This is a genomic window from Clostridium frigidicarnis (assembly GCF_900111985.1).
Classification (GTDB): Bacteria; Bacillota; Clostridia; order Clostridiales; family Clostridiaceae; genus Clostridium_Z; species Clostridium_Z frigidicarnis.
The window spans coordinates 1-57,671 of the sequence record NZ_FOKI01000009.1 but is presented as its reverse complement, the minus strand read 5'-3'; the positions used below and the strand labels follow the sequence as shown (position 1 = coordinate 57,671).

The window sequence follows — 57,671 nt, the reverse complement described above, 5'->3', positions numbered from 1 at the left end:
AAGGTTGTCTCCAATTGGATAAAGGATAAGAATTGTGATGATATTAGACGTATGTATGGTGCTTTTGAGGGAAATAATTTTTTAGGGTATGTAGGTGGAAGTCTAGCTGAAAAGGAAGATGCTGAACATGGAGTAGAATTAAATTATTTATTTATAAAAAAAGAATACCGTGGAAAAGCATTAGGATTAAAGCTTATAAGAACCATTTTGATTGAATTTGTTGAATACGGAATAGACAAACTAATTATTTATAATTGGCATGATAGTGAATCAAATAGGTTTTATATATATCTTGGTGGGGAAGTGATTAAACAGGTTATACAAACTTCAAGTAGGAAAGAAGCATTAGTAGATGTATTTAGTTGGGATATTAATAAGCTTATAAAACTGCTAAATGATAAGCTATATGCTCGTAATGTGGAGAGTGGCGGATTTGCTTTTAATCAATCTCTATCTGAAGGTATTTTAATGACCACTACCTACAACCAAGAAGATACTAAGATAGTCTGCAAGGGACTTTTTCAGCATAATGTGAGAAATACACATGGATTGTTAAAGAAGCCGGGCTTCAGTATAAATATATATTTAAAGGAAAGTGGCAGAACCGTTGGAGCAATATTATGTGACACATTTAATTTATGTATGTATATTGATGTAATGTGGATAGATGAGTCGTACAGAGGAAAGGGATTCGGCAAATCACTTATTTTACAAGCAGAGAAAATAGCAAAAGACAATGGTTGTGTATTTTCTCATACTTGCACGTTTAGCTTTCAATCCCCAGAGTTTTATAAAGCATGCGGATATACAGTTTTCGCAAAACTGGATGATTATCCAAATGATATAGTAGAGTATTTTTTAAAGAAAAAGTTGTAAAGCATACTTCTAATAGAGGTGCAACCAATATATAATTCCCTATCTTCTTATATAGACACATATGAATGAAATTAGTGGAATTCTATTAAATTAAAGAAAGGAAGAGGTGTTTATAGTGGAAGTAGATATTCTTACAAAATTAGATTCGATTTCTGTGACTAAGGGAAATAAAACTAATGTTGATTATTATATTTTTGATGAATTTGAAGTTCATTTAAATCGAATACCACCTAACTCTAAACAAGAATGGCATTTACATAAAATAATAGAAGAAGTATTGGTGGTTACTGAAGGACAAGTGGACATTATGTGGAAAGAAAATGAGAAATTTATGCATGAAACATTAGTTAAGGGCTCATTAGCAAGGGTTAAAAAATCCATACATGTTATTGAAAATAATTCAAACAACTGGGCTGAATTTATCGTTTTCAGAATGGTTCCATCAGGTAACGTAAATAGGGAAATAATCAAAAATGACAAAGTGGTTGTAGAACCTGACTTTTAAGAATATATTGTTTAAATCTCTTTACCAATGAAGATATTCATTCTGTAGATTGGTTATTTTTAATAAGCCAATCAATTTATGACTGAATGTGGAAAGCATGAATTTGTTTTAAGTTGGAAACCTTTAGAACAAATTAAAGACTTATATTTATATCCGCTATTTTTAAAGGAGAATATCTTAAAATTACCTAATAGTATTCAGCATATAGTTGAAAGAAAATTATAAAGTTATGAGCGTAATCTATATGTGATATGATAAAAGCATGTAGTTAGTTTTGTGTCTAATTTTTTGTTGAGGTAATTATTGCTTACAATACTCAAATATGGTATTATTAAGTTGTAAAAATAAATATTTAAGACACAGTGGGCTGGATTTAGCCAGCTGAGATTAAGAACTTGTATTCCTTGACCATATTAACCTTAACTTGGTAATGCCAGTGTAGGAAGTTGGTTGCTACTAATTTAGTAATTTTTTAGTAACTTAAAGTACGAATCATATAGGTTCGTGCTTTTTTAGCGTAGCAAAAAATTCTTTTTTGGAATAGTGGAACAGGTACTCTAATGGCTATAAGTAATTTTTTTAGTAAAATGTGACTATTATATGTTATTATATAATAGTATAAAGCTTAACAAATGAGGGGGAGTATGCATGAATATATATTTATCACATCTTTTAGATGATAAGGATATGAAAAGTGTATTGGAACAGTACACTGTTGGCATAGAAACAATAGAGTTTGGGATAGGGGATTCGCTAGATTGTAAGGAAAAAAGTTTGAAAAATTATAAAAAAAAATTAGGTGGAATAATAGAAAAGCCTTCTCTTTCAGTACATGGTCCATTTTTAGATTTATGCCCAGCAAGTTTTGATAGTTTAATTAGAAAGGTAACCATGGAAAGATTTGAGAGTTCTTATTGTATGGCAAAAGAAGTAGGAGCAAAGCATATAGTTTTTCATACATGCTTTAATCCAATGGTATATTTTGGAAGTTATTGGGAAGATAACTCTAAGAAATTTTGGAATGAATTTTTAGCTGATAAGGATGATTCAATAAAAATATATATAGAGAATGTATATGACACTAGTTATGAAAATATTGCAAACCTTATAGATAGAGTAAATCACCCAGCATTCTCAGCTTGTCTTGATATAGGACATGCTAATTGTTTTTCTAAAGTTCCAGTGGAAGATTGGGTAAATGGACTTGGTAAAAGAATTGGACATGTTCATATACATAATAATGATGGAATAAAAGATAGCCATAATGGTATTTTAAATGGAAATATACCTATGTTTGATGTTTTAAGTAAGATTAATGAAGTTAGTAAAGATGCAACATGGGTTTTGGAACTTAATAAATACCATGAGATAATTAGTTCATTAGAATGGATAAAAGAAAATAATCTTTTTAAGTAGATTGTTATCGAACCTTGGTTATTTTAATGTATACTATATTATTTATAAAATAAGTTAGGAAAAGTTATTCAGAAATGCAAAAACAAAACTAAGGTTTTTGTAAAAATTTACATGTTAAGGACGGCTAAAGAAATGATATCTATTATGAAAAAACAAAGAAATAAACTTATCAATAATAAAAATAAAAAAGGTATTATAATAGGACTAGGTACTTTGATTTGTGTGTATCTAGGAGTATCGGTATTTTTCGTGAACCACTTTTGTTTTGGTTCTCAAATTAATGGCATTGATGTTTCATTTAAAACTATAAATCAAGCTAAGGAAAAAGTATCATCAGTTATTTCTACATATTCATTGGAAGTAGAGGGACGAGATGGGATTAAAGAAAAAATTGATGGAAAAGAGATTGGATTAACATATAATGGGAATGATAAAATTAAAGAGTTTAAAAATAAACAAAATTCATTTAAATGGATCACATCACTTTTTAATAAAAGTCAGTTTCAAATAGATGAAATAGTAACTTTTGATAAGGAGTTGTTGAAAGAAAAATTAAACAAGGTATCTTTCTTTAATAGTAAAGAGATAATTGAACCTAAAGACGTTACCTTTGAATATTCAGATAAAGGGTATAATATGATAGATGAAGTTAATGGAAACAAAATAAAAGAAAATTCTGTATATGAAAATGTGGAAAATGCAATTTTAAAACAAAGAAACACATTAAATCTAGATGAAGCTAATTGTTATGAAGCACCAAAATATACTTCAAAATCTAAAGAAACTAAAGAAGCTAAAGATCTTCTTAATAAGTATACAAGTCTGAAGATTACACATACCTTTGGTGATAATAAAGAAGTTATAGATGGTTCAACTATAAATAAATGGCTTTATGCAGATGAAAATATGAATGTTACGTTTGATGAGAAACAGATTAGAAAGTATGTAGATTCATTAGCTGCTAAGTATAATACACTTGGAAAAACAAGAACTTTTGCTACATCAACAGGAAAAACAGTGCAAGTATATGGTGGGAACTATGGATGGATTATTAATAAGTCTGAAGAAGTGAAGAGTTTAATTGAAGCCATAAAAAAAGGTGAAGATGTAACGAAAGAACCAATATATTCACAGACGGCAGTATCTCATGATAATAATGACATTGGAAATACGTATGTAGAAATTAATTTAACAAAACAACATATGTGGTTTTATAAAAATGGTTCTCTTATTACAGAAGGAGATGTTGTTACTGGAAATATGAACCAAAATTTTGGAACACCTGCAGGCACATATAAATTAAATTATAAAGAAAGAAAAGCTACATTGAAAGGTGAAAATTATAAGACAGAAGTTGATTTTTGGATGCCTTTTAACGACAATATAGGTATTCATGATGCAACATGGAGAACAGAGTTCGGAAAAGATATTTATATAAATAATGGTTCCCATGGATGTGTAAATTCACCTCCTAGTTTAGCAAGTGCAATATTTGAAAATATTGAATCAGGAACTCCTGTTGTTTGCTATACGGAGTAATCTATAATTTGATAGACTTATAGAAAATTAAAGAGTCTTGTAGCAATTGAATTTAAAGTAGGTGAACTTTTACCAGGACATAAAACAAGTAGAGTTATATTTAATATGGCTAAAAAAGAATAAAATGGCTAAAGGCTAATAAGAACCAATGGTAATAATACTTTGTGCAGAAAAGAATTCAAAAAAAGTAGAATCCTCTGATGAGGAGGGTTCTACTTTTTTATCTCTTTTTACTACAAGAATATAATAGAATTATTTATAATCGTCGATATTCATTTTGATTTGAAACAGACTTTGCATCCTTAATTATATTAAATTAAGGAGCTGAGTTAGAATGAAATATTATGGTACGGTGAAGCATATATTTGGAGAACAAAATAAAAAAGAGTACTAGTAAGATACTTTTACTAGTACTCTCTATATATAATATTATTTCATCATTGCTGCTAATTTCTTGTTTAAAGATAATAGTACTAATCCTATAACGATTGAAACTACAGCTATTCCACCGAATATTTCTAAGTGTCCTAAAGTTTCAGTGTATGAAGCAACAATTCCTGCTATTTCATTAGCAATAAAGCTACTGCATAACCATACACCCATTAACAATGATGCAAACTTAGCTGGTGCTAATGAACTAACCATTGAAAGTCCTACTGGTGATAAGCAAAGTTCTCCCATAGTATGAAGAAAATAAGCTCCTACTAACCATAACATATTAGCTTTTACAGCAGTATCTGTTACATTTCCACCCCTTTGCATAACGGCTCCTACCATTAATAAGAAACCAAGACCTAACATTATCATACCTAGTGCCATTTTTGCAGGAATTCCTAAGTCACCTTTTTCTCTACTAGCTAATTTAATCCATAATTTTGATACAGGTATTCCACATAATACTATAAAGAATGGATTTAGAGATTGGAACCATGAAACTGGCATTTCCCATCCACCAACTTTTCTATTTACATAATCTTGAGTATAAATAGTAAGTGAACTTCCAGCTTGTTCAAAGCCTGTCCAGAAAACTACAACAAAAGCTGCTAATATACATATAACAATAGTTCTATGTTTTTCTTGTTTAGTTAAAGGTTTATTTAATGCTTCTTTATCTACAGTATTTTTAGCTTTACCTACTGTTGTTTTACCAAGATTCCCAAGGTATTTGTCAGATAGCAAGTTAAATAATATTTGTCCTATAACCATACCAATACCAGCAGCTAAGAAACCATATCTAAATCCGTAATGGATAATTTCTCCTGCTTCCTTTGTTGCCATTATGTTTTCAGCTAAAGCACCACACACAAGAGGAGCTATAAATGACCCTAAGTTTATTCCCATATAGAAGATAGTGAAGGCTGAATCTTTTCTTTTATCTCCCTGTGGGTATAATTGTCCAACTAGCGTTGAAATATTTGGTTTAAAGAAACCATTACCAACTATAAGTAAAAATAATCCTATATATAATGCCATCATACTTTGATTTGAAAATAGTGTAAATTGACCTAAAGCTATTATTATTCCACCAATGGTAATAGCTTTTCTTTGTCCTATATATCTATCAGAAATATATCCTCCAATTATTGGAGTAAGATATACAAGTGCAGCAAAGTTACCATACATCCTCAATGCTGATGCTTTATCAACCCCAAGACCGCCTCTTATAAGCTCTGTAGTTAAATACATTACAAGTAAGGCTCTCATACCGTAGTAACTAAATCTTTCCCACATTTCAGTAAAAAATAACAGATATAATCCTGGTGGGTGTTTCATCTTGCCTGTTTTGATTTGTGAAACTTCATTTGTCATCTCATTATTTGTCTGTTTAAGTTCCATAGTTAACCTCTTCTTTCATTCTTTTTTAATTATATTGTATATTTTAACAATTAAATTGATATTTTGCAAGTCTAAAATTGCAGTTTTATGAACATATAAATTATTTTTTATATTTCTTATTATGTAATTTTATACATATATAAAGTTTAATTAACATTTATCCTTCGTAGCAAAAACTTCTTGCAATTATTATTGCGTTTATAGATATTAATTCATTTTCAATCAATTATAACAACAAATATTTGAGAGAATAATAGACAACTATATTACAAAAATGTATATTTACTTTATAATTATTCATTTTTGTATTTTATACAAATAAATATTATGAATAATTACGATATATTTCTTGCAGTCTTGCACTCAAATTCATTTTTTCTGTCAAAAAACTTTTTTTATCATTATGAATTTAATAATTAGCCTGTGTTGTTTTTAATCCTTGCATATAGTTCAGATTTTATCAATCCGGATAGAATACTTAATTGATTTTAAAAGACTTGAGTATGTAAAAAATATTGTATTAACTTAAAATTTTATAAATTATTCCAAATTGTTTAGTTAAAATATGTTTTAAATATTGGAGGGAGAAAAGTAAAGAATATCTATAAAGGGAGCTGTTATAATTTAAAAATCTTTAGTGCTGCATAGAGAAGCTACCTACTAAGAAGAATAGAAATTTAGGTGGAATGAGTACTTATAAATGGACTCGGCAAAAAATATCGGAGAAATAGAAATAGAAATAGAATTAGGATATTAGTTAGGAGATTTGTTGGAAATTATAAGTGACAAAAATGCAAGGCTTTTCTTCAATGTGTAAGGTGAATAAATGGAATCAAATTTTTTCAAAAGGTATAATTAAATCATGAAGTTAAGAAATTTTAAAAATTTGAGAGGAGGAGGTTTGAAATGGGAAAATCACTTGTAAGAGTAAAAGAAAATTCGATGTTTTTTGGAGTATGTAGTGGTATAGCAGAATATTTTAATTTAGAGCTTTCAAAAATACGTATTGCTTGGGTTGTATCAATATTATTTTTCGGAACAGGATTATTGTTATATATTGTATTGGCAATTGTACTTAATAAAAAACAATATGAAGATGTAAGTAATTTTGAAATTAATGTATAAGATAAATAAAGAGAAATAAATGATTTATATAAGTAATAATTAAATATTGATATGAAAGAAGTCAAGGACACTTTTAATATCATTTGGTTTGTTTTATACAGATTAAACCAAGTGAATGCTAATATAATAACAAATAAAGGCGTCATCCATAAAGTTCTGATAAACTTTTTTCTGTAACTTAAAATCCAATATATTAATTCAAATCTCTTATCTATTTTATATTTTTTCATAAGACTTTTCCTCTAATTTATTGAATGGTACAGAGCAAAGACGATTTATTTTACTATAATTATAGATACAAAATAAGTGAAATTAAAATCAATTTAACACTTCATATAGAAATTGCCTTAATTACTTTAAATTGTGAATACAGTGCAATTATTTTTTAGGGATTAAATTATCTATATATAATGGAACTCAACAATTTCACTGTTAGTGTATAGTCAGATAAGAATTTAGTGTCAGCGATAGAAATAAGAGAATAGGATATAAACATAAAAAAGAGTATCTTCTAGAACGAAGATACTCTTTTAACGCTATAAAACACATTGACAGTAAAAAATGCCAATGTTATAATAATCAAGTATAGACTATATCAACCTAATCATATCATAGTTGAATGTAAAAGTCAATACTTTTTGAAGGGAAGTTTTAAAAATGAAAAATTCTATTAACCTATTTGAAAACAACTTACTAGAGAAACAAGTTTTTAATGACATATTTCAGTGTAATGAAATTACAAGTGAATATGGATTAAAGTTTTGTGAGGAAGATGTAAAAGAAATTATAAATACAAGAAATACAGCACTTCAAAAAAGTGGAAGAATAGAGTTTAATGGTCAAATTATAAACAAGATTGTTACAGCTTTTTGTGATTCACCATATATATCCCAATATAATTACAGTGATACAATAAATGAACTTGTAGAAATTTTCTATAATTATAAGAATGAAACTTTAGATTATATAGGTGATGATGAACTAATAGAAATTATGAAGGATAAGTTTGATAACTATTGCCAAGGATCATTGGAGCTTTTAGAAGGAAAAGTATTATATAAAATCTCGGATAATATAAGAAATGGTTTTAAGGATTATACAAATCTTGATAACGAAAAGGATTGATGAAATATGGGGAAGGATAATAAGATACAAAAATACAGCTATTCTATAGAGAATAACTTCAGTGAAGAAGGTTTTTTCAAGGATGTTTTAGCAAATTGTTATGAGAAAAAACTTCTAGATGATAATATTTTAGGCAGGATATATTATGAAAGAATGGAACTTTTAAAGGTGAATTTAAAATATTACACAAAAGATGAGAGTAGTTCAGTTATGGTAGAGGTGGCTGAAAGTATTTTACAGTGTATTGATTATACCATAGGAATTTATTTAAAAACCTTTGATAATCTGGAATCTATAATAGAAGAAATAAAGAATACAAACTTGTTTGATATGCTAAAAATGGGTCATGATTTAATTAAGGAAAAAATATTATACAGTAAGAAGCTGTTACATGAAATTAATGAAAATAAGCTTGAAGTTGATAATTATTCATATAGCGATACTATAGATTATGGTATTCCATTGTTTTTTAAAGAATATAATGATTTATTTTCAGCTCATGAAACCCCAGCATCGATAGATTATCAGCTTTACATTGATAATATGGACTATATAGGTATTGAATATATCTTTAATTACCTAGAGACTTTAAGTTTAGAAAATGAGTTTTGTAACAACTTTCATATTAGTGAAATTAATAAGGTATTAAGAGGCTATGATAAGAAGTGTGAGTTATTACTTATAAACATATTTGAACTAGTATTAATTAATTCATTAGGAGTAATCATTTGTGGTAAAGATTTGAATAGCCTTAATATTAATAGTCTAGATAGAGAGCAGATAAAAAATAAGTTAGGAAATTTATCTTTAGAGGAATTACAACAAGAGTTATTAAAATATGCAAAAATATGCTCTGAAATTTTAGATATTAAAAATGAAGCAGTGGTAACTTATATTAAAAAGTCTACATTGAAAATAACTTCATTAATAAATGAAAGCATAAAATTAAATAGATTAGAAACAGTATTTATATCATTTGATGAGGATGATAGCAATGAAATGTTTGAATATACTGATGGTGAAAAAATGACAAACTCAGAATTTAAAAAATTAAGTGAAGAAATTAGAGAATGCTCTTTAGTTAAAGACAAAATTGTATTAATAAAAAATAACATTAAGAGCTTAGAAGATTTAGTGGATATGTTGGATGCTGAATGTTTATTTGAAGATGAATATATTAATTGCTTTAAAAGCTTATCCAAAATGGAAATTATTCTTTTATCAAAGTATATATCTGAGTTAAGTTTTGAAAATGAATATGAAAAACAATGGTATTATGAATTTAATGAGTATATTTTAAGCTTAAGGGAAGAAGAGCAGATAGCAATAAGAGAGGCTAAAGAAAGAATAGAGTTATAAATACTCTATGATGAAGCAAAATAGATATGGAAAAAATAATAGTGATTAATTTAATACTAAAAAGATGAAGACTTTAAGAAGCTATATTTGATAGGTTCAATTGGTGAAAGAAAAATAGTATAATTAGGTTAAGTAAATAGTGTATGTAATATCCAATGTTTCTGTAATGTAGAAAATAAGGGAGAAATCAATATGAAATATAAAATATACATCGTAGAAGATGATTCCTCAATAAGCAATCTATTGAAAGAATATATAAACAAATATGGTTTTGATGGAAGGATAGCTGATAGCTTTGAGGATATAATGATAGAATTTAATGAGTATAATCCAAATTTAGTATTGTTAGATGTTAATTTACCTAAATTTGATGGATTTTATTGGTGCAGAAAAATAAGACAACAATCAAAAATTCCTATAATATTTATATCAGCAAGGGATAGCGGAATGGATCAAGTGATGGCCTTAGAAAGCGGAGCTGATGACTATATAACAAAACCATTTTATTATGATGTTGCTATTGCGAAGATAAAAAGTCAAATAAGAAGGGCCTTTGGAGACTATGCAGCTAAGGGAGAGGAAAGAACAGTTGAGATTGAAGGTCTTAAGTTCTATCCGGAAAGGTCAGAGATAAAATTTAAAGGTGAACTATTAATTATAACTAAAAGGGAAGGCATACTGCTAGAATGCCTTATAGAAAAATATCCCAAAGTTATTAGCAGAGATTTGCTTTTGGAGAAAATATGGGATGATCTAGAGTTCGTGGAGGAAAACACTTTAAGCGTAAATATTAGCAGAGTACGAAAGAGACTTCAGGTACTTGGAATAGATAACGGGATAGAAACTATAAGGGGGACAGGTTATAGATTAAATAAAACCTGGTAAAAGGATATAATATGAAGTTGTTTTTAAAGGATAATAAAGGGTATATCATCACATATTTTTTAAGTTTAGCACTTACCTTCGTATATTCTAATCTTAATGGGTTTATAGAACTAAGTGAGATTATTTATATATTCATGTTTAATACATTCATCCTGCTGGGCTTTCTAATTTTTAGGTACTATCAAAATAGACAATTATATCGACTTTTCAAGGGTGGATTCACTGATTTAAAGGAAGTTTTTTTAGAACTTGGCAGTGGGGAATTAAGTCAAAATGTTTCCCAGATATTAAAGGAATTACATGGCTTATATGAAGCTGAAAATTTAAAATCTGATAAGATTCATAAGGAGCATTTAAGGTTTATTAATCAGTGGGTACATCAAATGAAGACACCACTTTCAGTAATGCAACTTCAGCTCCAAGAGTACGAGGGCGAAGAAAAGTATGATAATATTCAGGAAGAGGTTGATAAGCTAAAGGAAGGTCTAAATATGGCAATGTATTTTGCAAGATTAGATTCCTTCCAAAGTGATTTTTTAGTAGAAAGAATTAATTTGAAAAAACTTACTAGAGAAGCAGTAAATGAAGAAAAAAAGATTTTTATAAAAGGCAGAATAATTCCTAGAATTGATATAGATAAAAGCATTGAAGTTTATAGTGATGCTAAGTGGTTAAAGTTTGTATTAGGACAACTCATTATTAATGGAGTAAAATATTCACGGGGCAAGGGTAAAGAATTAATTATAAAAGCTCACGAAGGTGAAAAAGAAATTAAATTAAATATCCTTGATGAAGGAATAGGAATTTCTACTAAGGATATAAAAAGGGTATTTGATCCTTTCTTTACCGGTGAAAATGGACGTAAATATGGTGAGTCTACTGGTATGGGATTATATATAACCAAAGAGGTATGTAAAAACTTAGGACATGAAGTAACCATAGAATCAATTGTTAATGAAGGAACAAAGGTGATAATAAAATTTAAAAATCAGATGTGATTAATAGCGAATGGATAGCAAAACTATTTATTTGCTATTTTTATTTAGAACATAAAAGCTTACATGCATGTCACATTGTTGTAAGATTTGTAGATAGTAAGATGTGTAGTGTTATTATAAACTGTTTACAGCAAGATAATAATTTTAAAGGAGTGACAGTGTATGGATATAATATTTATATTAAAAGCTATTCTAATTGCTATAGTAGAAGGGTTAACTGAATTTATTCCAGTATCATCTACAGGGCACATGATATTAGTTGGATGGGCAATTGGTTTTAAGGGAGAATTTGCTAAGATGTTTGAAGTTGTAATTCAACTAGGAGCGATAATGGCAGTAGTAGTTTTGTATTGGAAGAAGATTGAAGAAAGTATAATAGAATTCTTTAGGTATATATTTACTAGAGGAAAAGAAGGCAAGACAGGCTTTAGATTTGGGATAAGTGTTATTGTAGCTTTCTTAGTTGCTTTAATTGTCATGAAAAAGTTTGTTGGCTATCTAAAAAAGAAGCCTTTGAAGGTATTTGCAATATATAGAGTAGCAGCGGGTATTTTACTTGGAGTATTAGTATTATCTAAGGTTATTAGTTTAACATAATGGGGGTGAATAGCATGGAAATTTTAGAGGTAAGTAATTTAAGTAAGGTATATGGTAATAAAGTATTATTCAGTGCCTTGGATAATGTAAGTTTTACTATAGAAGAAGGTGAATTTGTAGGTATTATGGGACCATCAGGAAGTGGTAAGACAACCCTGTTGAATATGATATCAACAGTAGATAAACCAACTTCAGGAGAAATAAGAATTAGGGATAAAAATCCTTTGAAGCTTAAGGGCGAGGAGCTTGCTTTATTTAGAAGAAGAGAACTTGGTTTTGTGTTTCAAGATTTCAATTTGTTAGATACATTAACAGTTGGTGAAAATATAGTGCTTCCACTTACCTTAGATGGAGTGGCAGTTAAGACTCAGGATGATGAACTAAATAGAATATCAAAAATCCTTGGAATAGAAGATTTGATAAACAAGAGAACCTTTGAAATATCAGGTGGGCAAGCTCAAAGGACAGCTATTGCTAGGGCATTAGTACATAATCCTACTTTACTTCTAGCAGATGAACCCACTGGTAACTTAGATTCTAAATCAGCTAAAACTGTAATGGAGTTATTTGGGGAAATAAATAAGGAGGAAAAGGTAACCACAATTATGGTAACTCATGATCCTTTGTCCGCCAGCTATTGCAGTAGAATTTTATTTATAAAGGATGGGACTATATATAATGAAATTTACAGGGGAGATAGTAGGCAGCAATTCTATCAAGAAATTATTGATGTTCTAGCATTGCTTGGAGGTGGAAACTAATGAACATAAGGGAGTTTGCCACTAAAAATGTGCAGAGAAATGCAAAGGCTTACTTTGCTTATTTTATAAGCAATACTATATCAGCAGCGTTATTGTTTTCTTTCACTATGATTATATTTCATCCAGATTTTAATGTAAGTATACTACCAAACTACTTAAAAAACGCACTTAATATGACAACAATAATTGCATATTTATTCTTATGTTTCTTTGTTTTTTATTCAATAAGTGTTTTTCTAAAAAGCAGGTATAAAGAATTTGGGATACTTTATATCATAGGTTCTTCAAAAAAACAGGTGCAGAAAATGATACGTATTGAAAATATGATCATAAGCTCATCAGCTGCGGTGGTAGGTATATTGCTGGGGGTGATTTTTTCTAAAATACTTTTAGCTGCTAGTGGAAAGCTTTTAGGATATGATGCATTGGGATTTTATATTCCGGGAAAAGCTATGATAATTACTTTAAGTGCTTTTATAATTATAGGAATAGTTATCTCGGCATTCTGCTCTTTTATTATAAAAGAAGATAAGGTTTTGAGCTTACTTAAAGGAACTAAAAGGCCAAGACCTGAACCAAAAGCTTCAGTTGTTCTTGCAATTATATGTGTAGGATTATTGGCTGCAGGATATTATCTATCAATTACATGCAGTGAAGATACAATACCCTATAGAATAATACCTGTAACAATTATGGTTGTCGTAGCAACTTATTTATTATTTTCTCAATTAAGTGTATTTATAATTAAGTTGTTAAAGAAAAATAGACGCTTATATATGAAGAAAACTACAGTGTTATGGGTATCCAACTTACTATATAGAATAAAAGATAATACTAGAATGTTTTTTTTAATTACCATAACATCAACCGTTGCTCTTTCAGCAATAGGATCGGTATATGCCTATTGGAGAGATAAAGAGGATCAGATAAACATAAATTTTCCACAAGCTTTTTTTTATTCAGATACTTATATGAATAAAGCTAAAGTTGATTTGAAAGTTGGTTTTATAGAAAATTCATTGAGAAATGATGGAATAGAATATACTAAGGTGAATGAAGAAATAAAGTTTATTATTCCTAATGGTGATAAAGAAAAGGTAGTTGTAATGAAAGATGAGGTCTATAAAAAATTAGCATCAGCACTATTTTTAAATTCCATTTCTTTTAATGAAAATGAAACAATACTAGCTGTTCCTTCAATTGGAAGCGAAAGAAAAAGTATTATTTTAGATAATATGGAACTACAAGTTGTTGGAAACAGTAATAAAAGAATGATCCCTACTTTTTATGGTGATGTGTATGTAGTTAAAGATGATTTATATGAAAAGATAAACGGGGTTAAATGTTACTTTGGGGTGCTAAATGTAAATAATTATAAGGATACGTTGAATATTTGTAATGATTTTTATAGTAATTTTGGAGATGATGATGGAGATGAGATTTATAAAAATTTTTTAAAAGCTCATATATTAGAAAGTACTAAAATAGGTTATGGTGTACTTTTATTTATTGCAATTTTTATTGGACTTATCTTCTTTGTAACAACAGGAAGCTTCCTATATAACAAGTGCTACATGGATGTTATTGAGGATAAAAAGAAATATAAGCAGTTAAATAAAATTGGATTAACCTATACAGAGATAAAGAAGGTATTAAATATTGAGATAGGGGTATTATTTTTACTTCCTTATATAGTTGCTGTGATACATTTTGCTTTTGCTATTAGTTCCTTGAAATATGCTTTTGACATTAAGATAACTGTACCAGCTTTACAGGTGATAGGAACTATGTTGATTGCTCAAATTATTTATTTTTTTATTATAAGAAAAAACTATTTATTAGAGATTAAAAAAAGTTTGTTATAATATTATATTAAGAAGATGTAAGGCAAGAAAATAAAAATAATTCAACTTTAAAAAATCTATGATATACCCGTCACAGTGAATAATATATGTGGAGAAACAAAATGAATAGAATATGAGTAAACATTATTGAGAAAGGTTAATACTATAGATTGTAATAATAAATTAAAAGGAATATTTATATATGTCTAATTTAACTAATCAAACAATAATAGACATTAAAGTTGGAAGTATAATTAAAAAATATAATCATGATAAAGTAATTTTAGTAGGAACTTATTTATATAAAGATAGTAGCTATGTAGAAAATGTGGATATAGTAATAAATGAAGAAGATGGATCGGTTACAACTACAAAAATCCCTTATAGTGGCTATGGGTTAGAACTTTTTTTAGGGGATTTTAATGGTTATGGAAAAGATGAAATAATGGTAAGAGGTGAATATGGAGGATCAGGAGGGTATGCTATAGCAGCAATTTATGATTACAGAGATGGAAGACTTGTAGAAATATTTAATCCAGATATGTTTTCAGAAAAGTATGTAATAACAGCAAGTTATTTAAATGGATATGAAGTTTTAGTAGAGTCAATTACTTTAAAGGAAAAATATACTTTTGATATTTCACAAAGTCCAGCCATATATTTAAATATGGTATATGATGAAAATAAGAAAGTTAAACAAAATGAAGCACCTACCGTTTCAGCAATTAATGGGGCATTTCCAATTAAGCTTGTATTTGAAGAAAACTATTATTTATTTTTAAGGCAGAGAGTGATTGGAGTTAATAACGCAGATACAATAGGTTATATAGAAAGTTTTGTAAATTTATTAAACAATGATATAAAAGTAGTAGATATGGGAGCTTATATGAAAGGACAAAAAGAAATTTTAGATAGGTCTACAAATAGTGGATTTAAAGGTGTATAGCAGAAAATGATGCTTATGTTTTTACAGATATATTCAAGGGTGATGGATATAACATCAAAGATTTAGATAATGATGGTAAAGAGGAGTTGATTTTATGGCTCCATGATACTGGAGAAGCTTACACTAGTGATATCTATTTAATTAAAGAGCAAGCATTAAAGAAGAGTAATAAATATGATAAAATTTATTTTAAAGAAGTTGTTAAGTATTATAAAAGTTTATTAGAAACTTATAAGGACTCTTCAACTTATCTTTACTATTTAGCTTTAGCTTATGAGAAAATGTAAAGGAAAGAGTTAGATTTAGAGTAAGTATTGGAGGAAATGGAATTACTGATGAAGATATAGAAAGAAGATACTATGATTTACTTAATAACTTAAAAGAGATTATTGAAATTTGTGATGAGATAAATATATATGATAATACAGAAATGTTCAGAGAAATTATTGACTTTCAAAATGGAAAAATTATATGGAAAGATAAAAAAACTTTAATACACATTATCTACCAATTAATGCATAGTAATAGTTAAATATTTATATAATTACTGTAATAGTATTTATATAAGAAAGGATAATGTTATGTCAGAAGCAAAATGTCCTATGACAGGAAGAACAAGTAAAGCAGTAGCAGGAGAAGGAACTACTAATGAGTATTGGTGGCCAAACCAGCTTAAGCTTAATGTTCTTCGTCAAAACTGTAAAAAAAGCAATCCTATGTCTAATGATTTTAACTATGCCGAAGAATTTGAGAAATTAGATTATTATGAACTAAAGAATGATTTATATAAGTTGATGACAGACTCACAAGAATGGTGGACAGCTGACTATGGTCACTATGGGCCATTCTTTATTCGTATGGCTTGGCACAGTGCAGGAACCTATAGAATTGGTGATGGTAGAGGAGGTGGAGGACAAGGACTTCAACGTTTTCCACCACTTAATAGTTGGCCAGATAATATAAACCTAGATAAAGCACGTCGTTTACTTTGGCCAATTAAAATGAAATATGGAAATAAAATATCCTGGGCTGATCTTATGATATTAACAGGTAACTGTGCATTTGAATCTATGGGACTAAGGACAATTGGTTTTGGTGGTGGAAGAGAGGATGTTTGGGAACCACAGGAGGATATTTACTGGGGGAGTGAAAAGAAATGGCTGGGGAAGGATCGTAATAGAGATGAAAAAGAGCTTAAAAACCCTCTAGCAGCTGTACAAATGGGATTAATTTATGTAAACCCAGAAGGGCCAAATGGAAACCCAGACCCTAGAGCATCAATAAAAGAAGTAAGGGAAACATTCACTCGTATGGCAATGAATGATCAAGAAACAGTTGTGCTTATAGCAGGTGGACATACCTTTGGTAAATGTCATGGTGCTGCATCACCTACCTATGTTGGACCAGAGCCAGAAGCTGCACCTATAGAACAGCAAGGTTTGGGATGGAAAAATAGTTATAAAACTGGTAAAGGACCAGATACCATAAGTAGTGGGCTTGAGGGCGCATGGAAGGCAGAGCCAACAAAGTGGACAATGGGTTACTTAAAAACATTATTTAAATATCAGTGGGAATTAGTTAAAAGTCCAGCAGGAGCATACCAATGGCTTGCTAAGGATGTGGATGAAGAGGATATGGTAGTTGATGCCTATAATCCATTAATAAAGCATAGACCTATGATGACCACAGCAGATTTATCTCTACTTTATGATCCTATTTATAGGGAAATAGCAAAGGATTATCTAGAAAATCCAAAAAAGTTTGAGGAGGATTTTGCTCGTGCTTGGTTCAAATTAACCCATAGAGACATGGGACCAATATCAAGATATCTTGGACCAGAAGTTCCAAAAGAAAGCTTTATTTGGCAAGACCCAGTGCCAAAAGCTAACTATAGATTGATTAATAAAAAGAATATTTCAGAGCTTAAGAAAAAGATTTTAGATTCAGGCTTATCAATATCAGACCTTGTAACAACAGCATGGGAATCTGCATCAACATTTCGTGGGTCAGATAAGCGTGGAGGAGCAAATGGGGCAAGAATACGCCTAAAGCCACAAATAGAATGGGAAGTTAATGAGCCAGAAAGACTTAACAAGATATTAAAAGCATTAGAAAAGATTCAAATTAGTTTTAATAGTTCACACTCAAAGGATAAGAAGGTTTCTTTAGCTGATATTATTGTATTAGGTGGATGTGTTGGGATAGAGCAAGCAGCAAAAAATGCAGGGTACAACATAACGGTTCCTTTTATTCCAGGATGTACAGATGCAACCCAAGAGGAAACGGATATAAAGTCATTTAATGTACTTGAACCTAAGGCAGATGGATTTAGAAACTATATGAAAGATAATTATGAAGTAACATCAGATGAAATGTTAATAGATAGAGCGCAACTATTATCATTAACTATTCCAGAAATGACAGTATTAGTTGGTGGTATGCGTGTGTTAAACACTAATTATAAGCAGTCACAGGAGGGGGTGTTTACCAATAGAGAAGAATCTCTTACAAATGATTTCTTTGTAAATCTTCTTGATATTAATACTGTGTGGAAGGCTTTACCTGATATTAAGGAAATGTTTGTAGGTTATGATAGGCAAACAGGAGGTGTGAAGTGGACAGCAACAAGAGTTGACCTTATATTCGGTTCAAACTCACAACTTCGTGCAGTTGCAGAGGTTTATGCATCTAATGGCAATGAAGAAAAGTTCATACAAGATTTTGTAACAGCATGGAATAAGGTAATGAATGCAGATCGTTTTGATATTAAAGAATAAGTATTTATTAAATTTTAGCTAGCTATTTTTGGCTAATATCTGAAGAAAAAATTATTAGAAAAAATAATAAAATTATTATTGAAAAAAATTTTATAATAACTTATTCTCATAAAAATGGTTATGACAACTTATGGAAATTACATTTGAGGAATGTATTATGAATGAAAGAGTAGATTTTAATAAGCAATTTAAAATGAATAATGATGTTAGTATAAAGTAGGGGACATTACCAACAATAGAAGAAATAAAAAATACTCTAGAATAAATTAGAAGGCTATAAAAGCTTAATATGACTTTTATAGCTTTTTACTTTGAAAAAATTATATTATTAATTTGAAGTTGAATATAAGATTAAATATACTGTATACTAGGAAGAGTATACCATATGGTACGGTGAAGTATATATATGGAGAAACAAAATTATTAAAAAAAATAGTTTAATATGTGTAAAATTCTTAGAGAGTTTTCTAAAAATGAAAGTCATGAGAAAAGTGATATAAATATAAAAAATCCAGCTACAGAATAATAGTATTGATATTTTCATTGCTTAGTGAAATTGAAAAATTAAAAAGTATAAAGTAAGTCGCAATGGCAGAAAAGTGCGAACTGAAGATTATAAATATAAGGTGGTGAAAAACATGAAAATAAGAAAAACGTTTAAAGAGGATATTGACCTCCTAATAAAGATTCGTATGGAATACCTGTTTGCAGAAAAAGGGGTATCTTCTTCGGAAGAAGTGCAAGATATTAGAACGAAGTTAGAAGAATATTTTACTCAACACCTTAACAAGGGATTTATTGCTATCATTGCCGAGGATGAAAATGAAGTATTAGCAACTGCATTTATGTCAATTGTGGAAAGACCTCCGCTGATAGCGTTTTCATCATATCTTGTCGGTACGGTATACAATGTTTTTACATACCCTCAATATAGGGGAAAAGGCATTGCAACGAAAGTTATGACTGAACTTTTATCGGAAGCAAAGCTATTAGGCGTTGCCGCAGTTGATTTAATGTCCACTGAAAAAGGGAAACCATTATATGAAAATCTTGGATTTCAAGTATCAAATTATACATCAATGAATAAGTTCCTCTAACTCCTACAAAATAAGCATAATCAGAAGTTATATTAATTCACAATATTCAAATATGACGAATTATCAACAAAGTTATCAATGTGTTGTACACAGAAAAAAGTATAAAACGAAAGGAAGTGAGTTTTAGTGAGGGTTTGGTACTTGTAATACACACTCTCACTAAAGATAAAAGATGATAAAACCAATTGTAAAAGATATATTGTTTTTAGGACAAAAATCAGAAGAGGCAACTAAAAATGATACAGCAGTAATTGATGATTTAATAGATACATTAAGAGCAAACTTAGAGCATTGTGTTGGATTGGCAGGGAACATGATTGGAGTAAAAAAGCGTATATTGGTATTTACTGTAGGCAACCTTATTGTACCTATGGTAAATCCAGTTATATTAAAGAAAGAAAAGCTTTATGAAACAGAAGAGAGTTGTTTATCTTTGATTGGCTTTAGAAAAACAAAGAGATATGAAATGATAGAGGTGGAGTATCTTGATAGAAATTTTAAGAAGCAAAAGCAAGTATTTACTGGATTTACGGCACAAATAATTCAACATGAAATGGATCATTTTGAAGGTATAATAATTTAATTGTATAATGAAAACAGGACTTGCTATAAGAGAAGGTAGGTCCTGTTTTCATTAATTTATAAATCAATCAATGAGTTCATAAAAATATTAATTATAGTTGTATATGGGGAAATCTAATTTTTTTACTTATGGTACGGTGAATCGTATCTGTAGGGAAGCAAAATTAAAAGAGATTAGTTTATTATTTTTATCTTCTGGTATATAATAATGTATAAATAGAATTTCGTTAGGAGGAATTTGATATGGAAAATAAAGATAATAATTTATATGATATTTTTGTTAATTATTCTTATAGTCAATTAAAGAATCTATTTAAAAATGCAAAAACAAAAGAAGAACAAGATTTTTATATGACTTTATCAAATCTTGTTCTACAAAAAGAACAATCAAAGGTAATAGGTAAATAATATGTCAACTTATACAATTTTTGCAGGTGTTAATGGAGCAGGGAAAACTTCAATATATAAATCTATATATTATAATGAAAATAAAGATGAGAAAAGAATAAATACCGATGAAATGGTAGCTAGAATTGGTTCTTGGAAAGATAATAATCTTCAAATAAAATGTGCAAGAGAAGCAGTAAAATTAATTAAAAGATATATTTTAGAAGGAGTATCATTTAACCAAGAAACAACACTATCAGGTAAAAGTATAATTAGAAATATAAAATTAGCAAAAGAAAATGGATTTTATGTGGTCATAAATTATATAGGTGTAGAGAGTCCTAAAGTCGCAAAGGAAAGAGTTAGTTTTAGAGTTAGTAAGGGAGGACATGGAATACCTGATGAAGATATAGAAAGAAGATATTATGATTCTTTAAATAACTTAAAGAATGTTATTGAAATATGTGATGAAATAAATATATATGATAATACGGAGATGTTTAGAGAAATTATTGACTTTCAAAATGGTAGTATTATATGGGTAGATAAAAAAATACCAACATGGGCAAATGATATATTACAAAAGTAGCTAGTAAAATGTATTAAGTTTTACTAGCTATATTTATATAAAAAATATAATTGTAAGTATAATCATCGTATGGATGAGATTTAAAATTAATCCATTGAATTTATAATATATTTATGGGGGCAAATCATGACAAGAAAATATAATTTATATCAAATTGATTCGTTTACAAAGGAAAAATTCACAGGAAATCCAGCAGGAGTAATAACAAATGCAGATGGGTTAACTGATTATGAAATGCAGAAAATAGCTAGGGAACTTAATAATTCTGAGACAGCCTTTATCTTTTCTTCAAATAGCAGTGAGTATGATGCTCATATACGTTTTTTTACTCCAACAAATGAAGTGCCAATCTGTGGGCATGCAACTATTGCTGCTCATTATGCTCGTGCTATTGAAAATAGACTGGATACTTCAAAGGTTTATCATAAAACAGGTGCTGGAATTTTACCTGTTGACATAATAAAGGAAAATCAGGATTATAAAATTGTTATGACACAGGGTAAAATTGAATTTGGCACCATTATTGATGGCATAAATAAAGAAGAACTTTTAGCAGCACTTAATATAAAAAATAGTGATTTGCTGGAAAACTATGAAATTCAGATTGTCTCAACAGGTCATTCTAAGGTTATGGTTGGTATAAAAAGTATTGAAATTTTAAATACATTGCAGCCGGATTATTATGCACTTTCTAAGTTAAGTAAGATTATTAAATGTAATGGATATTATGTTTTCACGGCAAACTCACAGGATAGTGACATTTTAATACAGGGCAGAATGTTTGCACCTGCAATAGGTATTAATGAGGATCCTGTTACTGGCAATGCAAATGGTCCTTTGGGTGCATATCTTGTTCATCACAATCTTCTTAAGCACAATAATTCTTTACTTAAATTTAAGGCTATGCAGGGTGAAGCTATAAAGCGACCAGGTATTATTGAAGTTGAGGTAAAGATAGAAAATAAAGAACCTGTTGAAATTAAAGTTTCTGGAAATGCTGTGATAATATTTAAATCCGAATTATTATTAAATGATTAAAATATAAAATAGCCTTTGCTCAATCCTAAAATAGAATTAAATTTAGGAGGAGCATATAATGAGATATGCAAATGCCAGGGACATTTTCCCTGAAGATATATTAAAAATAATTCAACAATACGTGGATGGCGAATACATTTATATACACAAGAAAGAAAAGAATAAAATGGTATGGGGAGAGCTAACCCAAAGCAAAGAGGAACTTTTGATTAGAAATGATAGGATATATGAAGATTATTTATCGGGAATATCTCTACAAAGCCTTTTAGAAAGATATTATTTGTCACCAAAAACTATACAAAGAATTATTTCATAAAAAAGAAGATATCATAATAGAAAATGTGCTACCTAATTTGTATTGGGTGGCACATTTTCGTTTATGATTTTACAAGTCGATATCTAATACAGTTCTTCAATGAGTATAAAAGGTATAGTGAGACCGCAAAATCATAGAGATATTGCTGTTGCTTAAAGTTAGATTTAAAATTACTTTATAGAAATGTAATAATGGATGCAGTTTTCATTTTGATTAATTACCTCATAGTCAGAAGTTTCAGCAAGTTCAAATCCAGAATTAGGAAGCCAAACACCATCAATATAATCATAGACTGATTGACTTAAGCTTTCACCATTTAAAGTATTATTCTTAGTATCATAATTAAAAACAGCATATTTTGCTTGAGGTAAAATCTTTTTCACCATACCAAAAGCAATGTTTTTATATTCTGATACTTCAACACAATAAAAATAAGTGTAATTTATATCATCATCTTCCTTACTTATATCTTCCGGATTATAATCATATGCAGCATAATACAATTCCTTATTCACCCTGTTCTCAATAGTATTTACCATTTCCATGAATTCTTTTTACACTTTTGATAAAAGAGAAAATTTTATGTTTTCGCTTTGATTGATTTTTCTTGCTATACCTAAAAGTAGTATCTCATCTTTACAAATAATTTCTGGTTTCAATATTATCACTCCATCTTCATTATTTTTTGAAAGCAAATTAATCTTTTCGTAGAGGGCTGGCTCTACCTGAGCTTTTCGAAATCTACTTGGCGGCGCGCCATAAGCCAATTTAAAAGATCTCGTAAAGGCTTCATGAGATTCAAAACCATATTCAAAAGCTATTTCAGTTATACTCTTTTTTGACGTTACTATATCAAACATTGCATTACTAAGCCTTCTTTTACGCACATATTCCTTAACTGGGCATCCAACAATTGCACTGAACACTCTATAAAAGTGTGGAAGTGAGTAGCCGGCTACTTTAGATATTTGTTCTAACTCAATATTATTTTTTAAATTACTCTCAATATAGTTGATTGATTTTTGAAGATTAATATAATAGCTCAAGAATGCATCCTCCTTTTTACTTTCTATCTAAATAATACAATATGCTAGTTAGAAATACTTGATATTTTTTATCATATTTTTACTGTAACATGATAGGAGCTTATTATTCTAAATCTGTATATTCAAAGAATATTTTTGATAATCTTAATATAAGTAAAGTTGATAGCTATAAAAAGCATTTGAAGAAAAGAAGCTGATTATAATCTATGGTGGAAAAGTATAGGTTTCTTCATTATGGTACGGGGAGGCGTATATGTGGAGAAACAAAACTCAAAAGTAGTGGGTTTATTATTTTTAGGCGTTGTTATATAATAATGTATAAGTAGTTTTTCTGCAGGAGGAATTGATTCGGAAAATAAAGACAATAACCTATATGATATTTTTATTAATTACTCATATAGTCAGTTAAAAGATTTATTTAAAAATACAAAAACAAAAGAAGAACAAGATTTTTATATGACTTTATCAAACCTTGTTCTACAAAAAGAACAATCAAAGGTAATAGGTAAATAATATGCCAACTTATACAATTTTTGCAGGCGTAAATGGTGCTGGAAAAAAATCAATATATATATTATAATAAAAATAAAGAGGAAAAAGGAATAAATACTGATGAGATAGTAGCTAGTAAAATGTATTAAGTTTTACTAGCTATATTTATATAAAAAATATAATAGAAACTTGAAATTGAAAATATATTAATTATATCTTAAAGTGATAATTATACTGGTTTTCATTATAAAGATTGGAGAATTCTATTTGCATATATTACAGGTATAGGGAAATCCAAAAAATAAAAACTCAGTATGAACTAGTTTTCAATATGTAAATAATATACATATTCATAAAAATGAGATACACCGATATATACGCTAATAGAAGTAAGAAAAGGTGATGGTGGTGAGATGGAATGTTTAAAAAATTTATAAAAAGATTGTTTATATCATTAGTAACAAATCCAATATTAATAATTGTATACTGGCTTTTTTGTTATGAATTAACTTTGTTGTGTAGGTTTGGAAGAATGAATAAGAATACTTCTATTTTATTAGCGTGCATAGTGTTTTTTATAGCTATAATTATATTTACCTCAATTAGAGTTATGAAAAAGATGGAAAATGAAGAAGAGGAGGCTAGAAGATCCGGTTACAAAATTGCATGGAGATGTATTTCTATTATAATTATTGTTGGAATAACATCAGTTTATGGAGTAAGGATTTATAACAGCGCAAGAAATTATAGTGGTAAACTTTCATGGTTTATAGATGATGTTAAAAACAAAAAGTCTGTGAATTTTGAGCATAATAATGTATATAAAGATGGGGTTGAAGGTATTTTTAATGATATTAGCAAAAAATACAATTTACCAGATAAAGTATATATGTCAAATGGTTTTAATATTAATTTTAATTCAGATGGAACAATCATATCATTTGAAACATTTGTTTATGGAAAAAATGATAAGGGTAAAGAAGAGACTTATTTAATCTATTATGATAAGAAGAAATCAAAGGATATTACATTAGAGTTAAATAGAAAAGTAAATGCTGATTATAATGATGATAAACTCTTAGAACCACTAATTAGTACAGTTAAGGCTATTTCTATTGAGGACACAGTAAGTGAGTGGAAAGAAAGTGAGTATGGGTTGGTTTATTATGGGAAAAGGAATTGGGGATTTAATACAGATGGAATTGTTAATGTTGATGAAAAAGGAAATAAACAACCAGTAATAAATACTACGTCTGAAATAATTGGATATACTGTATCTGTATTTGTACCAGGAAAAGAGAATGAATATACTCCTGTTAGATATAATTTAAAATGTAATTCAGATTGGAGTAAATCGACAACTCCTCCAAAAGAAAGTAATATTGAAAAGAATTCACAAAAATCAAATAAAGATAATGAAGAATTTTATCTATCAAAGGAAGTTGGTTATCGCTTAGACATTACAGGAGCGGCAGCAGGCAGCAGATTTTATTCTATAAGTGGTACTGTTGATGGTGGGAAAGAATGGAAAGTAATAAATGATGATCCATTCCTAGGAAGTAGTGGTTGGGCATCAGGAATAACTTTTATAAATGATAAACTTGGATTTTTATGTTTATCTCATAGTGGTGGCTCTAATGGAGAGTTATATCGTACAGAAAACGGAGGTGTATCTTATAAAAAAGTAGTTTTCCCAGTGCATGAAGTAAAATTAGACAATGGTGCAACTATAAGTCCTTTTGATTTTCCAGGTATGCCTTATGAGCAAGATAGAACTCTTAATATGCTAGTTGGACAAGGAGCAGATGGCGATTATAATGGTGGTTGCAAAGCCTTATATCAATCAAAAGATCAAGGAATAACATGGGAGTTTATAAAAGAAGTAAAAAAGAATAATAATTAGTGTTAAATTTGTAGCGATTTAAGAAGCAAATTATATAGTGGAGAGTTAGATATTATCTTTACTATTGAACCTAAAATTATGAATAAAGATTTAGTTGTTAAAAATTTAAAAGGTTTACCCTTTTTTCTGTGCTATATAGGTGTAAGAATACAACCGTCGAAAATGAGGGTTATGATAGAGTATAAAAAGTCATCAGGGTAATTAGCATATTTAGAATATTTAAAACTATTGATAAAACAAAGTTAAAATCAAATAAATAAAAAATAGTACTGGAATAAAGTGAATTTCCAGTACTATTTTTTGCTATTATCATTTATCTAATCTCCAAAACATTATAAAAGTATTTTTATTATATTTGGTAGCTTAAGTAAAATATATAAGTTATAAAGGTATTATTATATAATGATTTTAATATGGACAAATCAAATTTCTTAAAGTAATGAAAATTATTTATGTGCTTTTTTAAAAGGTTTAATAAGCATATACTATAGTGACTAAAAGCACGATTATATTTTAAAATCCTAATATACTATATAGTGTAAAATAAAAGATAAACACAATTAACAATGTGATAAAGCAACTTTTCAATAAATCATTTCTTTAATATATATTATTTTTGAAAAACAAATCTAAATTTCTTTTATATGATATAGTATTTTTATTTATACATGTGTGGAAATTTATATAATTATATAAATAAAAAAACGATTTATACAATAAATTATATGTATTTTATTAACAACTTGCACTGGATTTTACTTTTATGATAGAATAGTATTGTCGTTTTTCTTGAGACAATTGTAAAAATAGATAAAATTATGTATTAAAATGTGAGAATCTTATCAAAATTATAAGTTGAAATTTTCATAAAGAGGTTAATTTACATATAAATGTTAAGTTTTTCACAGGCGTTGATAACTTTAAAGTTTCGACATTAAACATATTAGTAGCATCACTTATAAAGATAGTTTTAACTCTATGATCCATTAAAAAATTTAATAATGGATTAATTAAAATATATCGAGGAGGATTTGTAAAAATGATTGAAGTTAAAAACGTTTCTAAAATTTATAAAATGGGAAAGGAAAAGGTTGTAGCATTAGATGATGTAAGTATTAAGATAAATGAAAGTGAGTTTGTATCTATAGTAGGGCCATCTGGTTCAGGAAAATCGACATTAATGCATCTTGTAGGGGGATTAGATACACCTACATCAGGAAGTATATTAGTAGATGGAAAAGATATAAGTAAATTAAAAGATAAACAAATGTCTAAGTATAGAAATCAGACAATTGGTTTTGTATTTCAGGCGTTTAATTTAGAAAATACCCAAACAGCTCTTGAAAATGTAATGATGCCTTTGATTTTTGCAGGAATTAGTAAAAAGGAAAGAAAAGATAAAGCATCTAAGGCTCTTAAAATGGTAGGACTTGAAGATAAAGTAAAGCATAAACCTTCAGAAATGTCAGGTGGACAAAGACAAAGAGTAAGTATTGCAAGGGCTTTAGTTAATACTCCTAAAATAATATTTGCAGACGAGCCTACAGGGGCTTTAGATAGTAAAAATGGAGAAAACATAATGAAACTTTTAAATTCTCTTAATGAGGAAGGTTACACAATAATAATGGTTACTCATAATCTAGATGAAGCTGTAAAAGCAAAAAGAATCGTAAGAATAAAAGATGGTAAGGTTCAGGAGGTATCAAAAGATGAAATTTAGTGATGCCATTAAAATGGGGTTTAAAGAATTAGGGAGAAGAAAAATGAGAACATTTTTAACTTCCCTTGCTATAGCCATAGGAACTATGTTGGTAGTTACATTAGTTGGACTTGGAAGTAGTGCTGAAAGCTACATAATGGATCAAATTAAACAGATTGGGAATGTAAAAAGTGTCCAAGTTTTACCGATGAAGAATATAGATGAGAATAAAGATAAAGATGAACTAGATATGGAAGATTTAGGTAAAAAGATTGATTTAAAAACAGTTGAAAAAATAAAAGGTATAGATGGTGTAGATGAAATAATTGCCTCAATAAGTAGTACTGTATCTAAACTAACTATAGACGATAAATCACATTCAAATGTAGTTATCCAAGGAGTAAATCTTGATTACAATGTAATTGGTATTGATGAGATTACATCAATAAAAAAAAGAAAAGGCGATAATATTGAGTTTATATCTTCAGGGAGAAACTTGGGAAAATCAGATGTAAATGAAGTTATTGTGGGAGAAAAAATATTAGAGGAAATGGGTATTACAGATTTTAATACAGTTGTTGGAAAAGAAATAACATTAACTAAATCTGAAACTAGTTCTGGTATTAAATTGTCTCCTTTAGAGAAAAAAGCTGTAGTTGTTGGAATAATTGATAGTAATTTTGAACAAGCTGGTCAAATTATTGGTTCAGAAAAGCTAGTTGAAAGTATTGGAGAATATACAACATTACAAAAAAATTATCTTGAGAATAAAGGATATAACGCTGTTAACATATATGCAAAAGATATTAATGATGTTGAAAATATAAGCAAAGAGATAACTAATATGGAATATATGAGTTTCTCAATGGAGAGTTTATCAAAAGAAATAAAATCATTCTTGACAATAATGGAACTTATTCTTTCAACACTGGGATTAATTGTCTTATTTGTAGCTTCTATAGGAGTAGTTAACACTATGACAATGGTTATACATGAAAGAACTAAAAGCATAGGAATAATGAAAGCCACTGGTGCAAGCAAAAATAATATAACTACTGTGTTTAGTGCTCAAGCAGCAGCACTTGGATTTGTTGGAGGAGTTATGGGGATTATTTTTAGCTTTATAAATACTCTTATATTTAATGTTGGATTAAGTGCATATTTAAATTCAGAAGGTGGAGTAGGAGATATAGGACTAAATTTCACACTACCAACATGGCTTATTTTAGGAGCTTTAGCTTTTGCAATGTTTATATCAATAATAGCAGGAATTTATCCAGCTAAAAAAGCTTCTAAATTGGATCCAGTTGAAGCTTTGAATAGCTAAAGAAAGGCGGTATAAAAATGAAGTTTAATGATTGTATAGATATGGCTATTAATGATATTAAAAAAAGAAAGTTTCGTACTTTTTTAACTTCTAGTGGTATTGCTATAGGAGTTATGCTTTTAGTACTAGTATTTGGACTAGGAAATGGTTTTAGAAAATATACAGAAGAAAGATTTCAAAATAAAGATGAATATAAGATAATTAAGATAGACAATAAGGAGGCTTCAAAATCATCAGATTCTGAACAAATTGAGAAGAAAATAGATTCTAATGTAATTGATAAATTAAAGAATTTTGAATCTGTAAATTCTTTGAAATCAATAACAAAATCTCAAGCTACAAAGACAAAATTAGATGATAAAGAAGGAAAATCTGTTGAAGTAATAGGCATTAATCCTGGTGAAACAATATTTTTAAATGCAGAAATAAATGCAGTAAAAACAGACACAAATAGAAAAAATAAAGATATTACTGATCCTATTATTGCAGGTAGAACTATAGAAAACGGTGAAAATAATATGGTTCTTGTAGGACAAAAATACCTAAAGAAAATGGGAATTACAGACTTTAACTCTGTAATAGGAAAAGAATTTGAGGTAATCTCAGAAATGCCAAAGGATATTAGTAGCAAAGAACCTTTAATTCTAAAATTTGAAATAGCAGGTGTTATTAATTCAGATTATAATTACAATAATTCTATTGTAGTATCTAATGATACAATTTCAAAAATTAATGAATTTTATACAGGGGAAAAGAACTTTATAGAGAATGAAGGATATTCAGAAGTATCTGTAGAAGTTAAAGATTTTAATTTAGTAAAAGATACAGCTGAAAAGGTAAGAGATCTAGGATATGTAACAACAGATTCCGTTGCTTTAGCAGAATCAATGGAACAACAATCAAAAATATTTGAATTCCTTCTTATAATAGGAGCAGTTATTGTATTGCTTGTATCATGTATTGGAGTTGTTAATACAATGACTATGGCAGTATATGAAAAAACAAAAAGCATAGGTATAATGAAGGCTCAAGGAGCTTCAAGATCAACTATACAATATATATTCTTAGTTCAATCTGGAGTTTTTGGATTTTTGGGAGCAGCGTTTGGAATAATAATAGCGTTATTAATATCTTTAGGATTAGATAAAATATTGGTAAATATGATAAACTCAAAAACCGGAGAAGGTATGACTAATTTTATATCTTTTCCAGTAAATATGGTTTTGGTAACAATAGCGTTATCAGTAGTAATTACAATTCTAGCAGGTTTATTACCAGCTAGAAGAGCTGCAAAGCTTGATCCAGTAGATTCCTTAGGATGTGAATAAAAAAGATATAAATTAATAATAAAAAACAGCAATAAAATTGAAAGGAATTATTGCTGTTTTTTTATTATATGTTATGTAAGGTTGACTTGATGTAAATTAAAAGTAATGCTATATTCACAGTGTAAGGTAAACATTACAGAGGTGATATTTAATGAAAAATAAAATAAAACAATTTCGTGAACATTTAGGAATAACTCAAGAACAATTAGGTAAACTTGTAGGAGTATCAAGACAAGCAATTAACGCTATTGAAACAGAGAAGTTTGAACCTTCTATATGGTTGGCTTATGACATTGCTAAAGTATTTAATAGTAATATAGAAGAAATTTTTTTATTTGAAGAAAGTAAAAGAAAATCTAGAGCAGAGCAAAGTAGAGGAGGAATTTAAATGGCATTCTTTTACTGATTTTTTTACTGAATATATATAGTAATATAATTAAATGAATAATATCGATCTTATTGTAGTTTTTTGTTTAAAAACAATGGAACATATGGTAAAATATATGTAATGAAATGGTTTACACATATTTGCTGAAATAATAAACTAAATTTTATGATACATAATTAATTACACTAGTAAAAGACATAAAAACCATTTACATAAAGAACATAAGAAGGGAGAAAAACTATGAAAACAGAATTAGTAGATGGTTTACTTACTCTTAAGGTTGATATGGTAGCAACCTTAGCAATTGCAATTTTATTATTGCTATTAGGATACTTTCTTATAAAGAAGATAAACTTTTTTAGGAAGTTTTGTATTCCTGCTCCTGTAATTGGAGGATTGTTATTTTCAATATTTGCTTTTGTCCTAAAGCAGAGTGGGATAATAACAATTAGTATGGATACAACTTTTCAATCGCCGTTCATGATAGCTTTCTTTACAACTATTGGACTTGGAGCAAGTTTTAAATTACTTAAAAAGGGAGGAAAATGTTTAATTATATATTGGATTCTTTGTGGAATACTTGCTATTTCGCAGAATGTTGTAGGTGTTATATTTGCAAAGATTACTGGAATTCACCCTATGTTTGGTATTATGGCAGGTTCAGTTTCAATGGAAGGTGGACATGCTGGAGCTGCAGCTTTTGGAAAAACTGCTGAAGCTATGGGGGTTAGCGGATCTACCACAGTAGCTATAGCTGCTGCCACTTTTGGGCTTATATTTGGGGGGATTATAGGGGGGCCTATTGCAAAGTATTTAATAGATAAGTATAAATTGAAACCTACCACAACAGATAAATATGACGTAGAATCTTTTGAAAATGTGGTAAGTGATACAGAAAATACAAGAATCACAACAAATGTGGTTATGACTCATATGGCTGTAATAACTGTATGTATGACAATTGGAGCTATTGCTAGCGAGTGGTTTTCGGAAGCTACAGGACTTTCTTTACCAGGATATGTAGGTGCTATGTTTGTAGCAGTAGTTTTTAGAAATATAAATGATAAAAAACATATTACTAAACTTGATTATTACACAATAGATTTAATGGGCAACACGTCCCTTGGAATTTTCTTATCAATGGCATTAATGACATTGAAATTGTGGGAACTTACAGGACTTGCAGGACCATTACTAATAATAGTTATAGCACAAGTAGTATTTATGATATTATATGCAATATTTGTTGTATTCAAGTTTATTGGAAAAGACTTCGATGCAGCGGTTATGGCAGCAGGTATGGCAGGACATGGACTTGGTGCTGCTCCAAATGCTATAGCTAATATGGGAGCTGTTACTGAAAAATATGGTCCATCTCCAAAGTCCTTTTTAATAGTTCCATTAGTTGGAGCGTTTCTAATTGATCTTATAGGTATTCCAACTATTGTTTTCTTTATGAATTTTTTTAAATAGTATTGAAAAAGAAACATTAATAGATTTAAGAACTATAACTAATATATTTAATGTGTTTTTTTATAAAGGAATGCAATAAAATTGGAATAAATTAAAAATTAATCTTAAAATTAACTTATATACTTGACATTAAAAATAAAATTTAGTATTATTTTATAAATTCAATATTTTTAATAAAATAAAATTTTCGTATAACCCCAATAATATGGTTTGGGGGTCTCTACTAGAAACCTATAATTTCTAATTACGAAGAAAATGTATATTTAAGATATATTTTCTTTGTAATTAGAAATTTTTTTTACTCTACAAGAATTTATAATCAAGTTGAATTTGTATATAACTTTAAAAAATCAAATATGTATAGTTAAAAATTTTAAATAAGTTATTACTTATCACTTGTCATTAAAAAATAGTTAGGAGGAAAATATGAGTTTTAAAGATTTACCTAAAATTGAACTTCACTGCCATTTGGATGGGAGTGTTAGACCAGAAACAATAATTGATATAGCAAAGAAAGAGGGTGTTGATATTCCTTCTTTTGATAAGAATGAGATTAAAAGACAGATTACTGCTCCACTAGAATGCACATCTCTTAATGAGTATTTGAAAGCATTCTTAGTTCCAAATTTAGTAATGCAGTCCAAAGAAAGCTTAAAAAGAATTACCTTTGAACTTTTTGAAGATGCTGCAAAGGAAAATGTGAAATATATGGAGGTAAGATTTGCTCCTGTGCTTCATACGGTAAAGGGATTAGAAATACAAGAAATAATACAAAGTGTGATAGATGGAGTTAAAGATTCAGAACAGAGGTATGATATAAAAGGAAACGTAATACTATCATGTATGAGAAATATGTCTTCTGATAAAGCTTTAGAAGTAATTGAAAAAGGTAAGGCATTCCTAGGAAAAGGAGTTGTTGCAGTAGATTTATGTGCAGCGGAAGAGGAGGGCTTTTGTGAGAAGTTTGTAGAGCCAATAGCTTTGGCTAGAAAATATGGATATAGAGTAACAATTCATGCAGGTGAAACTGGAATAGGTAAAAATGTATTAGAAGCAGTTGAACTTTTAGGTGCAGAAAGAATTGGACATGGAGTATTTATAAAAGATTATCATGAAGCATATAAAATTGTTAAAAAGAAAAATGTTGTTCTTGAGATGTGTCCAACAAGTAATGTACAAACAAAAGCAGTTAATAGTTTTAATGAACATCCAATATATAATTTTTATAAGGATGGAATAAAAGTAACGGTGAATACAGATAACAGAATTGTATCAGATACAAATATGACTAAGGAATTTGACATAGTATCTAAAGAATTTAATATTACTTATGAAGATTATAAACAAATTTATTATAATAGTGTTGAAGCAAGTTTTACTGATTTAGAGACAAAAGAAAGATTAAAAGAATTAGTGTAGAGTGAATTTTCAATGGTGAACATATTTCAAATATGCAAAATGGATTTAGAAAGTTAAGAAAAGGATAGGCTTATTTCAGTCTATCCTTAATTTTTATAAAAAAGTAACAGTGAAAATTTGAAGTTGGATATAAAAATTTATTTGTAATATATTTTAAAATCTTAAGAAAAGTATAAATTAAGAAAAGTGCTAACAATATAATTATGTTAAAAAGGAGCTTGTATATTATAAAGAGGTGAATTAATGGTTAATAAAGAGTACTTATTAGATACTAATATAGTTATAAAAGTATGGCAACAATATCCTTCCTTATTTCAAGATATAGAAAGTCAGGAGAGTATTGATTTTAAAATTTATCACTCTATAGCTAAAGAACTATATATAAAGGAAGTTAGACAATTTCATGCAGTACCAGTACTTACAGATAAATTTATAAAGTTATTAGACCATATAATAAATGAAGATGAAATTAAGTTTTCGGAAATTTACAAACCTAATGTTTCTATAAAATATGATTCAAATAAACAGATTTATTATATAAATGGTAATAAACTTTCTACAAATGATTATAAGCTTATTTGTATTTGCGAAAATTATAAACAATATACATTAGTTACTGAAGATAAAAAAATGCTAAATAGTGTAAAAATTATATTAGACCCTTCTAGGGTATTGACTTTTAACGAATTTTTATGCGATTTACAGAAGTTCAATGTGTTGTAAAAATAAACTGAGTATTTTTACTATATTTGTATTAAACAATATTTAAAGTTTTAATTAATAATAACTATATTTCATGTGAATAATTGATTTAGCAAGGATGAACTAGTAGAAAATAAAAATACAACAGAAACATGTTACTAGAATTGTTTTTTGAAAGATAAAAAAATCCAGCATTGGCAAAGGATATATTAGAAAATAGCTAGTAAAAATATACGACTGTCTGTAGTTGGCTTAAATAGCTGATTACAGGCAGTTGCGTTTTTTTTGTTGGGGAGGTAGTTCCACTAAATGCATGGTGGGCTCTATAAAGATGAGTTAGAATGAATTAATATACACACAAATCTTATTTACATTAGAGCAAAATTCAGCATTAATTATGCTAGATACAAGCTATTCCTATAACTTATATATTAACTTAAGGTCTGGATTATATGGATATAAAGAGATGAAAACATAGAAATTTTAAAATTATTATAATTTTTTGATGATGTAAGTAGAAAAATGTATTATCACAAATAGTAAAGTGGTAGAAAAATAGAAAAAAATATAAAATATTGTAATATAATATAAAATATGATACAATTAACTAGAAAAAAGTCATAAATTAAATTTTGAAGGATTATAATTATATGAAGAATACAAGGATTAATGAATATATTAAATTTGGACTTGTCATGGCCTTATTATATATTGCTTATGATATACTTGGCGTTGGATGTCCCGTTAAATTTTTAACGGGTATTTCATGTGCTGGTTGTGGGATGACTAGGGCGTGGATTTGTTTACTTCATTTAGATCTTAAAGGAGCATTTTACTACCATCCATTGTTTTTTTTGCCCATAATTTATTTTTTTCTATTTTTAATTAAAGATGAAATATCCCATAAAATATTTAATTGTGTGATAGTTATTGGAATAGCGTTATTTATAACAATATATATATTTAGACTTTTGAATCCGGATGATATTGTTGTTAATATAAATTTTGAAAATGGTTTTATTTATAAAATTTTACAATATGGAGGACTTTAATGATTAACACAAATAGAGGACTTGGAAAATACATATTATTTAGTATTTTAACTTTGGGAATATATAGTTACTGGTTTATTTATAAGTTAGCTCAAGATGTTAATATAATATGTAATGGAGATGGAAAGAACACGGGTGGCCTTTTAAAGTTTATTTTATTATCTATAATTACATGTGGGATTTATGCATGGTTCTGGTATTATAATATTGGTAATAGATTAGCTGAGAATGCGCCACGTTATAATTTACATTTTTCTGAAAATGGAACATCAGTACTTATGTGGATGATATTTGGTATTTTATTATGCGGAATAGGTCCATTTGTTGCAATGAATATTTTAATAAAGAATACAAATGCATTAGCAGTTGAATATAATACACAGCAAGTTCATTAATAACCATTATTTTCAAATAGATTTTAATTTTAAAAGAATAGAAATTAAAGTATTGTAAATGGCTAATGTACCGGATTCATTAGTCATTTTTTTATTGTATTAATGTTTACTGATAGAAAATTGTAATGCCAATTTGAATTTGTAAAGAAGAGTTAATATACTGTATACAGGAAAATGTTTGTCTTACGATACGTTGAAGCATATCTGTGGAGAACCAGAATTAAAAAGCAGTAGGTTTATTATTAGATGTTGGTATATAATAATGTGTAAATAGTTTTTCTTTAGGAGAAATTTTATATGGAAAATAAAGATAATAGAGAGACTTGCGGTGAAATTCCACCATCGTAATAAAAAGATATATTTTTAGAAGAAATATTATTTAATCAAGAAGTGAATATTTATTCCTTAGAACTTGAAAAGGGAAAAGAGATTGCTTTCCAAGTTAATGAGGGAAGACAGGTGTATTTAGTGCAAATAGAGGGAGCCTCTACAATAAATGGTATTGGATTAGCTGATAGAGATGGAATGGAGATAATCTAGGAAGATATATCAATAAGTGCAGAAACAACTTCTCATATCTTAATTTTAGAAATGAATAAATAAGAATAATATACTTTAAAGTATATTAAATATAGAACACATTAAAATCTTAAGAAAAGAAAGCAACGGGTAGGCTTATTTTAGTCTATCCTTAATTTTTGTAAAAAAGTATCAATGAAAATTTGAATTTGACGATTACAGCCAACGAGTTAAATTAGTAACATAATTATTAATGTGTAATATAATATATTATAAATAAAGAAAATCTAAAAGAATAAGGAGGTAACTCAATATGTCAAATTGTTGTTGTTCAAATATAGAATCACAAGAATTTAAATCATTAGTATTCAATGCAGGAACGATGAATGACGGTACTGAGAGTATACCTGATAGTGTACCACTTGGAAGTGCTAGTTCTAGTATTAGAATATTGGGATGGCTTTTACCTCAAGGTGATACAGATGAATATTCATTAACTTTTAGTGTGCCAAAAGATGCTCTTAATAAATGTCAAAAAGCCAAAGTATTTGTTCATTTATTAACTGATAATTCAAATACACCAACTGGAAATATGTTTGCAATTAGGCTTTCATCATTATTCACTAGAGCTAATGGTGTAGTAAATGCAGCTAATATAATAGTTAATAATAGTGGAAATATTCCAATTCAAAACTCACCAGGTAATTTTCAATATAATCATTATGTTTTAGAGTTCGACTTAGACGATATTATTAAAGCCGAAGATTTTGCATTGTTAAGCGTTGCTCGTATTGCAGTTAATAATGATTTTGCTGGTGCATTACTTTTAACTAGTATAGAGTTTAGATATTTAAGCGACCAAGCATAAAAATAAGATAAGCTAATAAAAGTTGAGTAAAATATTAAAAAATATTCTACTCAAAATTTTGCATTGTAAATAAACTGTCTAAAACACAAAAATTACAAAAAATATAAAAAATTAAGCTGTATGGTTAAGATATATTTTAGAATGTCTTTTCTCATACGGCTTTTTATTTATGAATAAAAGAACTTTTAGGAGAATTTGATATTATAATAAATACAGTTGTAAAAATGCGTAAGTTCAGATTTGGATTTACGTATTTTTTTATTTATAATTATAGATTGGAGCTTTAAGGTAATAAGATTCACTATGTATATTAATGTTAATATTGTTTTATAGACATTAATAAATATGGGGGGACACGAAAATATGATCGGATTGCTCCCGGTAAAATCGACATTTTCTAATGAATACTAGCTAATTCATGATTTTTATTATCGTTTTCAGCCTTTTTCTTAGGATAACAAGAAGTTCTTGATACTTGGAGCAATTTACATGCTCTAGCTAATTTAAGGCCTTTTTTATTATATTCTTTTGCTAAAGATACTTTGTCAGCTACATGACTGACTTTAAGAGAGGATAAGAATCTAAATCAACTCCACATGGAAAGGTCTAAGGACAAATTTTGTAATGATTTTGATCTTCCTTAGAAAAAGTGAAAAATATTTAAAGGTAATGAATAATTATATATCATTTTTTACACTGGTGAAAAATGTAATATAGTGGTAAAATAGAAGAGCTTTTAAAATACATTGATGTAGAAAATGATGATTAAAGAATTGGGGTGGGTAAATATGTATACAAAAACTGAAATACTTAGTATAGCAAAAAAACAATTGGCACTTGATTATAATTGTCAGCTCTCAGATTTTGAAAAAGAGGGAAATATAATCACTGAAAATAAGCTTCTAGATGGCAGGCGTATTTATGAAAGTGACGGCTGCTTCTTAAAAATAATTACTATTGGAGGGAGGGCAATAATCTGTGCTGATGTAAAAATAAGACCTTGGCTTGAGGAAAAGATTTTAAAGCGAGATGCCAGTTGGTTATTTGACTTTCCTAACCTTAGGGCTATAGATAATAAATTAAGAGAATTTGGTCATGAAATTGATCAGATGCCTCACTTTTATCTACCCAACCCTCTTACTTGTGAAGTAAAGCCACTTACTACGATTAAATGGTTTAAAAAGGAAGAAATAATACAATTTGAAGGTGACAGCAGGTTTGAAGAAGCTTTTGGTTTTGATGATAATTACCCAGATGTTCTTGGAGTCGCTGCTTTTGATGGTGACACTATAATGGGTATGGCAGGGGCTAGTGAGGACAGTAAAAACTTATATCAAATTGGTATTAATGTAATGCCTGAATATAGAGGAACTGGTATTGGTACAAATCTAGTTGCATTATTAAAACAAGAACTCTTAAACAGTGGAAAGGTACCTTTTTATGGAACCGCAGTGTCGCATATAAATTCTAAGAATGTTGCTATAAATGCTGGCTTTTTTCCTGCATGGGCAGAAGTGTATTCAAGAAAATTGAAGGATTAAGTTAGAATAGATCATATATACAAAAGAGAAGTTTATCGTAAAATAAAGATATATAAATAGCTTACATTAAAGAGTGTAAGCCTATATTTATATTCTAATTTAAGAATTATAATAGTAGGGATTATGATGTTTGGGAAATGGTCTTCTTATTATTAGGCTTTGGATAATGATGTTTTTGTTAATAGGTACAGAAGGCATAACCACATTTAGAAGAGATAGTAAAGCTTTGTATTAAGTTTTACTATCTTTTTTGCTATGCAGTATATTATAAATTTAAAGTTATTGGATAATTTGAAAAGACATTAAATATTTGGAGCATTTTATAGTGAAAATTAAGAGGGGAGAGTTAAAAGCAAAAGGAATATTATATATAAAATAAAGATATAATGGCAAAATTTGTAGTATAATGAACGTAAATGAGTTTTGTTACTAAAAAATATAAAAAAGAGCAAATCAACAAAACCTTTATGGTGTATTTGAGCTCTATATATTATAGAGCTCAAAAAAAGGGGGATTTATAAATTGGATATACAAGAGACAATAAAGCGCTGTCAGCAGGGAGAAAAGGAAGCATTTCAGGAACTTTTACAAACAGTAGAAAAAAAAGCATTGGCCACTGCTTATTTTTTATCTGGAAATAGAGGTATTGCCGAGGATATCCTTCAGGAAACATACATGAAATGTTTTATGGAAATAAACAAACTTAAAGATCCAAGGGCATTTAACACATGGTTTTTTAAGATTCTTGTTCGTACAGGATGGAAAATGTCTAAAAAACAATCAATTTTAATCCCTATGGAAATAACATCCCAAAACGAAGATTTATTTTGTGATGTAAATCAAGGAAGAAAAAATGCGATTGATACTTACGAAACAAAACATATAATGCAAAATGCTATCAATAATTTAAGCAAAAATTTAAAAACAGTGGTTATTCTCTATTATTATAATGATATGTCTATAGAGGAAATTTCAAAGGTAACAGGTTGCTTTAAAGCCACAGTAAAATCACGCTTATTTTATGCAAGAGCTGCTTTAAAGAAGCAATTAGAGACCGGCTTTGAATTAGAAAATAATCTAGTGGAAATCAAGTGTAAAGGAGTATAGTTTATGAAAGAAAATGATTGTTTTGATAATGTACTAAAATCTTCTATAAATGATAGTGCTAGTAATGTTAAGGCTTCAAGGGATATTTTTAATGAGGCATGGAATAAAAAAGAGCAGGAAGTAAGTAATAGGAACTATTTTCACATGCAACATATGAAAAAAGCAGCCTTAATTGCTGCTTGTTGTGCAATATTTTTCCTTGGGGGAGCTTTTGCATTATTTCCGGATGTTAAAACGGTGGCACAGGGAGCCTTGAAAACATTTTTTGTACTTGATAAATCTGGTAATGTTGTGGAAAAGTCAGAAGATGAAAATGTTCCAGCTGTGGCTTATGGTGAGCCTATAGTGGATGAAAATAGAAATGAAATGGAAAAAAGATTTGGATTTACAATTAATGTTCCTGAAAAAGTAGGTGAGTATTCAATTAGAAAAGTAGATAATAGAAGTACATGTATAATAGGAATTACAACTGCTTTTGACGTAAAATATGAGGATGTAGATAGTATAACAGATAAATTAGGAAAAGCAATGAAGGATGATACAGCTTTTGAAGAACTTAAAGACTATAATGTGACAAGAACGATTTCCTTACCATATGTAGATAATGAAGGACATAAATTTAATATATATTTATCAAAATACAGTGGAAAGATAAGAAATGATGTTTACAAAGAAATAAATATTGAGGATATAAAATGTAGTCTTTTAAAAGGAACGCAGGCTAAATATGATAAAAAAAGGATTAATGATAGTGTAAGCGAGACTGATATCACAAAGAAGCCAAGTATTGAAGAAGTTAATTCCATATGTTGGAATTGTAAAGATGTAGAATATGTCATGCATATTGGAGAGGAGTCTCAGACTGATGCTGCAATTGAATTTGCAAAAGAGTATATAAAGGTTTTAAAACAACAGTAGAATATAATAATTAAAGTGAAAAAATTTGAAACATAGAACATAGATATGGAATAGATAGTACATATGTTATAAGTACTATCTATTTTTTATACTATAAATTTATTTAGTGACAAGTTGCAGATAAATATTCTTAGAAAGATTGAAATGAATTGAGAATTGATGATTGACAATTGAGAATTAAATGATAAATCTTATTAAGAAGATTTTAAAATTTAAAATATAAATTTAGAAGAAAATCTGTGGTTTTTGACCATAACTTTCAACTTTCCACTCTCAACTTTTATTAATAAGAAAACTTAGGGTTTGTCAGCCACCATTGTCAATTGTCAAATCTCAATTGTCAATCTAAAAAGGGCATAGCCTTTTTAAAGTCTAATGGTTATTTGGCTTTTTTGGAATACTAGCTATAAGTATCATTGTAACACCAGTCAGTCCATACATAAACTTTCCAATTAGTACATTTGTAGGTATAAAGAAAGCAGGTTCCACTATATCAAGAGAGAGTGTATAGTTTGTGAAAAAGTTTTCTCCAAATAAGTCAAGGGAATACGGTAATGGTATATAGTTAGTTAAAATTACAACTAACATAAGCATAAAAACTATTGATTGATGGAATCTTCCTCCAATCATTCCTGCACCAAATACAAATAGCATAGCTGGTAATAGTGTTGTAACTATTGGTAACACTAAACTTTTAAAATTTGTGAAGTGAAAATTCACTTTGTAGAACCATAAGCTGTATCCTATAGGTATAATACAAATTAAAATAAAAGCTATAATAATTGTGATACAGCGTAGTATTTGAAATAAAAATGGGTTAATAGGTGTTGTATTAGTTAAAGCTTGTACATGTTTTTCTTGTTTTGAATAAAGAAACGATATAAAAAACAGCAAAGCAACAAGTAAAATTGGCAGCATTTTAGCAAGATATTCCCCATAGCTCCATCCAGAGAATGGAGCTGTGTTTGCAACTCCAAGAATTATATCTGAATACATAATTTGATGGCTGTAAAAAGCAGATATAATTACTAAACCTATAAAAAATTTGTTGAAAAGTAGTCGTTTAAGTTCGTATTTAAATAAACTAATCAATGTTTAAATCCTCCTCTTTAAGGTTACATGCATTTAAAAACTCTTCCCATGAAATTGGTGTTTGTAAGCTGTTTTTATATAATTTAGCAAGAATTTTATCCATAGTATCTTCACCACCAACTAGTTTAGCAGCTTTCAAAATTTGAAGAGGCATTTTTGTGTAGTGGCATATAACTAAATTTTCCCCCTTAATTTCGGTAGCATATTTTTGGGGTAATATATCTAAATATTCTGGATGTCTATTATAAAAATTATTACTTTCATGCTTTAAAGAACTCTTCCATACATCTACATAATTTTTTTGAGCATATTCCTCTCCATACTTTTCTTTCATAACTCTATAAGTGGTATACACAGTAAGTCCTTCGGCAGACCAATTTTCATTATTTCCACCATTACCTACGGATTTTATTCCAAACCACTGATGAATAATTTCATGAGCCAGTATTTCAGCACTGGATGCTCCCTTTAATTTATCACTTAGATTTTTATCACTAAAATCAGTCTCTTGCATGGTACTGAAATTTGGGAATCCTAATCCGCCAGGAAAGAATACGGTTTTTTGCACTATTTTTAGTGGGTTATTTGGAGATACATTATATAATTTACCATAACTCGTAGTACAATAATCAATGGTGTCTTTAATCATTTCTTCAGCATTCATATTTTTCATCTTATCCTCAAGGTTACGGCTGTAGTAAAATTCTGTTGGCATATCTTTTTCTCCAAACTTCTTTATAACATAGTCACCAGCCATTAAGGCAAAGATATCATTACCTTTAACATTTATAAGCCAAGTTTTATTATTATCATCTTCAGAAATTACTTTCACTATGTCATTATTATTTTTATCTATGTTATTATTGACATCTTTATCTATGTTTAGAAGTAATGTAAGGTTTTTAGGTATAGTAATCTTACCTGTAATTGTAGAATCTTCTGAGATAGTTGCAACTTCAAGCCTTGGATAAATTTCCGTTGAACCCATAAGATCTATATATTTGTCACTTATAGAAGTTGCAAATATAAACTCACTAAATTTTTCATCAATTTTAGGTATTCCACTATATTCTATGGTTAAATTAATTTTTGAGTCTTCAGGTAGATTAAATACAACGCTACTTTTACTATCATTTAAATTTTCAAATGCAATGTCTTTTTCATTTGCTTTTATATGCTTAAAAGTAAAGCCAGGACGCATGGAAGCGATGCATTCTTGTGTACTACCACTTAAATTTTTAAGGGAGTAGGTTGTCTTTCCTAAAAGCATGAATCTACTAGTATCAAATGAGATTTCTAAATTGGTATTTGACAGTTGAAGCTCATTATTAACTTCATCTGAAATATTGGCCTTTGACATTTTATAAATATAAGGATGATTTGTATAAGCATAGTAGGCACCGCTAATTAATGCTACAGCAAATAAAGGAATATAAGCCTTTTTTAAATTGTGTAAAATGGATCCAAACAATCTTTTGCCATAACGACGAACACATAACAATCCTATTAACCACAATCCACCAAGTACTAAAAACCAAAACAGACGATTGTGCTCCATCAAACGAAATATCAGGGTGTTGCTGAAATAATCTGAAAGTCCAGGGACATTTGGGATTATCCAATGTACAATATTATTTTTAGAAAACCATTTGCTTAAACTTATGAAAATAAATGCAATAAATAAAACCATACTAAGATCTATACGACAGAAAATCTGATAAAATGCAGAAACTGCTAAAATTGATAGTACCAAGGAAGGCAGCATTAATAAAAAAAAGCTGTTCCAGTAAGTGTATGCATCAAAGGTATTTCCTGCTTTTATAACTGTATATGGAAAGTACAGTAAGGATGTAATTGTAACACAAACAATAGCGGTTATTATTATGGCAAGCACTCTTACCACATTCATCACTAAAGGTGAAACAATGCTACTTATTAATACTCCCGTTTCATGTTTACGTACTCTATCGAATTCTATTAGGGTTAAGAGTGCAAATAAGACTCCACCTATCAGGGCTCCAGCCATAGTTGGATCTGCAATCAAATCACCACATAAGGTTGAAAATTTTGTGATTTTGTAAAGTTTATATCCTGCCATTGGGCAAAGCATAGTTAGTATCATAATAAGATAAACAGTTTTTGAGTGAAAAATACGGTTTAATTCCACCCTGAGGTAAGAAAAGAAATTCATTATTTCATCACCTCTTTTTCCATAATTAAATACATGTATGCATCTTCAAGGGTAGGTTCTACAGCTTGTGCAAAAGAAGGCAACTTTTCTGCTACGATACGGCAAGCAATACCGTGTGTTGTGTTAACTCTAGCTGTTATTTTATATTTTTTTTCTGCGTTTCCTCCTATTTGTTCTTCAAACACTCCAACATGATTGTGTGCCAAGACAATTAATTCTTCTGGTGTTCCATTAAATAAAATTTTACCATGGTTAATAACAATTAAGTGGTTACATACTGACTGTACGTCTTCAATTATATGGGTGGATAGTAAAACAATTTTATCCTGTGCAGTTTGAGAAAATAGGTTACGGAAATTAATACGTTCTTCTGGGTCAAGTCCAACAGTTGGTTCATCAAAAATCAGTAGTTCGGGACTTCCCATAAGGGACTGAGCAATTCCTACACGTTGTCTTTGACCACCAGATAAAGTGGAAATACGAGATTTACGTTTATCTATGAGATTGGTCTTTTGTATTACCTCATTAATAGTTTCCTTTCTGTTTTTTATTCCTTTAAGTGCTGCTATGTAATCGAGAAACTGCCACACAGTTAGTTCGTCATATAAACCAAAAGATTGGGGTAAGTATCCTAAGCGTGCTTTTAGTTTTTTTTCATTCTTTAATAAAGGCACACCATCTATAAGAATTTTACCGCTAGTTGGTAGTAGTCCTGCTACTAGTAGTTTCATCAATGTGGATTTCCCTGCTCCGTTAGGACCCAAAAGCCCAATGAGGCTTGGACTTTCCATTTGTATGGAAATATCCTGTAATGCCTTTTTACCTGTATGGTAGGTCATATTTAAGTTTTCAATTGAAATTTTCATAGTAATATCATCCTCTCTTTTTGTGCTTCTATAATATAAGAGCACTAATTCAGTAAAAAGGTTTTGTTGATCTAAATTTTTTTCTTATTTTTTAATTATTAGCTATGATAGTGTGAATAGGCTTAGAGATATTATTTTATTTCCAAATCTAAAATCGGCTTAGAGAATAAGTTATACATTCGAAGTGTACAGGGTATAATAAATTGATAGAATCACAAACTAAAAATGGTTGATTTGTGTTGATATAGAAAGTTGATATCTAAAAAAATCATAGAATACCTATGCTTTTTATTCCATATAAAAGAAAAAGCAGTATACAAAAATATAAAAGAAGAAAAGGAGATACTATGACAGAGAGAAAAACAATAATAGAAACAGGATGGAACTTGGACAACAGTTATGCTCGTCTTCCAAAAACATTTTTTACCAGACAGAGTCCAACCCCTATACCTTCACCAAAGTTAATCATTCTCAATTATCCACTCATAACATCCTTGGGGTTGAATTCCCAGGCACTACAAAGCAATGATGGAGTAGCGGTGCTTGGTGGTAATAAGATTCCTGAAGGTGCTTTGCCTCTTGCTCAAGCATACGCAGGACATCAATTTGGGCATTTTACATTGTTAGGAGACGGTCGGGCTGTGCTGCTTGGGGAACAGATTACTCCTTTAGGTGAGCGGGTTGACATTCAGCTTAAGGGTTCAGGCAAAACCCCATACTCCCGGGGAGGAGATGGCAGAGCGGCATTAGGACCAATGCTGCGAGAATACATCATCAGCGAAGCAATGAATGCACTTGGTATTGCCACTACACGCAGTTTAGCAGTAGTGACAACAGGTGAGTCAGTAATCCGAGAAACTGAGCAATCTGGTGCAATAATGACACGTGTGGCTGCCAGTCATATACGTGTGGGAACATTTCAATACGTTTCAAAATGGGGTACAGTTGAGGAGCTCAGAGTCCTAGCTGATTATACATTGCAAAGGCATTTTCAAGACGTAGATGCTGATGAAAACCGCTATCTTTTCCTACTTAAGGAAGTAATCAAGCGTCAGGCGGCCTTGATTGCAAAATGGCAGCTGGTTGGATTTATTCATGGGGTAATGAACACCGATAACATGGCTATTAGTGGAGAAACTATTGATTATGGTCCTTGCGCCTTCATGGATGTCTATGACAAGGCAACAGTATTCAGTTCCATTGACGTTTATGGCCGCTATGCCTATGGTAATCAGCCTAAGATTGCTGGATGGAATCTTGCGAGATTTGCTGAAACACTATTGCCGTTGTTGCATGTTAACCAAGATCATGCTGTCAAACTAGCCCAGGATGCCGTTTCAGGTTTTACTGAGTTGTATCATTATAATTGGCTTTCAGGAATGAGAGCAAAACTTGGAATATTTAATGAAGAGCTACAGGATGAATCCCTAATTGAAGACCTCCTAAGTATGATGCAGAAGTACCGTGGGGATTATACCAATACCTTCCGTGCATTAACTTTTGATAAACTAGAGGATAATGTCATGTTTGGCACCAAGGAATTTGCTCATTGGCATGAAATGTGGCAGGCGAGACTAGGAAGGCAGCAAGAATCAAAAGATTCCTCATATAAGTTGATGAAAAGCTGCAATCCTGCGATAATTCCACGTAACCATCGGGTAGAAGAAGCACTAGAAGCCGCGGTAAAACAAAGAGACTACAGTGTGATGGAGCGACTTCTTGATGTTCTTTCGAGACCTTATGCGCACTACCCCGAACAGGCTGATTACTCAACGCTACCTGAGCCATCAACATGTCCTTACAGAACCTATTGTGGGACATAATATAGAAGCATTAGAACATATAACTGATGTTAAGTAAAGATTAAAAATAATCCTTATATAAAAAAGGGTAAAGAATATATTAGTGATCCATTGCCGTATTTAAAACTAAAATGTAGTTAGCTACAATATTTAAAATTTGCAAAAATAATAGAGGGTAATAGATTAGTTTTGAAATCTACTACCCTCTTTTCATTAATAGGTCCACAAGCGATCTGATATAACTATACAAGTTATCATATTTTTTGAAGACAGGTAAAAGTTTAAGCATATAATCTGAAATTTATTGTTCTATTAGATTACTTAGATAGAATAAGGTTTAAGAAAAAGTAGGTTCTTTAATTTCAATTAAACACTCTAAATATAATAAGTGAATTTGATAATTGGAATAATTTATGGAATAATAAGAGTATAATATGTAAGGAGTTTAAATAGTAGAATAGAATCTTGAGTATTAAATATGGGGAAATACTATGAAAATTCAATACGAGAAATTCCATTAGTTGCAAAGAATTATAGAGTAAATCTTCATTCATGAGCTACAGATGGTAGCCATAAGATAAAGAATAGATAATTAGGAGGAATACAAGTTGAAAAATTTCTTTTGGATTGTAGATTTGATTATTCCTGTTACTCTTATAGTTATTGGATTAATATATAAAAACAATCCCCAAAAACAAATCAATCAAATAAGTGGTTACAGAACATCAGGATCTATGAAGTCTCAGGAAGCGTGGGATTATGCAAATTACCGAGGAGGACAATTATATATAATAATAGGAGTTATTTTACTTGTAACTATTATAATAAGTAAATTGTTTGTTCCCATTAGGGCAGAGTATTTAAGTTTAATTCATGCAGGAATAGGAATAAGTTTGATGTTTGTCCCAGTGATAATTATTGAAAAAGAATTAAAAACAAAGTTTGATGAAAATGGCATGATTAAATAAAAGCTGATGTAAAGTAGAGTAAAAACAAATAATTAACCAAGAAACTAATTTCTTGGTTAATTATTTTATACAAAATATACACAGTGTTAAAATGTTTTAAACCTCTTTTTTGTTTAAAAATATAATATCAGTAAAACACATAGCAAAGGATAACCCAAAAGCGATAGAAAGATTTTTAAATAAATCTATTTTTTCAGGTCTAAAAAGGAAATTAGTAGTATAACCTAGAGCTACTAATATTATAAAAAAAATGATGAATTTATAAGCTCGTCCTTTTATATAATGCCATTTTACTTTTTGTGCATTTAAAATAGCAACAATAGCTATATATAAAATAAATAATATAGCAAAGATTGCATATCCTATTACAAATCCAATAGCAAATGTACCTTTTATATTTTTATAAACAATAAAGAGTGCAATTATAGTACATATTAAAAATAAGAAGTAAATAGTTTTTGTTAAAAATAATGATATGTGTTTTTTCATTGCATTACCTCACTTAATTATATATAGTATTTTAAAATTTCTTACAAGGTTTTAATACTATTTGTTGTATACCTACAAAAGCACCTAATTTACTATTTTGAATTGCAGAATAGTTTATTCCATTAACCTCAACCATAGGTATAGAACTTCTTTCTATTACTTTACAATTAGTTCCTTGCTTTTCAAAATATTTAGTTATTTCCGTTATTAAATCGTCATAATTAGTAATTTTATTTTCCAATTCAATAACTATATTTTCTTTACCAAACATAATATCTTCTCCTTATTAAATTCTTAATATAATCTATATTTAAGTATAAGGTTTAAAAATTAATTCTTTAAATAGAATATTTTAGTCCTTAAAAAAATAGTACCAATATTAACATTTTTAGTAAATATATATTATTTTAATTATACACCCATAACTCTCAAATGTCGGTTTCTTCTTGTTATTAGGTAATAATTTAATTTATATAATCCTGTTCTTATATAATAGACCCTTATAATGCAATTAGTAAGGCAAGATCAACTTTTTGAATTCGTTGAATAAGGTAAGAGATTAATAATTTAATGCTATATGAAAAATCCACAGATAAAATTCACATTGCCTTCAATATAAATACAATTTACTTTGGTAATATATAAAAAAACAAACCAAAGAAGGGAATGACATAGAAATGAACTTTATATTAAAAGGGATATCACATTAATTATTATTAATGATTATTGATAATATGAAAAAACAATATAAAAATTTTAACATTTAATACCACTATTTATAAAACATAATAAATATATTTTTAGCCATACTATACTTGTACATTAAATAAAAATAAGAGTAGAAAGGGAGAGGTGCAACTATGAAACATAATCAAGATGATAGGAGAGATAATGTAGATAAGATTCAAGATAACATTAGCAATACTATTCAAAACATTCATCTTGCAGAAGAAATGATTGAAAAGACAGATGATGAAAAGAATAGAGAAGAATTAATAGAAAAAAATGAAAGAAGAGAAGAAGCTCTTAATTCTATGAGAAAAGAAATTAAGGAAGAAGCAATTGATAAGAAAAATGAATATAGATAAATAAAATTTAGCATATTAAAGCTCTACAATAAATTTTGTAGGGCTTTAGTTATTAGATTCGTTATATAATAATATGTTGTAAAAATATGTTATAATACATTTAAGAAGATTAGTTAAGGATAAATATTTATACTTAAAATCTAAATATTATAGTTTTTATATAAGTTGTCTATAATTTAATTGTATTTATAGATTGTTATATAAGGTTATAAGGGGGATGTTTTATGAAAAAATATGAGTATAGAGTAGAACAAATACAAATAGAATTAAAAAGTATACTTAAATCTAATAATGACAAACACAATAAAGAACTTTCTGATAAGTTAAACATATTTGGTAAAGATGGCTGGGAGTTATCAGGTTTAGATGGTACTTGGTTTTATTTTAAGAGAGAAATTGAACAATTATAAAATACATAAAGATTATAAGTAAAAAATATGTTGAAACTATTGGCAATAGACTACAATTAATTACAAAATTTGATTTAAAAGAAAAATTATAGTAATATAATTATAATGAGTATACTTATTATAATTTAACATATGAAGATAGTGAGGTTTACAGAATAAGAAAACTTAATATAAAGATAAATTTTAGTGATTTATAAAAATAATATCTTGAACCTTTTATTATAGGTTCTCACTGTACTAAATAACAAATGAAGATCATACAGAGATAGAAAGATTGGAGATGATTTTTAGAACAGTAAGAACGAAGAATTTTAGAAAATATAATTTCATTTCAGTTTTTATATTAGCTGAACATCAAGGGGGAAAGATATTGTGGGCGTAATTGGTATTTTTTTATCATTATTTTTACTAATGTATTTTGCATATAAAGGGGTTAGTGTTATAATTTTAACTCCGCTATTAGCATTGTTAGCACTTTTATTTAGTGGAAGCATAGATATATTACCGGTATATACTCAAACGTATATGTCAAGTTTAGCAAACTTTGTTGGAACATATTTTCCTATATTCTTATTAGGTGCTATATTTGGTAAAGTTATGGACAAGTCTGGAGCAGCAAAATCAATTGCAAACGTTATAGCTAGAAAATTAGGAAAAGAAAAGGCTATATTGGCAGTTGTTTTATCATGTGCTGTTTTGACTTATGGTGGAGTGTCTTTATTTGTGGTAGCATTTGCTGTTTATCCAATAGCTGTGTCTTTGTTTAAGGAAGCTGGTATACCAAAAAGGCTAATACCAGGGGCTATAGCTTTGGGATCATTTACTTTTACAATGACGGCTATGCCAGGAACACCTCAAGTTCAAAATGCTATACCAATGCCATATTTTGGTACAACAACTTGGGCAGCACCTATATTAGGTATATCAGCTTCTTTAGTTATGTTAGTTTTAGGATGCTATTGGCTTATGTATAGAGCCAAGAAGGGAATAGCAGCAGGTGAAGGCTTCGGAGAACATGAGGAAATTAAGATAGATGAAGAAGTAAAGTTAAAACTACCTAATTTTATACTGTCATTAACTCCAATTTTATTAATGTTAGTTTTAAATTATATATTATCAAATTATGTTTTTATAGAAGGATTCATGAATTGGGAGTGGCTTGATCAATATAAAACTACTATTGCAGCATCAGGTGGAACATGGTCTTTAATAGTAGCTTTAATAGTAGCCATAGTAGTAGCAATGCTTTCAAATTTAAAAGTTATGAAAAATAATTTGCATGTTATAAATGAAGGAGCAACAGATTCATTATTTGCTATATTAAATACAGCAGCTGCTGTTGGATATGGTAATGTAATAGCAACACTAGGTTCATTTACAGTTATAAAGAATGCGCTTCTTGGTATTTCATCAAATCCATTAATTGCAGAAGGTATTTCTATTTCTTGTTTATCAGGGGTTACAGGTTCTGCAACAGGTGGTATGAGTATTTCATTACAAGCATTAGGAGATAATTTATTACAATTAGCTACTAGTTCAGGTATAAGTCCAGAAGTGCTTCATAGAGTTGCAACTGTAGCATGTGGAGGATTAGATTCTTTACCACATAATGGTGCAGTCATAACACTATTAGCAGTATGCGGATTAAGCCACAAGAAATCATATTTTGATATATTTATGGTTTCAGTAGCTATTCCTACAGTGGCACTTGTTGTAACTATAATACTTGGTAGTATGGGAATAGTTTAATTAATAGTAGTAATGAGTAAAAAGGAGCATTTATAATGATGCTCCTTTTTTATATGCAAATTTAAAATTAATTGCTAAGTCCTTTGCAATCAATCTAATGATTTTAATTTTTATATTATATATTCTTTATTATTATAGTAAATATTAAAAATAATTACACAATATTTCCCAAGGAATATATTTAAATTAGGAGAAATAAATACAATAAGATTATTAAACAATGGACATGGTATGAAACTAAGGGGGATGCTTCATAATGAAAACAATAAACATATGGATACTCGCACATGCTGATGCTGGTAAAACTACTATAACAGAAAATTTATTATATAAAAGTGGGGTTATAAAAAATCTTGGAAGAGTAGATAAAGGTAATACAATTACAGACTCCATATCCCTTAAAAAGGAATAACAATAAAAACCTCTACAGTATCTTTTAATTGGAATAATACCAAAATTAATTTATTAGATACCCCAGGACATGTTGATTTTATAGCAGAAGTTGAAAGATCAATGCATATTTTGGATGGAGTGATACTGGTTATTTAATCTAAAGAAGGAGTGCAAGTTTTTGTTTGAAATATAGTGTAAAAAGTTATAAGTGAAATTATGGCTTTTGTTTTTATATTAATAAATTGACGTTTTAAAATATATAAGATATTATATGAATAGAACAAACGTTTGGTGGAGAGGCTTCTAATTTGTAATGACTTTGTTGTAATTAGAGGACAGTTTATTAAAGGTAGGATAAAGGTGTTAATTGTGGGAGATATATTAGGATACTAAATATTCATTATTCATGATAAGTTTTGTAAAAATATTTTAACTAAAAATAATTAGTGAAGATAATTAAATGATTAAAGCAATTGCAACTCGTAGAAGTATAAAAAAACATATAAATGAGCATTTGCAAGATAATAAATACATATGTAGTTTGTATTTTTACTGTTGGGTATATCATGAAGAACCTAGCATGAAATTAAGAAAAAATACTGAACAAATAATATATTATGAAAAGTAGAAGAATATAAGAAAAGTTATTTTATTAAGCATAACTTTTTATATGTTATACAATTTTGAAACCCCCAGCAAAAGTTTAATCAATTCAATAAATTTAGGAGGAACACAAATGATAAATAAGATAGGTAAAATAACATTATATGTAAATAATCAAGAAGAGGCAAAAGAGTTTTGGACTAAAAAATTAAACTTTTTAGTTAAGTTTGAACAAAACATGGGACCAAATATGAAGTGGGTAGAAGTTGGTCCTAGTGAGAGTGAATTTACAACTTTTGTTTTATATGATAAGAACTTAATGAAAAATCAAAATAAAGATGCCAATGTACTTCATCCATCTGTTATATTAAGTACTAGTGATATAAATAGTACTTATAGTGAACTTAAAGGAAACCATGTTGAAGTGGGAGAAATTATGAAAATGCCTTATGGAAGTATGTTTTCATTTAAAGATCAAGATGGAAATGAATATCTAGTTCGTGAAGATAAATACTAATATAAGTAATATTGATAAATTTGCTAAACCATGTGGGATGTATGCCTGCATGGTTTTTGTTATGTAAAATAAATTTAAAGTAGATGAATTTAAGAATATAAAAATTTATTTAGAGGTATATCATAAAGGAAACAGATTTTCAAAGTTAGAGTATTCATACTATCCATTATAGCAAGTAATTCTTTAATATAAAGAGCGTTACTTTAAAGGAATAAAATATCAAGTTTGTTGTAGCTGAAAGTTGAAATATGGATGTTTTTCTTAACATTCTAATATAATAATTATAAGGATAAATAGTATATTACCTTTGTCTTTTGTTTTCTACACTGAAATTCACTTGCATAAGTTATTTAATAAAATTCATTAGTTAAAGATAGTGAATTATAAAGAAAATACAGTATAATAATAAGTAAGACTATAATGATATTGTTAATATAAATATCTTGAAAATATATATTAAAGAGGTGATAAAGTTATGTTTTTTATAGGTATATTCGGAGTGGAAAATAAGAATAAGGAAATTAAGATTTTAGATAATATAAGCTGTAAAATCTGCAAAGGAACAGTTACAGGGAAACTTATAAAAAACTATAATTTTTTTCACTTCTTTTTCATTCCACTTTTTAAATGGAATGAAACCTATTATGTAAAATGCACTGGATGTAAATCTTTATATACAATATCAAAAGATAAGGGAAAAGCTATTGAAAATGGTGAAAATATAGAAATAACATATTTGGATTTACAAGAAGTAAACATTCAATATAATAGTAATGATTATTTTAGAGAAAACAGATGTTTAAGGTGTGGTAGAGAAATAGATTCAAACTTTACATACTGTCCTCATTGTGGGGAGAGAAGTAAATAGGAGATGACAATATGGCTAAAGGAATATTTAAAGAATATAATTTGAAAAATCTTTTATTAAGAAATAGGGCTGTTATGGCTCCTATGTGTATGTATATGCCAGATGCTTACGCTAGGGGATTTTAATACAACTTAATAGGATAGGAGTTGAATTTATTATGATCCATCTTGAAAATATAACAGAGGATAATTATAGAGAGTGCCTAAAGCTAAGTGTTTCAAAGGAACAAATTAAATTTGTTGCCACTAATGCAAAATCTTTATCAAAGGCTTATGTTTATTATAACTCAACAAAGCCAATGATAGTTTATAATAATAAAGTAATGGTAGGATTTATATTATTAAGATTCTACGATGAACAAAATACCTATATTATAGATCAATTTATGATCGATGAACATTATCAAGGTAAAGGATATGGAAAACAAGCAATGAAATTGGCAATTGAAATTATGAGAAGAGAAGGAAAATATCCTAAAATAATTCTTTGTTATATAGATGGTGATGAGATAGCTAAAAAGTTATATGGAAGTTTAGGTTTTCATCATACAGGAGAAGTAGATGAAGATGAGCTTATAATGGCTTTAAAGTTGTGATAGGACATGTATTATTGTTACTTATTCATTAAAAATGTATAGAGCATAGATTTATATAAGAGAAACTAGTAGATAGAGTTTGTTGTGGACTAACTACTAGTTTTTTTGTATACTATTTTAAATAATATAGACTAAGTAGATAAAAGTCTAAAAATAAATAGACAAAATATAAAAAAGCTTGTATCATTATAAATGAGGATATTGGTAATGATATCCATATTATAAATAGAAAAGAGGGGTAATTGTGATAAAGGGGTATTCAAAGCTAAGTGATCCAGAAAAAAATGAAGTGTGTAAATTTATAAGTAGGAGTCTTAATGTTATAAAGTCTATAGATGAAATTGAAAAATTATTTAACAATAAGGTTAATAGATACGGTGAAGGAAGCCTATTCTGTTTTATAAATGGAAAGGTTGTTGGCGAAATTAATATTGTACTTGAGGCTTGTGAGAATCTTGGAACTGTTTATATTCACACAATTGAGGTACTGGAAGAGTTAAAGGATAAAAAACACATTGTTAAAAATCTCGTTGATGAGGCATTAAAACTTTCAAAAAAGCATGACCCAAGTGAAATTTATTTAGGAGCGAAGAACGAAGAAATACTTAATATTTTAGAATCACTAGGGTGTAAAAAGGAATATGCAGCTTTTAGTATGATTTTAGATGATAAAAATAAGAAAGAGGAATGTTTAGATTTAATTAAATTATCTAATGAAAACAAAAAGGTATATTTAAATATCTTTAATGATTCTTTTAGTGATATGCCTCATGGATGTTTTTTGAATTTAAGTGAGGTTGAAGAATATATAAATAAAACTGATAATAAAAATTACTTCTTTATGGTAGCTAAAAGTAATACTATTATTGGTTTTATGAATTGTGAAATACAGGGAGAGAGAGGCTTATTTGATATTGGATTAAAAAAAGAATATAGGGGAAAAGGATATGGGAAACCTTTATTAGAAACTGCTATAGATTTTTTGAATAAAAAGATGGTAGATAATATAGAACTAACTGTTATAGAAAAGAATTCTATAGCTTATAACATGTATAAGAAAAGAGGTTTTAAAGAAAAATCAGTTCTAAGTTATTGGATGGAAATAAAATTAAACTAAACTAAAAGAACTTATAGCTATATAGAAACTAGATTTATTCAGTGATGGGGTTCTCAATAACCATGTTTTAAAAGGTTAGATATAATGGTAGATTAATAGAATAATTTGATACAAATATATTACATGAAATTGAGCTAGATTTGAGCTAGGATTATTTGTTATGATTTTCATGGAATTAACAATTTAGGAGGTAACTTACTTAACTATAACTGATTATTATCATAGATTGAAATATTTATATAAATGAGTGGTTTTAATTTCATTGTAGATATATTAACAAAAGGTATGCTAATTTATACATTTCAGCATACCTTTTTACTGTATTTTTATGATTTTTTTAATTTCTAAATTCTATAAGAAAAATTTATTATTTTACACGCCATTTTGACTGTGAAAATTACGAATAATCATACCTTGGGATTTAAACATATCAAATTGTTTATAGAAATTAGTTAAAGGTTCATCACAAACTAAATCAACCATATATAGATGACTTAATGAATTTAACATACGGGTAACCAGCTGTGAACCTATTCCATTACCTTGATAATCTGGTATAACCTCTAATAATGGAATATAAGCACTTAAAACATTATCAGATATGGCTGTAATAAAACCAACTACATTATTATTTGTATCATCAATTGCTAACCAAAAAAAATCACTATTTTTTAACAGTTCCATATGCTTTTTACTTGATGGCGGATTTGGCCAACCAACAAAAAAACCTTTAAGATTATTATCATCTATATTTTCTAAAGAATTAACATATTTAATCATTATTATTCTCCTCACACTTAAAATTTTAATAACTTAAAATTCTAGCGTGATTTGATATATTAAAAGCATCATATAAAATTCCCCCTCTATAACTATACATATAGGACTATTCTATAAATAATTTTTAATTCCTGTAGTGGTATGAATTTTGTGGAATTTACATAATAAAAACTATGAAGTATAAAATCTTAATTATGTATTGGAAAGTAATTGATATAATAAGGAAAATTTGGTATAAATAAAGAGAGGGATTTAATAGAATAGCTCTTCATTCAGGTGGTATTCTTTTAACCAACTGAATGTTATATGAGTTAACAGGTATTAACCATTAGATGAATCATGTGTATATACAAGTTGCAGAATATTCTTACTAAACTACTAGTAAGGGATAGATGCTTTTCTTGTGTTTAATACATTAAATAATTATATTTTAGGAGGTAAACATGAACTTACATTTAATTTTAACAGATAATGATATACTCCATGCAATGTCTGCAAAATAATCAGATGGTGATAGTTGCATGGAGATAATATAGTCACCATTTTCATTCTAATAATAGCAGGTATAATCTTGTTATAATTATTTTGCTGATTTTGCATCCTTAAGAGATTATATTTTTAAGGAGCGGATTAGAATGAAATATGTAAATGCTATAGAAGTAATTCCAGAAGAATTATTACTTGAAATTCAAAAATATGTTAGTGGTGATTTGATTTACATTCCTAAGGTTAAAAATAAACGTAAATTATGGGGTGAAGTCTCTGGAATTAGAAAAGAAATTGCCAGTAGAAATACTGAAATTAAAGAAAAATTTCGTAATGGCTCAACAATCAATCAGTTAGTCTCAGAATATTGTTTAGCCTACGAAACAATAAAAAAAATTGTATATACAAGAAATTAACTTAAAGCTGTCTAATAAAACCAATAATTTTTTATTAGGCAGCTTTAAATTTTTTTTGGAAATTTATAATAAAGTTAAATTTGTGGCTAATTTTAAAAACGTTGAACATGGACTTGTCACTTGCAACTTGCTACTAAAAAATGGCGTAGTCATTTTTGTTCTTGTGTGTTAAATGATTATAGCTAAACTTGACATATTAATTTATATAATAATTTAGATATAATAATGTTAAAGATACATGATAAAAGGAATTTACAATTAAATTGAATCTGTGGGTAACTTTAAAGACATTAAATATATATAGTCTTTTTTAGTTGAAAGTTGAATGTGAAGAGTTAACCATAACTTTTAAGTTTCGGATTGCTCCCCGCTATCTGGACTAAAGTTACTCATTCTAAAGTTTTCTCAAAATTTCAAGCTAAGCTGAAATTTTATTTTTATAATATTCATGTGGGGATACATATCC

The 57,671-nt window shown here is 28.5% G+C and carries 54 protein-coding genes, 6 pseudogenes and 1 riboswitch (1 of these 61 running past the window's edge); of the genes and pseudogenes, 51 read left to right on the top strand and 9 right to left on the bottom strand.

What is annotated here, in order from left to right:
- The 4 genes from BM119_RS07445 to BM119_RS07430 all read left to right on the top strand — a co-directional run.
- Nucleotides 1–876, top strand: the 3' portion of a protein-coding gene (locus BM119_RS07445; RefSeq protein ID WP_090040235.1) for a GNAT family N-acetyltransferase. 123 nt of this gene lie to the left of the window's left edge; the window shows 876 of its 999 coding nt (coding positions 124–999); its start codon lies off the left edge, out of view; it ends in the stop codon at nt 874–876.
- A 115-nt stretch (nt 877–991) separates the two neighbouring features.
- Nucleotides 992–1,381 carry a cupin domain-containing protein gene (locus BM119_RS07440; RefSeq protein WP_207647670.1) on the top strand — a complete coding sequence of 130 codons (390 nt, stop codon included), beginning with the start codon at nt 992–994 and terminating at the stop codon, nt 1,379–1,381.
- 648 nt (nt 1,382–2,029) lie between these two features.
- Entirely contained in the window at nt 2,030–2,797 is a 768-nt protein-coding gene (locus tag BM119_RS07435) for a sugar phosphate isomerase/epimerase family protein (RefSeq protein ID WP_090040232.1), read from the top strand.
- 144 nt (nt 2,798–2,941) lie between these two features.
- Nucleotides 2,942–4,336 (top strand): L,D-transpeptidase family protein, encoded by a 1,395-nt coding sequence (locus BM119_RS07430; protein ID WP_090040373.1) that lies wholly within the window; start codon nt 2,942–2,944, stop codon nt 4,334–4,336.
- Between the two features lie 429 nt (nt 4,337–4,765).
- On the opposite strand, the gene BM119_RS07425 is transcribed toward BM119_RS07430, so the two are convergent.
- Entirely contained in the window at nt 4,766–6,172 is a 1,407-nt protein-coding gene (locus tag BM119_RS07425) for a peptide MFS transporter (protein ID WP_090040231.1), read from the bottom strand.
- A gap of 906 nt (nt 6,173–7,078) precedes the next feature.
- Between BM119_RS07425 and BM119_RS07420 the strand changes: the two genes are divergently transcribed.
- The 18 genes and pseudogenes from BM119_RS07420 (at nt 7,079) to BM119_RS07335 (ending at nt 22,598) form a co-directional block, all read left to right on the top strand.
- Nucleotides 7,079–7,297: a PspC domain-containing protein gene (locus BM119_RS07420; protein ID WP_090040229.1), complete on the top strand. Its 219-nt coding sequence runs from the start codon at nt 7,079–7,081 to the stop codon at nt 7,295–7,297.
- Nucleotides 7,298–7,954: 657 nt separating this feature from the next.
- Nucleotides 7,955–8,422: a DUF6323 family protein gene (locus BM119_RS07415; protein ID WP_090040227.1), complete on the top strand. Its 468-nt coding sequence runs from the start codon at nt 7,955–7,957 to the stop codon at nt 8,420–8,422.
- Nucleotides 8,423–8,428: 6 nt separating this feature from the next.
- Entirely contained in the window at nt 8,429–9,781 is a 1,353-nt protein-coding gene (locus tag BM119_RS07410) for a DUF6179 domain-containing protein (protein WP_090040225.1), read from the top strand.
- Nucleotides 9,782–9,973: 192 nt separating this feature from the next.
- The gene (locus BM119_RS07405; protein WP_090040224.1) at nt 9,974–10,666 is read left to right on the top strand and encodes a response regulator transcription factor; all 693 of its coding nucleotides are present in this window, start codon (nt 9,974–9,976) and stop codon (nt 10,664–10,666) included.
- A gap of 11 nt (nt 10,667–10,677) precedes the next feature.
- Nucleotides 10,678–11,664 (top strand): sensor histidine kinase, encoded by a 987-nt coding sequence (locus BM119_RS07400; protein WP_090040222.1) that lies wholly within the window; start codon nt 10,678–10,680, stop codon nt 11,662–11,664.
- Nucleotides 11,665–11,826: 162 nt separating this feature from the next.
- On the top strand, nt 11,827–12,261 hold the full coding sequence (locus BM119_RS07395; protein WP_090040220.1) for an undecaprenyl-diphosphate phosphatase: 435 nt from the start codon (nt 11,827–11,829) through the stop codon (nt 12,259–12,261).
- Between the two features lie 14 nt (nt 12,262–12,275).
- Nucleotides 12,276–13,022, top strand: a complete 747-nt coding sequence (locus BM119_RS07390; RefSeq protein WP_090040218.1) for an ABC transporter ATP-binding protein — start codon at nt 12,276–12,278, stop codon at nt 13,020–13,022.
- On the top strand, nt 13,022–14,887 hold the full coding sequence (locus BM119_RS07385) for an FtsX-like permease family protein (protein WP_090040217.1): 1,866 nt from the start codon (nt 13,022–13,024) through the stop codon (nt 14,885–14,887). Before BM119_RS07390 ends, BM119_RS07385 begins: the two co-directional genes overlap by 1 nt.
- 181 nt (nt 14,888–15,068) lie before the next feature.
- The gene (locus tag BM119_RS07380) at nt 15,069–15,812 is read left to right on the top strand and encodes a hypothetical protein (RefSeq protein WP_090040215.1); all 744 of its coding nucleotides are present in this window, start codon (nt 15,069–15,071) and stop codon (nt 15,810–15,812) included.
- A gap of 86 nt (nt 15,813–15,898) precedes the next feature.
- A complete protein-coding gene (locus BM119_RS07375; protein ID WP_090040214.1) occupies nt 15,899–16,099 on the top strand; it encodes a hypothetical protein in 201 nt (66 codons plus the stop codon).
- Nucleotides 16,090–16,344: pseudogene (locus BM119_RS20570) on the top strand (hypothetical protein); the annotation flags it as partial. The gene BM119_RS07375 and the pseudogene BM119_RS20570, both read left to right, overlap by 10 nt.
- 49 nt (nt 16,345–16,393) lie before the next feature.
- Complete coding sequence (gene katG, locus BM119_RS07365) at nt 16,394–18,589, top strand: catalase/peroxidase HPI (RefSeq protein WP_090040212.1); 2,196 nt, start codon at nt 16,394–16,396, stop codon at nt 18,587–18,589.
- 638 nt (nt 18,590–19,227) lie between these two features.
- Entirely contained in the window at nt 19,228–19,686 is a 459-nt protein-coding gene (locus tag BM119_RS07360; RefSeq protein WP_090040210.1) for a GNAT family N-acetyltransferase, read from the top strand.
- A 172-nt stretch (nt 19,687–19,858) separates the two neighbouring features.
- Nucleotides 19,859–20,269 (top strand): peptide deformylase, encoded by a 411-nt coding sequence (locus BM119_RS07355; protein ID WP_090040209.1) that lies wholly within the window; start codon nt 19,859–19,861, stop codon nt 20,267–20,269.
- Between the two features lie 242 nt (nt 20,270–20,511).
- On the top strand, nt 20,512–20,676 hold the full coding sequence (locus BM119_RS19785; RefSeq protein ID WP_090040207.1) for a hypothetical protein: 165 nt from the start codon (nt 20,512–20,514) through the stop codon (nt 20,674–20,676).
- Nucleotide 20,677: 1 nt separating this feature from the next.
- Complete coding sequence (locus BM119_RS07345; RefSeq protein ID WP_090040206.1) at nt 20,678–21,244, top strand: ATPase; 567 nt, start codon at nt 20,678–20,680, stop codon at nt 21,242–21,244.
- A gap of 126 nt (nt 21,245–21,370) precedes the next feature.
- Entirely contained in the window at nt 21,371–22,282 is a 912-nt protein-coding gene (locus BM119_RS07340; RefSeq protein ID WP_090040204.1) for a PhzF family isomerase, read from the top strand.
- 58 nt (nt 22,283–22,340) lie between these two features.
- A complete protein-coding gene (locus BM119_RS07335; protein WP_090040202.1) occupies nt 22,341–22,598 on the top strand; it encodes a CD3324 family protein in 258 nt (85 codons plus the stop codon).
- A 170-nt stretch (nt 22,599–22,768) separates the two neighbouring features.
- On the opposite strand, the gene BM119_RS07330 is transcribed toward BM119_RS07335, so the two are convergent.
- Together BM119_RS07330 and BM119_RS07325 are read right to left on the bottom strand one after the other, a co-directional pair.
- On the bottom strand, nt 22,769–23,137 hold the full coding sequence (locus BM119_RS07330) for a GyrI-like domain-containing protein (RefSeq protein ID WP_177199338.1): 369 nt from the start codon (nt 23,135–23,137) through the stop codon (nt 22,769–22,771).
- A 15-nt stretch (nt 23,138–23,152) separates the two neighbouring features.
- Nucleotides 23,153–23,644, bottom strand: coding sequence for a helix-turn-helix transcriptional regulator (locus tag BM119_RS07325; RefSeq protein WP_177199337.1), 492 nt, complete (start codon nt 23,642–23,644; stop codon nt 23,153–23,155).
- 514 nt (nt 23,645–24,158) lie between these two features.
- Between BM119_RS07325 and BM119_RS20205 the strand changes: the two are divergent.
- The 17 genes and pseudogenes from BM119_RS20205 to BM119_RS07240 all read left to right on the top strand — a co-directional run.
- A pseudogene (locus tag BM119_RS20205) lies at nt 24,159–24,270 on the top strand (ATPase); the annotation flags it as partial.
- Nucleotides 24,271–24,554: 284 nt separating this feature from the next.
- Complete coding sequence (locus BM119_RS07310) at nt 24,555–26,039, top strand: beta propeller repeat protein (protein WP_090040197.1); 1,485 nt, start codon at nt 24,555–24,557, stop codon at nt 26,037–26,039.
- Nucleotides 26,040–26,045: 6 nt separating this feature from the next.
- Nucleotides 26,046–26,150: pseudogene (locus BM119_RS19580) on the top strand (LysR family transcriptional regulator); the annotation flags it as partial.
- A gap of 928 nt (nt 26,151–27,078) precedes the next feature.
- Entirely contained in the window at nt 27,079–27,759 is a 681-nt protein-coding gene (locus BM119_RS07305) for an ABC transporter ATP-binding protein (RefSeq protein WP_090040195.1), read from the top strand.
- Nucleotides 27,749–29,065 carry an ABC transporter permease gene (locus tag BM119_RS07300; protein ID WP_177199336.1) on the top strand — a complete coding sequence of 439 codons (1,317 nt, stop codon included), beginning with the start codon at nt 27,749–27,751 and terminating at the stop codon, nt 29,063–29,065. Before BM119_RS07305 ends, BM119_RS07300 begins: the two co-directional genes overlap by 11 nt.
- Before the next feature lie 17 nt (nt 29,066–29,082).
- On the top strand, nt 29,083–30,393 hold the full coding sequence (locus tag BM119_RS07295; protein ID WP_090040192.1) for an ABC transporter permease: 1,311 nt from the start codon (nt 29,083–29,085) through the stop codon (nt 30,391–30,393).
- A gap of 151 nt (nt 30,394–30,544) precedes the next feature.
- Complete coding sequence (locus BM119_RS07290) at nt 30,545–30,781, top strand: helix-turn-helix transcriptional regulator (RefSeq protein WP_090040190.1); 237 nt, start codon at nt 30,545–30,547, stop codon at nt 30,779–30,781.
- A gap of 240 nt (nt 30,782–31,021) precedes the next feature.
- Nucleotides 31,022–32,254: a sodium/glutamate symporter gene (gene gltS, locus BM119_RS07285; RefSeq protein ID WP_090040189.1), complete on the top strand. Its 1,233-nt coding sequence runs from the start codon at nt 31,022–31,024 to the stop codon at nt 32,252–32,254.
- A 167-nt stretch (nt 32,255–32,421) separates the two neighbouring features.
- A riboswitch (purine riboswitch) is annotated at nt 32,422–32,521 on the top strand.
- A 159-nt stretch (nt 32,522–32,680) separates the two neighbouring features.
- Nucleotides 32,681–33,673: an adenosine deaminase gene (gene add / locus BM119_RS07280; protein ID WP_090040187.1), complete on the top strand. Its 993-nt coding sequence runs from the start codon at nt 32,681–32,683 to the stop codon at nt 33,671–33,673.
- A 243-nt stretch (nt 33,674–33,916) separates the two neighbouring features.
- A complete protein-coding gene (locus tag BM119_RS07275; protein WP_090040186.1) occupies nt 33,917–34,396 on the top strand; it encodes a PIN domain-containing protein in 480 nt (159 codons plus the stop codon).
- Nucleotides 34,397–35,025: 629 nt separating this feature from the next.
- Entirely contained in the window at nt 35,026–35,427 is a 402-nt protein-coding gene (locus BM119_RS07270; RefSeq protein WP_090040184.1) for a DUF2752 domain-containing protein, read from the top strand.
- A complete protein-coding gene (locus BM119_RS07265) occupies nt 35,427–35,822 on the top strand; it encodes a DUF4234 domain-containing protein (RefSeq protein ID WP_090040183.1) in 396 nt (131 codons plus the stop codon). The genes BM119_RS07270 and BM119_RS07265 overlap by 1 nt, the downstream gene beginning before the upstream one ends.
- A 372-nt stretch (nt 35,823–36,194) precedes the next feature.
- A pseudogene (locus BM119_RS07260) lies at nt 36,195–36,425 on the top strand (pirin family protein); the annotation flags it as partial.
- Between the two features lie 229 nt (nt 36,426–36,654).
- On the top strand, nt 36,655–37,209 hold the full coding sequence (locus BM119_RS07255; RefSeq protein ID WP_090040181.1) for a hypothetical protein: 555 nt from the start codon (nt 36,655–36,657) through the stop codon (nt 37,207–37,209).
- 788 nt (nt 37,210–37,997) lie between these two features.
- Complete coding sequence (locus tag BM119_RS07250; RefSeq protein ID WP_090040180.1) at nt 37,998–38,750, top strand: GNAT family N-acetyltransferase; 753 nt, start codon at nt 37,998–38,000, stop codon at nt 38,748–38,750.
- Between the two features lie 522 nt (nt 38,751–39,272).
- Nucleotides 39,273–39,857 carry an RNA polymerase sigma factor gene (locus BM119_RS07245; protein ID WP_090040179.1) on the top strand — a complete coding sequence of 195 codons (585 nt, stop codon included), beginning with the start codon at nt 39,273–39,275 and terminating at the stop codon, nt 39,855–39,857.
- A gap of 3 nt (nt 39,858–39,860) precedes the next feature.
- The gene (locus BM119_RS07240; protein WP_090040177.1) at nt 39,861–40,775 is read left to right on the top strand and encodes a hypothetical protein; all 915 of its coding nucleotides are present in this window, start codon (nt 39,861–39,863) and stop codon (nt 40,773–40,775) included.
- Between the two features lie 372 nt (nt 40,776–41,147).
- Here BM119_RS07240 and BM119_RS07235 read toward each other — a convergent pair whose 3' ends face one another.
- From BM119_RS07235 to BM119_RS07225, 3 genes are read right to left on the bottom strand one after another with little or no spacing between them, the layout of a single operon-like run.
- Nucleotides 41,148–41,867 (bottom strand): hypothetical protein, encoded by a 720-nt coding sequence (locus BM119_RS07235; RefSeq protein ID WP_090040175.1) that lies wholly within the window; start codon nt 41,865–41,867, stop codon nt 41,148–41,150.
- Nucleotides 41,860–44,058 (bottom strand): M1 family aminopeptidase, encoded by a 2,199-nt coding sequence (locus tag BM119_RS07230; protein WP_090040173.1) that lies wholly within the window; start codon nt 44,056–44,058, stop codon nt 41,860–41,862. The genes BM119_RS07235 and BM119_RS07230 overlap by 8 nt, the downstream gene beginning before the upstream one ends.
- On the bottom strand, nt 44,058–44,924 hold the full coding sequence (locus BM119_RS07225; RefSeq protein ID WP_090040171.1) for an ABC transporter ATP-binding protein: 867 nt from the start codon (nt 44,922–44,924) through the stop codon (nt 44,058–44,060). Before BM119_RS07225 ends, BM119_RS07230 begins: the two co-directional genes overlap by 1 nt.
- 347 nt (nt 44,925–45,271) lie before the next feature.
- Between BM119_RS07225 and BM119_RS07220 the strand changes: the two genes are divergently transcribed.
- Entirely contained in the window at nt 45,272–46,747 is a 1,476-nt protein-coding gene (locus BM119_RS07220) for a protein adenylyltransferase SelO (RefSeq protein WP_090040170.1), read from the top strand.
- A gap of 587 nt (nt 46,748–47,334) precedes the next feature.
- Nucleotides 47,335–47,694: an SdpI family protein gene (locus BM119_RS07215; protein ID WP_090040168.1), complete on the top strand. Its 360-nt coding sequence runs from the start codon at nt 47,335–47,337 to the stop codon at nt 47,692–47,694.
- 96 nt (nt 47,695–47,790) lie between these two features.
- Here BM119_RS07215 and BM119_RS07210 read toward each other — a convergent pair whose 3' ends face one another.
- Nucleotides 47,791–48,183 carry a hypothetical protein gene (locus BM119_RS07210; RefSeq protein ID WP_090040166.1) on the bottom strand — a complete coding sequence of 131 codons (393 nt, stop codon included), beginning with the start codon at nt 48,181–48,183 and terminating at the stop codon, nt 47,791–47,793.
- Between the two features lie 31 nt (nt 48,184–48,214).
- A complete protein-coding gene (locus tag BM119_RS07205) occupies nt 48,215–48,454 on the bottom strand; it encodes a hypothetical protein (RefSeq protein WP_090040165.1) in 240 nt (79 codons plus the stop codon).
- A gap of 589 nt (nt 48,455–49,043) precedes the next feature.
- On the opposite strand from BM119_RS07205, the gene tlp reads away from it, so the two are divergent.
- From tlp to BM119_RS07165, 9 genes and pseudogenes are all read left to right on the top strand, one after another.
- Nucleotides 49,044–49,271: a small acid-soluble spore protein Tlp gene (tlp, locus tag BM119_RS07200; RefSeq protein WP_090040163.1), complete on the top strand. Its 228-nt coding sequence runs from the start codon at nt 49,044–49,046 to the stop codon at nt 49,269–49,271.
- 224 nt (nt 49,272–49,495) lie between these two features.
- A complete protein-coding gene (locus BM119_RS07195; protein WP_090040161.1) occupies nt 49,496–49,681 on the top strand; it encodes a hypothetical protein in 186 nt (61 codons plus the stop codon).
- 369 nt (nt 49,682–50,050) lie between these two features.
- Complete coding sequence (locus BM119_RS07190) at nt 50,051–51,430, top strand: GntP family permease (RefSeq protein ID WP_090040159.1); 1,380 nt, start codon at nt 50,051–50,053, stop codon at nt 51,428–51,430.
- Nucleotides 51,431–51,686: 256 nt separating this feature from the next.
- A pseudogene (locus tag BM119_RS07185) lies at nt 51,687–51,976 on the top strand (GTP-binding protein); the annotation flags it as partial.
- Nucleotides 51,977–52,129: 153 nt separating this feature from the next.
- Nucleotides 52,130–52,216: pseudogene (locus BM119_RS20200) on the top strand (lactate utilization protein); the annotation flags it as partial.
- Between the two features lie 343 nt (nt 52,217–52,559).
- Nucleotides 52,560–52,943, top strand: a complete 384-nt coding sequence (locus BM119_RS07180; RefSeq protein ID WP_090040158.1) for a VOC family protein — start codon at nt 52,560–52,562, stop codon at nt 52,941–52,943.
- A gap of 475 nt (nt 52,944–53,418) precedes the next feature.
- Nucleotides 53,419–53,811 (top strand): zinc ribbon domain-containing protein, encoded by a 393-nt coding sequence (locus BM119_RS07175; RefSeq protein ID WP_090040156.1) that lies wholly within the window; start codon nt 53,419–53,421, stop codon nt 53,809–53,811.
- Nucleotides 53,812–53,968: 157 nt separating this feature from the next.
- Nucleotides 53,969–54,406 carry a GNAT family N-acetyltransferase gene (locus BM119_RS07170; RefSeq protein WP_242948361.1) on the top strand — a complete coding sequence of 146 codons (438 nt, stop codon included), beginning with the start codon at nt 53,969–53,971 and terminating at the stop codon, nt 54,404–54,406.
- A gap of 244 nt (nt 54,407–54,650) precedes the next feature.
- The gene (locus BM119_RS07165) at nt 54,651–55,523 is read left to right on the top strand and encodes a GNAT family N-acetyltransferase (protein ID WP_090040152.1); all 873 of its coding nucleotides are present in this window, start codon (nt 54,651–54,653) and stop codon (nt 55,521–55,523) included.
- A gap of 372 nt (nt 55,524–55,895) precedes the next feature.
- Here BM119_RS07165 and BM119_RS07160 read toward each other — a convergent pair whose 3' ends face one another.
- Nucleotides 55,896–56,303: a GNAT family N-acetyltransferase gene (locus tag BM119_RS07160; RefSeq protein WP_207647669.1), complete on the bottom strand. Its 408-nt coding sequence runs from the start codon at nt 56,301–56,303 to the stop codon at nt 55,896–55,898.
- Between the two features lie 635 nt (nt 56,304–56,938).
- Here BM119_RS07160 and BM119_RS07155 point away from each other — a divergent pair.
- On the top strand, nt 56,939–57,205 hold the full coding sequence (locus tag BM119_RS07155; RefSeq protein WP_090040150.1) for a CD3324 family protein: 267 nt from the start codon (nt 56,939–56,941) through the stop codon (nt 57,203–57,205).
- Nucleotides 57,206–57,671 lie beyond the last annotated feature (466 nt).

Excerpts from the sequence above, each read along its gene's own strand:
- BM119_RS07435 (WP_090040232.1), top strand. The coding sequence starts at position 2,030 with ATGAATATATATTTATCACATCTTTTAGATGATAAGGATATGAAAAGT.
- BM119_RS07430 (WP_090040373.1), top strand. The coding sequence starts at position 2,942 with ATGAAAAAACAAAGAAATAAACTTATCAATAATAAAAATAAAAAAGGT.
- BM119_RS07425 (WP_090040231.1), bottom strand. The coding sequence starts at position 6,172 with ATGGAACTTAAACAGACAAATAATGAGATGACAAATGAAGTTTCACAA.
- BM119_RS07420 (WP_090040229.1), top strand. The coding sequence starts at position 7,079 with ATGGGAAAATCACTTGTAAGAGTAAAAGAAAATTCGATGTTTTTTGGA.
- BM119_RS07415 (WP_090040227.1), top strand. The coding sequence starts at position 7,955 with ATGAAAAATTCTATTAACCTATTTGAAAACAACTTACTAGAGAAACAA.
- BM119_RS07410 (WP_090040225.1), top strand. The coding sequence starts at position 8,429 with ATGGGGAAGGATAATAAGATACAAAAATACAGCTATTCTATAGAGAAT.
- BM119_RS07405 (WP_090040224.1), top strand. The coding sequence starts at position 9,974 with ATGAAATATAAAATATACATCGTAGAAGATGATTCCTCAATAAGCAAT.
- BM119_RS07400 (WP_090040222.1), top strand. The coding sequence starts at position 10,678 with ATGAAGTTGTTTTTAAAGGATAATAAAGGGTATATCATCACATATTTT.
- BM119_RS07395 (WP_090040220.1), top strand. The coding sequence starts at position 11,827 with ATGGATATAATATTTATATTAAAAGCTATTCTAATTGCTATAGTAGAA.
- BM119_RS07390 (WP_090040218.1), top strand. The coding sequence starts at position 12,276 with ATGGAAATTTTAGAGGTAAGTAATTTAAGTAAGGTATATGGTAATAAA.
- BM119_RS07385 (WP_090040217.1), top strand. The coding sequence starts at position 13,022 with ATGAACATAAGGGAGTTTGCCACTAAAAATGTGCAGAGAAATGCAAAG.
- BM119_RS07380 (WP_090040215.1), top strand. The coding sequence starts at position 15,069 with ATGTCTAATTTAACTAATCAAACAATAATAGACATTAAAGTTGGAAGT.
- katG (WP_090040212.1), top strand. The coding sequence starts at position 16,394 with ATGTCAGAAGCAAAATGTCCTATGACAGGAAGAACAAGTAAAGCAGTA.
- BM119_RS07360 (WP_090040210.1), top strand. The coding sequence starts at position 19,228 with ATGAAAATAAGAAAAACGTTTAAAGAGGATATTGACCTCCTAATAAAG.
- BM119_RS07355 (WP_090040209.1), top strand. The coding sequence starts at position 19,859 with ATGATAAAACCAATTGTAAAAGATATATTGTTTTTAGGACAAAAATCA.
- BM119_RS19785 (WP_090040207.1), top strand. The coding sequence starts at position 20,512 with ATGGAAAATAAAGATAATAATTTATATGATATTTTTGTTAATTATTCT.
- BM119_RS07345 (WP_090040206.1), top strand. The coding sequence starts at position 20,678 with ATGTCAACTTATACAATTTTTGCAGGTGTTAATGGAGCAGGGAAAACT.
- BM119_RS07340 (WP_090040204.1), top strand. The coding sequence starts at position 21,371 with ATGACAAGAAAATATAATTTATATCAAATTGATTCGTTTACAAAGGAA.
- BM119_RS07335 (WP_090040202.1), top strand. The coding sequence starts at position 22,341 with ATGAGATATGCAAATGCCAGGGACATTTTCCCTGAAGATATATTAAAA.
- BM119_RS07330 (WP_177199338.1), bottom strand. The coding sequence starts at position 23,137 with ATGGTAAATACTATTGAGAACAGGGTGAATAAGGAATTGTATTATGCT.
- BM119_RS07310 (WP_090040197.1), top strand. The coding sequence starts at position 24,555 with ATGTTTAAAAAATTTATAAAAAGATTGTTTATATCATTAGTAACAAAT.
- BM119_RS07305 (WP_090040195.1), top strand. The coding sequence starts at position 27,079 with ATGATTGAAGTTAAAAACGTTTCTAAAATTTATAAAATGGGAAAGGAA.
- BM119_RS07300 (WP_177199336.1), top strand. The coding sequence starts at position 27,749 with ATGAAATTTAGTGATGCCATTAAAATGGGGTTTAAAGAATTAGGGAGA.
- BM119_RS07295 (WP_090040192.1), top strand. The coding sequence starts at position 29,083 with ATGAAGTTTAATGATTGTATAGATATGGCTATTAATGATATTAAAAAA.
- BM119_RS07290 (WP_090040190.1), top strand. The coding sequence starts at position 30,545 with ATGAAAAATAAAATAAAACAATTTCGTGAACATTTAGGAATAACTCAA.
- gltS (WP_090040189.1), top strand. The coding sequence starts at position 31,022 with ATGAAAACAGAATTAGTAGATGGTTTACTTACTCTTAAGGTTGATATG.
- add (WP_090040187.1), top strand. The coding sequence starts at position 32,681 with ATGAGTTTTAAAGATTTACCTAAAATTGAACTTCACTGCCATTTGGAT.
- BM119_RS07275 (WP_090040186.1), top strand. The coding sequence starts at position 33,917 with ATGGTTAATAAAGAGTACTTATTAGATACTAATATAGTTATAAAAGTA.
- BM119_RS07270 (WP_090040184.1), top strand. The coding sequence starts at position 35,026 with ATGAAGAATACAAGGATTAATGAATATATTAAATTTGGACTTGTCATG.
- BM119_RS07265 (WP_090040183.1), top strand. The coding sequence starts at position 35,427 with ATGATTAACACAAATAGAGGACTTGGAAAATACATATTATTTAGTATT.
- BM119_RS07255 (WP_090040181.1), top strand. The coding sequence starts at position 36,655 with ATGTCAAATTGTTGTTGTTCAAATATAGAATCACAAGAATTTAAATCA.
- BM119_RS07250 (WP_090040180.1), top strand. The coding sequence starts at position 37,998 with ATGTATACAAAAACTGAAATACTTAGTATAGCAAAAAAACAATTGGCA.
- BM119_RS07240 (WP_090040177.1), top strand. The coding sequence starts at position 39,861 with ATGAAAGAAAATGATTGTTTTGATAATGTACTAAAATCTTCTATAAAT.
- BM119_RS07230 (WP_090040173.1), bottom strand. The coding sequence starts at position 44,058 with ATGAATTTCTTTTCTTACCTCAGGGTGGAATTAAACCGTATTTTTCAC.
- BM119_RS07225 (WP_090040171.1), bottom strand. The coding sequence starts at position 44,924 with ATGAAAATTTCAATTGAAAACTTAAATATGACCTACCATACAGGTAAA.
- BM119_RS07220 (WP_090040170.1), top strand. The coding sequence starts at position 45,272 with ATGACAGAGAGAAAAACAATAATAGAAACAGGATGGAACTTGGACAAC.
- BM119_RS07210 (WP_090040166.1), bottom strand. The coding sequence starts at position 48,183 with ATGAAAAAACACATATCATTATTTTTAACAAAAACTATTTACTTCTTA.
- BM119_RS07205 (WP_090040165.1), bottom strand. The coding sequence starts at position 48,454 with ATGTTTGGTAAAGAAAATATAGTTATTGAATTGGAAAATAAAATTACT.
- tlp (WP_090040163.1), top strand. The coding sequence starts at position 49,044 with ATGAAACATAATCAAGATGATAGGAGAGATAATGTAGATAAGATTCAA.
- BM119_RS07195 (WP_090040161.1), top strand. The coding sequence starts at position 49,496 with ATGAAAAAATATGAGTATAGAGTAGAACAAATACAAATAGAATTAAAA.
- BM119_RS07180 (WP_090040158.1), top strand. The coding sequence starts at position 52,560 with ATGATAAATAAGATAGGTAAAATAACATTATATGTAAATAATCAAGAA.
- BM119_RS07175 (WP_090040156.1), top strand. The coding sequence starts at position 53,419 with ATGTTTTTTATAGGTATATTCGGAGTGGAAAATAAGAATAAGGAAATT.
- BM119_RS07170 (WP_242948361.1), top strand. The coding sequence starts at position 53,969 with ATGATCCATCTTGAAAATATAACAGAGGATAATTATAGAGAGTGCCTA.
- BM119_RS07160 (WP_207647669.1), bottom strand. The coding sequence starts at position 56,303 with ATGATTAAATATGTTAATTCTTTAGAAAATATAGATGATAATAATCTT.
- BM119_RS07155 (WP_090040150.1), top strand. The coding sequence starts at position 56,939 with ATGAAATATGTAAATGCTATAGAAGTAATTCCAGAAGAATTATTACTT.